This window comes from Marinobacter alkalisoli, from assembly GCF_045449855.1.
Taxonomy (GTDB): Bacteria; Pseudomonadota; Gammaproteobacteria; order Pseudomonadales; family Oleiphilaceae; genus Marinobacter.
Window position 1 is genome coordinate 54,264 of the sequence record NZ_JBJJLC010000025.1, and the last position, 57,671, is coordinate 111,934.

Genomic DNA, 57,671 nt, shown 5'->3' on the forward strand with positions numbered 1-57,671 from the left:
ATCACCACACCCGGTTCCACGGCCATGGCGGTGAGTGGCGGGTGGAACATCAGCGACTGAAATGGCAGGTGCTGGAGGATTTCGCCGAGGCCGCCGTGCAGGCCGGCATTCCCCGCACCCAGGATTTCAATCGTGGCGACAATGAGGGCGTCGATTATTTCGAGGTAAACCAGCGCGCCGGCTGGCGCTGGAACACCTCCAAGGCCTTTCTCCGAAGTGCCGCCAAACGACCAAACCTCACGGTATGGCACTCAACCCAGGTGCTTGGGCTGACAATGGAAACCGGCGCGGGAGGCCAGCCCCGCTGCTCCGGTGTTCGTATTGCCCGGCCTGGAAAGGGTGAAACCGTCGCGGTGGCGTCGACAGAAGTCATCCTTTCCGCCGGCTCCATTGGCTCACCGCAACTGTTACAACTCTCCGGCATTGGCCCGGCCGACCTGCTCAACCAGTACGATATCCCGGTGGTTGCAGACCTGCCCGGTGTTGGTGAAAACCTCCAGGACCACCTGCAGATTCGCTCGGTCTACAAAGTCCACGGCGCCAACACCCTCAACACCATGGCCGGCTCCCTGATTGGCAAGGTGAAAATCGGTCTTGAGTACCTGTTCAAACGCTCAGGCCCCATGAGCATGGCGCCGTCCCAGCTGTGCGCCTTCACCCGCAGCTCCGATGCCTACGATTACGCCAACATCCAGTACCACGTACAACCGCTGAGCCTGGAAGCCTTCGGCCAACCCCTGCACGATTTCCCGGCCATCACCGCCAGCGTGTGCAACCTGAACCCCACGAGCCGGGGCACGGTGCGCATCCGCAGCCGCGATCCCCGTGAAGCGCCGGCCATCGCCCCCAACTACCTGAGCACGCCGGAAGACCACAAGGTAGCCGCCGATTCGTTGCGGGTCACCCGCCGCATCGCCGAACAACCGGCCTTTGCCAAGTACCAGCCGGAAGAATACAAACCCGGCATGCAATACCAGACCGACGACGAACTGGCACGCCTGGCCGGAGACATCGGCACCACCATCTTCCATCCCGTGGGCACAACCCGCATGGGCCGGGCCGATGACGACATGGCGGTGGTGGATTCCCATCTGCGGGTTCGCGGGGTCGACGGTTTGCGGGTAGTGGATGCCGGTGTCATGCCTACCATCACCAGTGGCAACACCAACTCACCAACACTGATGATCGCGGAGAAAGCAGCCGCCTGGATACTGGCCGGCGAATAAGCCGGCCTGAAAGGAGAAGGGTTCGGGGCGGGTTTTATTCAGCCAGGGCCACGATGTCCGGATACTCATGAATCCGGACCGCGTCCTCGCCATCCGAGGTCAATGACAGCCCACAGACCTCGTTCACCATAGCTCGGGCAACGGTATCAGCCTCAATACCACGGTATTTTTCCAGCGGCCCGAACAGTGCCCGGTTGATCAGGGGCATGGCCTTCATGCCCAGGGCCTCGGCGGTACGGTGTTCCTTGCGGTCCCCGAGCAACAGGCTGGGACGATAGATCGACAGGAAGGGATAGCCAAGACTGCTGACACTGTCTTCCAGTTCCCCTTTTACGCGGTTGTAGAACACCGTCGAGGATGACGAAGACGCAATTGCGGACATCAGCACAAACGCCCGTGCACCCTGGGAGCGCCCGAGTTCCGCTGCCTTCAGGGGATAACCGTAATCCACCTTACGAAACGTCTGCTGGGAACCGGCTTTGCGGATAGTGGTGCCGAGACAACAGACAATAACGTCGGTCTTAAACAGATCCGCGTGGTCATCCAGCCGGTCAAAATCCACCTCCCACTGCATCAGTTTCGGATGCTGCCTGTCGGCTGCCCGCCGCACGGGCATCACCACAGAGGCCACCTCATCCCTCGCCAGCAACCCGTCCACCACCTTGCCGCCGGTGAGACCTGTTGCACCCAAAACCGTAACCGTGATCGCTGTCATTTTCCGCAGTCCTCGCATCCATCTTTGCAGAAGGCTAACATTCTATCTCACTCCACACTCAAGAATTTTCGAGGATTAACCTGACATGCCCAACCGGGAAACCACCACCGGCCATTCCGACCTGAAAGCCAGACAACAGGCAACGCTTGTCCGCCTCGACAAGTTTTCCCGGATCACCGACACCGCCATCCGGATTCCGTTTACCCGGATCCGTCTCGGCCTCGATCCCATTATCGGCCTGCTGCCCGTAGTGGGTGACCTCATCGGCCTGGTGCTGTCGCTGTATGTTCTGGTGGAAGCGCAGCGGGCCGGCGCCAGCAAACGTGTCAAGGCGCATATGGTCAAGAATATGTTGATTGAAACTTTCGGTGGCATGGTGCCTGTGGTGGGGGATGCCTTTGATATCGTCTACAAGGCAAACACCCGCAATACACGCCTGTTGCGGGAGTATCTGGAACAAGAGCTGAATACGGAACCGCAGCCCCGCTTTCCGTGGATGCAACTGGTTTTCCTGGTCATCCTTCTAGCCGTACTGACGGGACTGGTGGCACCGCTGATTCTAGGATGACGGCGCGGCAGCCACCACGGTAGCGCCAATCACTGACAAGCATTGCGCCCGGCACACCACATCCAGTGGTGTTTTCCCGGCAACATCCCCATCCGCGGTAACCGTCTTGGGTTTACGGGTAGTCACACGGCAACGCTGTCCCTTGAGGTGGACCACCGTGCGGGTGCGTCGGGGGGACTGCCGGTTCAATTGCAGCAGAACAAAGCTCAGCAGCAGTTGAAGCAGCGGGCGGGGTTTCACCGCGATCACATCCAGGCGCCCGCTGTTGGCTGAGGCTTCCGGCACCTCATTGCCACCTCCAAAAAAAGCACCATTGGCTATCGCAACAGACAACCAGCGGCCACGGACATATCCGTTGTCGCATCGAATTTCTGCATGAAACCCGCGTTTGTCGCTCAGCTTTCGCAACAGCTCCACGCCATAGCTGAAACGGCCCCACAGTTTCTTCCGGGAGTCGTCAGACTGGCAAACCGGAACCGTACCCAGGCCGATATGCGCCACATTCAGAAACAGCTGCTCATCGAATTCCGCGACATCAACACGCTGGCTTTCACCTTTGCGGATGAGGGCACACAGAGCATCCGGCGCCTCTGGCAAGTCCAGATTGCGGGCAAAATCGTTGGCGGTGCCGGAAGGCAGCACCGCCAGTGTGGCGTCATGCTCCAGGCATATCCGGGCGCCCATATTCACCGAACCATCCCCGCCGGCTACCATCACCACATCCCCGGGCTGCACCTGCCTGGTCCAGTCGTCATGCTCAAAGTCACAACAGGTCGGATCGTGAATACCGGCGTCCGCCAGTTGCGCCAACCAGAAATCACGACCCCGCTGGCCATCGCCGGCCCTGGGATTCGCCACCAGCCAATAGGTCATTCGATTATTCCCTGCCCGAGATTGCTGCACCCCAACGGTTTTCCGTATGAAGCCCTATCAAAAGATAACCCAGAGCGCCTGTGTGCGCCGCAATTCCAGGTTACGGTTTGGATAACCGGGCCTTATCGCCGGGACAATGCTCCCGATCGCTGGGTAACCACCAGAGCCACCCCGGTGATGGAGATGGCGCCACCCACCATAGCCAGCAGGCCCAGCCGCTCGTCAAACAGCCAGTAGGCCTCCAGCGCCGTCACCGGCGGCACCAGGTAAAACAGGCTGGCCACCTGCGAGGCCGCCCCCTGACGGATCAGCCACATCAGCAACAGGATGGCGCCGATGGATACACCAAATACCAGCCAGGCCATGGATAGCTGCAGCTGAAGCGCCCATTCCACTTCCCGGGTTTCCAGTGTGAAAGCCCCGATGGCAAAAAACACCGCCGCAGCGCTGTACTGGATAAGCGTGCCCGCCACCAGGTCCGCCTGAGTGCCGTTGCGTTTCTGGTACACCGTTCCCAGGGATATCCCCGCCAGGGAGAACCCCGCCCAGACCAGCGTCCATAACGGGAAATCCGAGGCTGTGCCTTCACCACCGACAAACTTCTCCAGCAACACCAGCGTGACGCCCACGAGCCCGAAGGCCAGCCCCAGCCATTGCCGCCCCGAAACGCCTTCTTTCAGAACAATCACTGCTGCGGCCGCCGTAACCAGCGGCTGCAGCCCGACAATCAGGGACACAATGCCCGACGGCATACCACCCTGAATGGCGTAATACACACCACCCAGATAACAGCCGTGGACCAGCAGCCCGGTAACCGCCAGATGACCCGCAGCCCGCCATCCCGGCCAGCGGGTCTTCATCAGCCAGGCCAGCCCCGCCAACAGCACCAGGGTGAACAGCATGCGGATCAACAGCAGCGTGAACGGCTCCGCATACGGCAGCCCGTACTTGGCCCCGATGAATCCGGTACTCCACAACCAAACAAACAGCGCGGGCACCAGAAAGGTAAAGAAAACTGAGCGCATGACGATTCAACCAGGCAAAAGATTCCAGAATACAGCCACTTTAAAAGTTAGCAGCCAATCAATACAGATACAGACAATGGGCTTTACCACCATCACAGTCACGAATTCATGACCCTGTCCTGCCCCGGGCCAACCCGTTATCATTCACGCCATGAAACTTTCGCGAATCCTCAGCAACCAGAACGGCGTCAGCCGCAAGCAGGCCAATGCATTGATTGCCGCCGGTCGCGCCACGGTGAATGCCGAAGTATGTACCGACGCCTCTCTGGATGTGGACCGGTTCGCCACCGTCGCCGTTGATGACACTATCATCCAGCAAGGCTCACCGGCCCGCTACCTGATGCTGAACAAACCCGCCGGGTACCTGAGTGCCACCGAGGACGACGTCCACCCCACGGTACTGGACCTGATTGCCCCGGACCTGCGGGCCGGCCTGCATATCGCGGGGCGCCTGGACCGGGCCACCACCGGCTTGCTGATACTGACCAACGACGGTACCTGGTCCCGGGAACTGACTGAACCCCGGATCAGGATTCCCAAGGTTTACCGGGTGACCACTGCCCACCCCATATCTCCGGAAACCGAGGAACGCTTTGCCGAGGGCATCTGGTTTGAATACGAACAACTGACAACGTCACCTGCACACATAGAACAGATGGATGCCACCAACGCCCGACTGACCATTTACGAAGGCCGCTATCATCAGGTCAAAAGAATGTTCCATGCCGTGGGTAACCGGGTGATCTCCCTGCATCGGGAGCGGATGGGTGCCATAGCCCTCGACGGAAAACTTCAACCGGGAGAGTACCGTGCATTGAATCAGCAAGAAACTCAGTCGATCCCCTGCAGATAAGGTTAGCTGTCCCTGCCCATCTTCTGCTAGAACCGCTGATCACCACCGTTTTACCCGCCACGCCCATGATCATTTTCCCCACGCTTGTGAATGGATCAAAAGCCTAGGGTCAAAGCCTGTGCAAATACAATGACTGGAGACACCATCACATTTGCGAATATCGACACTTATCGTTACGTTTCTTACGTATCACAACGACGTATACTGGCGGTTATCAGACAGTTGTCCGTTCAGGTTTCTCATGAGTGCACAATGACAAGCAGTAATCTTCTCTGCCCACCATTACTGGTAACCCTATTGTTGGCGCTATTGTCCCAACCAGTCGTTGGTGGCAGCGTGAAACGCATAGTTCACCCCGACGGCACGGTGGAATACACTAATGTTAAGGGCGGTGAACAACGACACGCTTCCAGTAAGAATGAGGTGGTCTATCGGTATCAGGATAAAAATGGCGTGGTCGCCTACAGCGGCAACCGGCCGGCAGGGGCGGATTTTGATGTCATTCGCTTCCACTGCTATGCCTGCAACCCGAATTCGAAGGTGAACTGGCAGACCACGCCACTTTACCGCGAGCCCTACCGGGACGAAATCCAGGCGGCTGCCCGGCAATTCCAGATTGATCCGGCACTGGTTCGCGCCGTCATCCATGCCGAATCCGCCTTCAACGCCGGCGCGGTCTCCCCCAAGGGCGCCCAGGGGCTGATGCAACTAATGCCGGCAACCGCCCGGGAACTGGCGGTCAGCAATGCCATGAATGCGGCCGAAAATATCCGCGGTGGAGTCAATTACCTGGCGCAGATGCTGAAACGTTTCGGCGGTGATACCAAACTGGCCACCGCAGCTTACAATGCCGGCCCCGGAGCTGTAGGTCGCCATGGCGGCATCCCGCCGTACGCGGAAACCCGGGCCTACGTTGAACGAGTGGGTATCCTCCATGAACGTTACGCGCGTCACTAAAGTTCTCGCCAGCCTTACCTTACTGCTGGCCATCAACCCCGTGATGGCTTCTTTCCGCTGTGGCAGTGCGCTGGTCAGCCAGGGGGACTGGCCCATCGAGGTGGAAGAACGCTGCGGCCAGCCGGATTATGTTGCGCAATACCCCCAGGCCGTCATACCGGGACTTGGCGTGGTACAAACCGAAGAACACTGGTACTACAACCGCGGTCCTCAGAGTTTCATTCGTCGATTGGTTTTCCGGAACGGCAAGCTCCATCGGGAAGACAGCCTGGGTTATGGCTTTTACCCGGATAACGCGGGTCCCTGCACTACCGGCGCCCTGCAGGAAGGTATCAGCGAATTCGAAGTGATGGCCCGCTGTGGCGACCCATTGTCCAGACAGGTGACCTGGCAGGTCGTGACTCCCCATCGTGCCGGCTCCGGTCTGGCCGCGGAGAGCTACCCCGTGCCCGTCGAGGAATGGCTGTACGAACTGAGCAACACGCAATTCCGCCGGGTGATCACTCTGCGCAACGGTCGGGTGATTGATGTGGAATCCACCAAAAAACCCCATTAACCAGCCTTGCCCGACATTCACTCCGGTCAGCGACTGGAAAGCTTCTCCCGGGTTTGCAGGCGTCCTTTACGACGGATTTCGGCATTGTCGAACCGACGCTGCTGTTCATCGGTTTCAGGAATAACCTGCGGCACATCCACCGGCTTGCCCTCTTCGTCCAGCGCCACGAAGGTGAAAAACGCAGACAGAATATGCCGCACGTCCCCGGTATAGCTGTTTTCAGCCTCGACCCTGGCACCAATCTCCATGGACGACCCCCAGCTTCGGTTCAGGGCCAGGCTGAACAACAGGGTATCGTTCCCTTTCGCAGGCGCCCGGAAGTGAATGGAGTCCACCGCAGCCGTCACACAGACATGGGCCGAATGACGCTCAGCCACTACCAATGCCAGGCGATCGCACTTGGCCATGATCATTCCACCGAACACTGTGTTGTGGGAGTTCATGTCGTTGGGAAACACTTTATAGACATGCTTCTCAATGGCTGATGCGGAAACGGGTTTGGAGTCGGTACTGGGCATGATTCCCTCCTGGGTGGACCAAGTTGCCAAGCGTACTGAAACCATCTCACAGATAATAGTAATAATTGACAGTCTCTGGCCCGCCCGAGTGATCCTCACCTCGCCATGCTACAACCGCCAGCGTAGCGGATTCGTCGGTTGCAGCATGCCATCCTCGTCCCAATCATCCCAGCCGGTGAAGGGAATCACAGACTCTGTCGCAAGGTCAGGCAGCCGACGTGCCCAGGCGTTCTTCATGGCCTCCAGGCGATCCCGGAATACCTGCTCGTCCTGATAGCGAATGCCGCCGCCCTGAACGCCATAACTGACTTGTGGAGCCAGCACCTCATACCCCACGTAATAGAGTGAGGAGTGCATCGGCCATAGCCATTCCACCATGTTGCCGGCCCTGCCGAAGGGCTGAAACGCCTGCTCCGGAGAGCCCGCCGTTACCGAGCAGATTGCGCGCTTGCCCCGGAAATGACCGTGATCATAGCGCCGGCTGCCGGAGTACATACCGCCATAGACCAGGACCCGGTCGAACCAGCCTTTCAGGATAGCCGGCTGGGCGTGCCACCACAGTGGGAACTGGAAGATCACCAGGTCCGCCCACTCCAGGCGGCGTATTTCCCGCTGAACATCCGCCGGGAGCAGGGCTCGCTCATAGTGAGCCCTTTGCTCGGTCAACGGCGCAAAATAGCTGTCATCCACCCGCCGGGAATAGTGAGTGGCACGCTCCACCGGATCAAATCCCTCGCCGTACAGGTCATCCAGCTCAACCTCGTGCCCGGCCTCTTTTAGCCTGGTCACCGCAACGTCGGCCAGGCCACCGTTGAAGGACGACCGCTCGGGGTGGGCTAGAACAATCAAGACTTTCATCTCGGGACTCCCTGCTGCATCCATGTGTGAACAGCCTAATCTGTTCACATCAACACAGGAATTCCACAAAACCGAGAATCATCTTTGCATGAACGAACAACGTATTCGTTGGGATGACCTGAAAATCGTGCAGGCCATTGCGGAGTCCGGCTCACTGGCTGGTGCTGAGGCGTTTGGCCACCCATCGATGATACAGCCACGCCAGAGTGGGCCGAATCACGGGCAAGCCAATCAACCACGCCAGGGGTTTCAGCGCGAAAACGCGGGACATCAGCAGGATATAGGCGTCCATTTCCCGGTGTACCCGGCCCTGGTCGTCCTTGACGTGCAGCTCCCTGAGGGCCTTGTCAGGATCGATACCTTCACGGCGCAGTTCATCGTCACGCCCGGTAATGTCCAGCCATTCAACGGATGCCCCGGTTTTTCCCGCCAGCTTTTCGTACCACCGGCGGTCCTTGATGCAGGCGGGGCAGGAGCCATCATAGAACACCACCAGTTTGCCGGCTGAGGTAGCCATAGTCGCCTCCTTCAGGAATATTGGCGCTACACCCATTATCAATTCCGGATGGCAGCTCTTTCAAATCAGATTAAGCACGCCCCAGGAACCGGCGTTCCTCCACATTCACCTTGATTCTATCGCCGGTGGAAATGTGCTCGGGCACCTGGATCACCAGCCCCGTCGACAATGTCGCTGGTTTGGTCCTCGCCGTTGCCGAACCGCCCTTGACTGAAGGATCGGTTTCCAGAATCTCCAGGTCCACCGTCGGCGGCAGATCCAGCGCGACCGGGGCGTCGCTCACCAGGATCACCATCAGTCCCTGGGTGTCCTCGCTGATAAACAGCAGTTCTTCGGCGATGGACTCGCGGTTCAGGCTGTACTGCGTGAAGTCTTCGCTGTCCATGAAGACGAATTCATCGCCATCGGAATAGGAAAAGGTCGCCGGTCTGCGAACCAGGTCGGCCAGGTTCAGCATGTCCGAGTCCTTGAAGGTTTCGTCGATCTTGTTTCCATTGACCACATCATACATCCGCATGCGGTACAGGCTGCCACCGGCACGCCCCTGGGGAACGGAGCGCTCGATGTCCTTTACGAAATAGGCCCTGCCCTCATACTCGACGGCTGAATTTTTCTTGATTTCACTGGCTTTTGGCATGTCTTCGGATTCCGGAACAATAAATGGGAAAACAAAGCTGCTGATATACCACGATGTCGGACGACATGCGATAGCGATCGGTGCGGTCGGTCAGGAAATGTGAGCCGCCCCTTCCCTGGGACGACTCACTATTGGCAGGGGTCGTTTACTCGGAGGCAGCGATCAGGCTGGCGTTACCACCGGCAGCGGTGGTATCCACGCACAGGTGGCGCTCAATCACAAACCGCTGGTCCAGGGTATGTTCCGTGATCAACGGCAACAGCGCGCCGTCACGCTTCGCCAGTGCCTGGCGGTATTCCCCCAGCAGGGACTGTTCGGCACAGCTCACCACCGCCTGGAAACCCCGTGCCATTGCCAGGGCCTCGGGTTCCAGCAGTCCTTCAGCTCCGACGATAGGCAGGCCAGCCTCGGCGGCACGGTTTACGGTGTCGTCCACTCCAGGTGCGATCACAACCACTTTATTGCCCTGAGACAACGCCATCGTCGCCTGCTCCAGTGCGGTTTGCTTGTCCGGACCGAGACAGAGAACAACGCCACGGGCGTGGTTGGACAGGCGGTTGAGCTCGCCGGTTGGGCCTGGCAGCTCTTCAGCATGGGCATCCAGCGGCTCTGGAACTTCCCCGAAGATCGGCTTCATTGCCTCGATTCGGGCTTCCGGGGCCGGCGCTTTCATGTCACGCAGATTGCCAATCAGCCCTTCAAGCTTCTTGATATCAACCGGCTTGGCGCCAGCGTCCGCCGGGCGCTCAACCGTTGCCCCTTTCAGGAAGCGACGAACGTACTGCGGGCCACCCGCCTTGGGACCGGTCCCGGACAGGCCTTCACCACCAAACGGCTGGGAGCCGACGATGGCACCAATCTGGTTGCGGTTGACGTAGGTGTTGCCCACCTTGATCCGGCTTGAGATCCGCTCAACGCGGCGGTCAACCCGGCTGTGAATACCGAATGTCAGGCCATAGCCCCTGGCATTGACGGCATCCACCACCTTGTCGATATCCTTGGCCGCAAAGGTGGCCACATGCAGTACCGGGCCGAAGATTTCTTCTTCCATTTCCTCGATGCCGCTGACCTTGAGCACGGCCGGCGAGACAAACAGGCCCTTGTCGGGAACCGGGAGTTTCTTCAGCAGGCGACCATCGCGCTCAAACTTGTCGCAGTGATCAACGATTTTCTTACGGGCGTTCTCATCGATGACCGGGCCCACATCCGTGGACAACAGCCATGGATCACCAATGCCCAGTTCCTCCATGGCGCCGTAAAGCATCTCCAGCAGGTTATCGGCGATGTCTTTCTGCACGTAGAGCATACGCAGCGCCGAACAACGCTGACCCGCGCTCTGGAAGGAGGATGCCAGCACATCCCGCACCACCTGCTCCGGCAGTGCAGTGGAATCCACGATCATGGCGTTGAGGCCGCCGGTTTCTGCCACCAGAGGCGCATCCGGAGCCATGGTTTCCGTCATCATCTTGTTGATGCTCTGGGCCGTTGCCGTGGAGCCGGTAAAGCACACGCCGGCCACCCGCGAATCAGCCGTCAGCGCGGCACCCACGGTCGCGCCCGTGCCGGGCAACAGTTGAATGACGTCGCGGGGTATGCCGGCTTCATGCATCAGTTCCACCGCTCGCGCCGCCAGCAGAGACGTCTGCTCTGCGGGCTTGGCAACCACAGTGTTACCCGCTGCGAGGTTGGCCAGAATCTGGCCGGTGAAGATGGCCAGCGGGAAGTTCCACGGCGAGATACAGCACATCACGCCGCGGGCAGCGCCACTGTCTTTATAGCGGATCGCCTCATTGGCGTAATACTGGGCGAAGTCCACCGCTTCGCGGATCTCGGCAACCGCGTCCAACAGGGACTTGCCCGCCTCACGGGTGGTCAGCGCGAACAGCTCGTATGCATGCTCTTCATAAAGATCACCCACCTTGCGCACTAATGCAGCCCGCTCTTCAACGGGTGTTTCGGACCAGCTACTGAAACCTGCTGCAGCAGCGGTAATAGCCGTGTCCACGTCCGCATCGGAAGCCTGGGTCACATGCCCGACCAGATCGTCCGGATTGGCCGGATTGCGCACAACCTGGACCTCGGTACCGGCCACCTCGCCGGCAATCACCGGACCTGCCTTCCAGCGGTGATCCCGGTAGGCGTCACGACCTTTGTCGATTTCAGCGACAGTCACCGGATCAGTAATGTCCCAGCCCTTGGAGTTGCGGCGATGCTCCCCGAACAACTTGAACGGATGCACGATCGCCTTGCTGGAGATCGTGCTGCCCATTTCCTCCACGCTGAGGATCGGATCCTTGGCGATTTCTTCCGGCGTGATGCTGGTATCGACAATCTGGTTCACAAACGAACTGTTGGCGCCATTCTCAAGCAGGCGGCGGACCAGATAGGCGAGCAGATCCTTGTGGGGACCGACCGGCGCGTAAATACGGCACGGAACGCCACTCGCTTTCAGAACCTCATCGTGCAGGGACTCGCCCATGCCGTGCAGGCGTTGGAATTCGTAGCTATCCACGCCCTTGGCCTGCGCCAGCTCAAGTATCGAAGAGACCGAATGGGCGTTATGGGTGGCGAACTGCGGGTAGATCCGATCCGCCATGTTCAGCAACTTGGTGGCGCAGGAGACGAAAGACACATCGCTGCATGCCTTACGGGTGAAGACCGGGAAGCCGTTCAGGCCCATTACCTGGGCACGCTTGATTTCCGCATCCCAGTAGGCGCCCTTGACCAGGCGAACCATGAAACGGCGATCGTATTTCTCGGCCAGCCCGTAGAGCCAGTCCAGCGTAAACGCCGCACGCTTGCCGTAGGCCTGAACCACCACGCCGAAACCGTCCCAGCCGGCCAGCTCAGGATCAGACACCAGCGCTTCGATCACATCCAGGGACAGATCCAGGCGATCCTGCTCCTCGGCATCAATATTAAAGCCCATGTTAGCCGCGGCAGCCTTCCGCACCAGAATGCGGGCGCGGGGCAGCAACTCGTCCATGACCCGCTCTTTGTTGCCGTACTCGTAACGGGCCAGCAAAGCGGAGAGTTTTACGGAAATCCCCGGATTCTTGCGCACATCGCCTTCGCAGGCTTTGGCGATGCTGTCGATAGCGTTCGAGTAAGCATCGAAATAGCGCTTGGCGTCATCATCGGTGCGGGCCGCTTCACCAAGCATGTCGTAGGAATAGGTGTAGCCCTTGGCCATATACTCTTTGGCTTCGTCCTGGGCTTCGTCGATGTCACGCCCCAGGACGAACTGGCGGCCCATTTCCTTCATCGCCTGACCGGCCACGGTGCGAACCACCGGCTCACCAAAACGCTTGAGCAGCTTGCGCAGAGTGTCGCCAACGGTGTGGCGCTCGGAATCCCTGAGCAGGTTGCTGGTCATCAGCAGAGCGACCGTGGCGGTATTGATCAGCGGTGAGGAAGCCTTGCCAATATGGGCGCCCCAGGCGCCGGAGGTAACCTTGTCTTCAATGAGTTCATGGATGGTCATGTTGTCCGGCACGCGCAGCAACGCTTCCGCCAGACACATCAGGGCAACGCCCTCTTTGGTGGTGAGACCGTATTCCGCCAGGAATTTTTCCATGATGGTGGACTTGGCGTTCTTGCGGACCCCGCGCACCAGGTCGGCGGCGCGGGCGGAGATGGCGTCCCGCTCCGCCTGGGACAACTGAGCACCAGCAATCAACTCACGAATCACCTGGTATTCGTCAGCCAGGTAGTAGTCACGAATGGCCTGCCTGCTATCGATAAGTGCGGGAGTCACTGACTGCTGCGATCTCATAGTTGTACCCTCTTAGTTGTTTATCTGCCTCGCATTCTACCGGTATCAACAAAGGCTGTTTCTCTGTTAAAACCGTGCCGGCATGATATTTTGTCTTTTTTGTTATCTGTATTTTTATTAATTTACCATCAAATAATTAATATTTAGACAGAACGCCCAAACGAACCCCGACCATCAGGCTTTAGAAGCCAGTTCCCGAAGCACACCGTGAGCGACTGAGAACACCGCGCAATCGATCTCGTTGGCGGCCTGCATATCCCCCAGCATCCGTTTCCAGCGCCCCAGCAAAGGCTGCTTGTCCGCGCGCCAGACCTCCAGTAACTGCTCCGGCGAACGTTCCCCGGCAGCATCTTCGGTCTCTGCGGAAAACACGCTGGATGTAAGATCCCGCAGTTTCTGATCAAGCTCATCCCGGTAGTGTATCGTTGCCAACACCTGCCAATGGCCATTGGCCCGGAAAATACGCATCTGCCGGTCCAGCCAGGTCAGGTTCAGGCTTTCGCCCAACCGGAAGTACACCCATGCCACGGACTCCAGGTCCTGATCCAGCTGGCGGGATATCTCGATCATATCCATCAGCCAATACCGACTCTCGGCGGAAGCGCAATAGGCTGCAAGATGCTCCGGCACCTCTTCCCTATGGTACTCCTCATAACGTTCCTGCCAACGGCTTTCCGGGATCACCGTCGCCAACCGTTCCCGCGACGCCAACACCTCCGCCAGGGGCTCCTGATAGCGGCCCACGCAGCTGTCAGGGTCCAGGCCATGCCAGCGGTTCTGCAATAACCAGCGGGTACTCCGCGTCACCAGGCGAATGACATCCGCGAACATCTCGGCCTGGATCTGTGCGCTGACTTTACCGTCCATTGCTTCAATACTAGACCATTTGGCATCTACGCCATGGATTCGCAGGGAGATCAGGTAGGCAGCTGCCAGACGACCACAATCGACCCCGGTCGCAGTGCGAATTTTGTCTACCCAGGTAATACCCATGCGATTGACGATGTCATTGGCAATCTGGGTTGCGGAGATCTCGGCACGCAGCGGATGCGCGTCTATGGCTTCGGGAAAAGCCTCCAGCAACGACGCCGGAAAGGCGGAATGGAGCGCACCGGCAAAGCGGTCATCGTGCACAATGGGCGCGGTGATCAGCGCCTGCTTGAGCTCGATCTTGGCAAAAGAAACAAGCACAGAAAGCTCCGGCCGGGTAAACCCGGCCGCACGCTCACGCCGGGCCTGGAGCTCTTCATCGTCGGGCAGAAATTCGAGTGCCCGGTCCAGCCTGCCTTCAGCCTCCAGACGCCGCATCAGGCGCTCATATTCGTCTGTCGAGGCCACAACACCACTCTGGGCCAGGCTCAACGCCATGGCCTGCCGGTAATTATTTCTCAGCACCAGGTCAGCCACCTCGGGCGTCATGGCCCGCAGCATCCGGTTGCGTTCGTCCAGGGTGAGCCGCCCCTGCTGGATCAGATCGTTGAGCAGGATCTTGATATTGACCTCATGGTCCGAGCAATCAACCCCACCGGCATTATCGATAAAGTCGCTGTTGGCCGCCCCGCCAGCGCGGGCAAAACCGATGCGGGCAAGCTGGGTTACCCCAAGGTTGCCTCCCTCCCCCAGCACCTTGCAGTGCAACTGGTCGCAGTTGATCCTTAACCCGTCATTGGATTTATCACCCACGTCTTCGTGGGACTCTTCCCTGGCCTTCACGTAGGTGCCGATACCCCCATTCCACAGCATGTCCACCGGAGCCCTGAGCAGGGCGCTGATCAACTCATTGGGAGATAACCGGGTGGCCTCCAGATTGAGCACGGCGCGCACCTGCGGTGACAGCGGAATCGATTTCATGGAGCGGGGAAACACACCGCCGCCTTCACTGATCAGCTGGGTGTCGTAGTCGGCCCAGGTCGATCCGGGCAACTGGAACAGGCGCTGGCGTTCGGCAAAGGAAGCGCTGGCGTCCGGCTCCGGGTCGATGAAAATATGCTGGTGGTTGAACGCACCCACAAGGCGAATACGGTCAGACAACAGCATGCCGTTACCGAAAACATCGCCGGCCATATCCCCGATGCCAACCACGGTAAACTCGTCCTTCTGGGTATCCAGACCCTGCTCAAGAAAATGGCGTTTCACCGATTCCCAGGCACCGCGCGCGGTAATCCCCATCTTCTTGTGGTCGTAGCCCTCGCTACCACCGGAGGCAAACGCATCGCCCAGCCAGAAACCGTATTCCTGCGACAACCGGTTGGCGATGTCGGAAAAGGTCGCGGTGCCTTTATCAGCGGCGACCACCAGGTAGGTGTCGTCGCTATCATGCCGAACCACATCGGCCGGCGGGACAACCACGCCACCCTCCAGGTTGTCCGTCAGATCCAGCAGCCCCCGGATAAAGGTCTGGTAACAGGCAATGCCCTCCGCCCGCTGATCCTCCCGGGAACCGTCTCGCGGCGGCTGCTTGACGATAAAGCCACCTTTGGCGCCAACCGGCACGATGACCGAATTCTTGACCTGCTGGGCCTTGACCAGCCCCAGGATTTCGGTGCGGTAATCCTCCACTCGATCAGACCAGCGCAGACCGCCCCTGGCGACCGGGCCCGCCCGGAGATGAACACCTTCCACGCGTGGCGAATACACAAACACCTCAAAGCGCGGGCAGGGTTTGGGGATATCGGGAATCGCACCCGAGTCAAGCTTGAATGACAGGTAGCCTTTGATCTGGCCACCTTGCTGGCGCTGATAGTAGTTGGTTCTCAACGTAGCCTTGATCAGCACATAGAACCGCCTGAGGATACGGTCATCGTCCAGACTCTCCACGGCTTCCAGGGCGCCGAGGATATCGTGCTCAATGCGCCCGGCCATCACGTCCCGGGTCTCCGCCGGGATGTCCGGATCAAAACGCGCGTTGAAGTAGACCACAAGCATTGACGTAATGTTCAGGTGACGCGCCAGGGTGTCGGCAATAAACGGTTGGCTGAAGCCAAAACGTATCTGCTTGATATACCGGGAATACGCCCTCAGCAGCGCCACTTCGCGCCACCCCAGCCCTGCGGCCATGATGAGCTGGTTGAAGTCGTCATTTTCCGCAAAACCATTCCAGATTTCACGGAACGCCTCCTGCAACAGGGGCTTGGCCTTTTCCAGGTCGGCGTCACGGCAACGGGAATGGCACTCCACAGTAAAGTCACTGACGCCGAAATGTTCCCCGTCCCGCCGCTGAACCCGATACGGATGCTCACCCAGCACCCGCATTCCCAGATTCTCCAGGATAGGGATGACGTCCGAGAGAATAACCGGGTTGCCCTGGCTGTAGAGCTTGAAGTTGAGTTCTCCGTCGGACGATGGCTGTTGATCGGTTGATCGCCTTCTCTCCGCGGATGGCCCTTTGCCTGCTGATGGTTCTTTCCCCGCTGATGGCTCTGCAAGCTGGTAAAAGCGCATGGGGACATCGGAACTGACGGCGATGGACTGGATCTGGTGAATGTCGCCAATGGCTTCCGCCACAGGGAAACGTGCCCGATAGGCCGAAGGGAAACCGCCACTGAACATCTGTGCACACAGACCACCGGACGCCTCACCAAGCGATTCAACCAACTGTGCGTGCAGATCATCGTCCCAGGACTGGGATTCGGTCATCATCTTCGCAACGATTTCTCGCAGATTTCTCGTGCCCTGGGGATCCGACTCCTGATCCTGAAGGGCATCAGCAAGTTGTTCCAGCAAGGTTTGTTGTTGTGAAGGGCGGGACTGTGGCATGGGCGTCTCCGGGTACTTTCAGCTGGGTATAGGGAATGCTCAGGGCTCCAGTATACTGAAGTCCCGAAAGGCTCTTTGCCTATATAGTTTTAAAATACAGGTATTTTGATTATATTTGGCCATTGATATAGTCGCTCATCCAGCCAGGAAATAAAGTTATGGTCGAATTGGACAGAATCGATCACGCCATCATTCGTGAACTTCAGAAACACGCCCGAATCACCGTTACCGAGCTTGCCTCACGGGTTGGGCTATCGAAAACACCCTGCCAGGTTCGCATGCGTCGCCTGGAAGAACAGGGTTACATCACCGGCTATACCGCATTGGTCAACCAGACCAAACTCGGCCAGAGCCATGTCGCCTTCGCGCAGGTCACACTGCACGACACCAGCAGCCAGTCACTGACTGCATTCAACACCGCAGTGAAGCAGATCTCCGCCGTGGAGCAGTGCCACATGATCGCCGGCAATTTTGACTACCTGTTGAAGGTGCGCACGCGGAACATGGCGGAATACCGGCAGGTATTGGGGGAACAGATCTCCGCCCTGCCACACGTGCTGCAAACCAGCACCTTTGTGGTGATGGAGAACATCAAGGACGCGGGGCTGTAGCCCGGAGCCACCGCCCCGATCCATTACCGATGAACGCCTCTCGGGCCAATATCCAGATGAGCCATATGGCAATGGCTGGCATCCAGTTCCAGGGGGATGCCAGCATGGGCACTGGTGCGACCACGGGCCACTTCCGCCACGGCATACTCAAAACCGCCAGGCAAGTCGATACGTGCCCTTTCCTCCTCACCTGAAATCGGATTGAGAATGGGCTCCCCGGACGCGTCAATCATGTCCGCCACCCGGACACTGGCACGACGGCGCTCAACGTCACAGTCCACCTGAATCGGACAGAACACCGGGTCGTGCATTTTCGTCAACGTACTGGCAAACACGTTGAAAAACGTGGCCCCGGGCTCGGATGTCTCACCAGACAGGATCGACATGAGAGCCTCGCGCTGCTCAGGTGTCGCCCGCTCATCGACAAAAGCCTGAGCCTGGCCGTTACCCTCATGAATGGCTCCGGGCCACTGCAGAGTCATGGCAAAAGACAAACCATCCAGACGGGTATCGCCAAAAAAACCTTCCTCAATTCTCACCGCAGCAAACGCCTTGCAGTTCCCTTGAGTCGGCCGGCCCATGAACTGGCAAGGACAGCCCACCTCACAGTTACAGTTTACGAACTCCAATCCCTTGATGCGCCAATCAACCTTGTTCATCTCCGTCACCCCTGTCAGCAACGCAGTGTATGTGGATAACAGGGTAGTTCAGATCAAGAGATGGCATTAGACGATTACGTATCCAGAATCAGCCGGATATAATCATCAGCATTACCCGGCCACCCCCACCTTGTAGCCTGAATTATCTCCGGCCCAGAAACCGCGGCTGAACAATCCCCTGTTGCTGCATCCACCGGTATATGGTGGGACGCGACACCTCGAAAGCACGCGCCACCTCGGTCACGTTCCACTGGTGGTCCTCCAGCGCTGTCAGTAATGGGCTGTTATCCTGTCGCAACGCCCGTGGCGCACCATGAGCCATGGGTGCGGCTTGTTCACCCAGGCATTCTTCCGGCAGGTCGTTCACCGTAATCTCACTGTGATCGCAGGTGGCTTCTGCAAACGTCAGTGCATTGACCAACTGACGAATGTTACCCGGCCAGTCACAGGCAAGCAGCGCACTCATGGCATCTGCGCGGATACGCACATAAGGTAGTTGCTCCTGCTCAATCAGATTCGCCAGCACCCGGTTGATCACATGCTGACGATCTGCTCTCTGACTCAGGGATGGCAAACGGAGGGTCGCGCCATTCAGGCGGTAATACAGATCAGCACGGAAATGCCCCTGCTCTATCAGGCGTCCCAGATCCTGGTGTGTAGCGGCGATCACACGACAGTTAACCTTGACCGGGCTATCAGCCCCTACGGGCAAGATTTCACCTTCTGCCAACACCCGCAGCAGTCGGGTCTGTAATTGCAGAGGCATGTCACCGATCTCATCCAGGAACAGGGTTCCACCGTCCGCCTGTTGGATCAGCCCGCGCATGCCCCTGGCCCGCGCCCCGGTAAAGGCACCGGGGGCGTACCCAAACAGTTCGCTCTCAATCAATGACTCGGGAATCGCTGCGCAGTTCACCGCTACGAAGGATCGCCTGGAGCGGTGACTGGCGCCATGGATCGCACGGGCCAGCACCTCCTTGCCGGTGCCGGTCTCGCCGAGGATCAGCAGACCGACATCGCGGTTGCGTAACCGTTTGGCCAGGCCAAGGGTGCGACGCATCACCGGGTCGTCCGCGGCCAGCGCATCCAGTTGCGGCACCCGCTCTTCTGTCGGGACCACATCTGCTGTCGAGCAGGTAACCGTCCGGGTCCCTGGCTGGATCAGGGCGGCAAAGTAGGTCTCGCCACTGCTGCGGTGGCGGAAGGCTTTGACCTGATCGTCCCGGTCGTAGGGAATGCTCCAGATATCCCGGAGATCGCAATCGAACAGCGTCATAAGATCGGGGCACTGTTCGGCGCTTTCACCAGACCGGGAACGGTCCATCAGTTGACGTGCCGCACTGTTGGCCGCCTCTATCCGACCGTCACCGTCAATCGCAAACAACTGCTGGCCATTAACCTGCACAAACTCGCGCGACGAGTCACACCGGAAAATTACCTGGTTGCGGTAGCGCCGGAGGAAGTAGGCATCTTCAATCATCCGGGCATACAGTTGGGTCAGGTGCAGGGCAAAGGTCTGGCTGTTGCGGGCATCCGGCGAATCCAGCGCGGAAATATCAAGCACCGCCAGCAGGTTGCCGAACGGATCACGAATCGGCGCCGAGGTGCATGTGAGGCTGATGTGGGTGGCGTCAAAGTGATCCACCCGGTGACAGGTCAGCGCCTGCTGCTCCTGAATGCAGGTACCCACCGCGCAGGTTCCGGCGTACTGCTCACTCCAGTCCGCCCCCAGGTACAGCCCGGCCTTGCGCAAACGCTGATCGTAACGCCGGTCGCCCAGGTACTGCACGGTAATCCCCCGATGGTCGGTCAACAGCAGTACATAGCCGAGGTTGGCAATACTGGCATAGAGTTGCTCCACCCCCGCCCTGGCGACGTTCAGGAATTCGTCCACGGAATCCTGGTGCTCCCGCAGTGTCTGGTGGGTAACGATCCGGGCGCTGCGTGGGCGGCTCGGGTCAAGGCCGTATTCCTCGATACAGCGTTTCCACGAACGGGCGATGATCTCCGTGCCCGGAGGCAGATCAACCGAAGAGCCGTCATCGGCATAGCTCAGGATGGTATCGATATGGCGCCGCTGCGCGAGTTGCATGGTCATGCCAGGCTCCTGCATCACTCTGATCTTGTTGTTATGGTCCGTGAGAGATACTGCTGCACTGTCTGACCAGCATAGACGTACCTTCCCGGTAGCGACATCCTCCCTTGGTACCCTTTTCGCCGTTACACCTGTCACGCCCCGGGCCTCCTGAATGTTACAGGTGTAATGCCGGCGACGTGCCCTTTCAGGCGTTATCACTCCTCACTGACTGGCATCCCTCTCTCTTTTTTCTCTTCGAAACCAGTCAGCTGCAACAATAACCAGTGGTCCATGAACAAATTGGCACACACCCTGCTCTACCGCTTCTGAAGGCTTCCTTCCCTCACGGGGCGCCACCGGCACCCACTAACAAGAACAAGGCAACACTGGAGAATTACGATGACTGAGACACAGACCACCCCGACACAACGCGTCCGGTTATGGCTCGACGGCTTCGACGAAATCCTGCAATCGGGCGACCCCGCCCGGGCCGCCGACCAGTTTGAAGAAAACGGCTTCTGGCGAGACCTCGTCGCCATGACCTGGAATATCAAGACCGTGGAAGGTCGGGACGCCATCCGCGACATGCTGAAACATACCGCCGAGCGGGCGCGCCCCCGGAACTGGCAAGTGGAGGGAGAGGCCGCCGAGCAGGATGGCGTGACCGAGGCCTGGATTACCTTCGAAACCGGGGACGCATTGGGCAAGGGCCTGATCCGTTTACGCAACGGCAAGGCCTGGACCCTGCTGACCACCATGCAGGAGCTGAGGGATTTTCCGGAGAAACGCAAGTTCCTGCGTCCCAAGGGGGCACAGCATGGTGCCAGCAAATCCCGCAAGACCTGGCTGGAGGCCCGCCAGGAGGAAGAACGGGAGCTGGGTTATAGCCGCCAGCCCTACTGCGTCATTATCGGCGGTGGTCAAGGTGGTATTGGCCTGGCGGCGCGACTGCGTCAGCTGGATGTGCCGACCATCGTGATCGAGCGCAACCCCAAAGCAGGCGACTCCTGGCGCAACCGTTACAAGTCCCTCTGCCTGCACGATCCGGTGTGGTACGACCACATGCCTTACCTGCCATTCCCGGACCACTGGCCGGTCTTCGCCCCCAAGGACAAAATCGGCGACTGGCTGGAGATGTACACCCGAATCATGGAACTGAATTACTGGAGCTCCACGGAATGCACGGGCGCCCGCTTTGATGAGCAAACGAAGGAATGGGTTGTCGATGTGATCCGCGAGGGCGAGAAAGTCACCCTTCGCCCCAAACAACTGGTGCTGGCCACTGGTATGTCCGGCATTCCCAACATTCCGGACATTCCCGGGATGGATACCTTCGAGGGCGAACAGCACCACTCCAGCAAACACCCCGGGGGCGAGGCCTACAAAGGGAAGAAGTGCGTGGTTCTGGGTGCCAACAACTCCGCCCATGACATCTGCGCCGCGCTCTGGGAAAACAATGCCGACGTCACCATGATCCAGCGCTCATCCACCCACATCATCAAGTCCGACACGCTGATGGATCTGGTCCTCGGCCCCCTCTATTCCGAGGAAGCGCTCCAGAACGGCATGACCACCGAGAAAGCGGATCTGACGTTCGCCTCCGTGCCCTTCAGGATCATGCCGGACATGCACATCCCGGTATACCAGCAGGTGGCCAAGCAGGACGCGGATTTCTACCAGCGACTGGAAAAGGCCGGCTTCATGCTGGACTTCGGTGACGATGGTTCAGGCCTGTTCATGAAGTACCTGCGCCGCGGTTCCGGGTACTACATTGATGTCGGCGCTTCGGAACTCGTCGCTCAGGGAGAGATCAAGCTCAAGAGCGGCGTCACTATTGAACGCATCAATTCCCGCTCCGTCACCCTAACCGATGGCACGGAACTGCCCGCCGACCTGATTGTCTACGCCACCGGGTTTGGTTCCATGAATGGCTGGGCGGCGCGCATCATCTCCCAGGAAGTGGCCGACAAGGTGGGCAAATGCTGGGGCATGGGTTCCGACACCACCAAAGACCCCGGGCCCTGGGAAGGTGAGTTACGCAACATGTGGAAACCTACCCGGCAGGAAGCGCTCTGGTTCCATGGCGGCAACCTGCACCAGTCACGCCACTACTCGCTATACCTGGCGCTGCAATTGAAAGCGCGCAAAGAAGGCCTGGCAACACCAGTGTATGGCATGGAGGAGGTACACCACCTTTCCTGATCCAGCCGGGACCGGACAGTCAGGGTGAGGGCGAGAACCTCCCCCTGACTGCCTGCGTTACTGGGCAGGCGTCATCTGCGCCATGGCCTCTCCCATTTCTTCCTCACTGACCTCGCGGATATGCGTAGCCAGCGACCAGCGATGTCCAAAGGGATCTGCAACCACACCATAGCGATCGCCCCAGAACATATCGTCCGGCGGCATGATGACCGAAGCACCGGCCTTTTCGGCCTGACTGAGCGCAGCATCGCAGTCTGTGACGTAACGGTGAATGGTCACCGGCGAGCCCCCCAGGGCCTTGGGCGAGTTCGATTGTCCCTCTACACAGAACTCGGGAAAATCATCGCAAAGGAACAGCACACGGCCATCGATACGCAGGGCCGCGTGCATAATCTTGCCGGTCCCCGGCTGGACAACACGGTTCAATTCCTCTGCGCCAAAGGCGTTCTTGTAGAACTCAATGGCCTCGGGACATGGGTCGCAGATCAGGTGGGGAATCAGGCCTTCATGACCTTCGGGGATGGGATTACTCATCAGTGTTCTCCTTTGGGTTCGGATTAATCACTGATGAGTCGGGCAGCGAGTGATGAAATCGACAAGGCAACGGGATGGGGGTCCATTTTTTATCGAGACAGCGCAATTTTGTGCAATACCAGAGCGCTTCAGCCCGTCAGACTCCTTCCCCACCACCTGTACAACAAGGAGCTACCCGTGACCCTGTCCCTGATTTTGCCCATGTCCGCCTTTGCACTGGCCGCCTCCATATCGCCGGGGCCGGTCAACCTTGTGTGCCTGAGCAGCGGTACCCGCTATCACCTGCACAGGGGGTTGTGGTTCGTTACCGGTGCCACGCTGGGGTTCATCGCCCTCTTCCTGGCCATCGGGCTCGGACTGCATTCCGCACTTGCCTGGATTCCGGGATTTGAACGCCTGCTGACCTGGGCCGGTATCGCGTTTCTGCTTTATCTGAGCTACCGGTTGGCCATGGATGACGGAACCATCACCAATGAAACACCCGCCAAAGCGCCAGGCTTCTGGACCGGTGCCCTCATGCAGTGGCTCAACCCCAAGGCGTGGCTGGCCTCTGCCTCCGGAATCGGCGCATATACGTCCGGTGGCGATCTGTTTCAACTGACGATCTTTGCCGCCCTGTATCTACCGATCTGCTGGCTGTCTTTGTCCACCTGGGTACTGACCGGGCGCTTCCTCCGCCAGCATATCCAGCGTCCTTCACTCTTGCGTGCGGTTAATCGCACCCTCGCCGTCCTGCTCGCGGCGAGTTGCCTGTACCTGATTCTCGATTAGCGGTCGACCGTACTGTCCCGGCGTGGCAGCAACCAGGCGTTTGAATACTCGCTGAAAGTGAGGCTGATCAAAGAACCCCGCCGCCAGGGCTGCATCGGCGATCGGAGCTCCTTGCTTCAGAGCGCGCTGCCCAAGCTGGATGCGGCGATTGATCTGATAAGCGTGGGGCGTCATCCCGAAGTGTTTGCGGAACACCCGCACCAGGTGCGAGGGCGACAACGCCACACGTTCCGCCATCCACTCAAGGGACAACTCATCGACACAATGGTCATCGAGATACCGGGCAAGCTCCTGAACCGGACCTGGCGCAGGTGGGAATGGCCGGTCAGGCTGCACGGATGGCGCAGAAACCGTCACCATCACCTCAGACAGAAACGCTTCCGTCCTGTCCCGTTTTTGCGGTATCGGTACCTGTTCATCCAGCAGGCAGTCCGCCAGGGCCCGGAATCCCAAAAACAACGGTTCCGAGCGGCTTACATCGCAATCCAGGTCCTGCCAGACCGGCTCATCGATCAACCCCAGACGAAACCGCAGCCTGGCCAGCCATTCCGCATCCACATACAGCATCAGGTAGGCCCAGGGCTGATTTTCAATGGGGTTGCAGTTGTGCACCCATTCCGGGTTCATAAATACCAGTGATCCGGCACTGACACGGTAGTGTCGATCCACATAGACAAACGTACTCTGCCCGGCAGTAATGGCGCCCATCGACCACTGGGTGTGGGTATGTGGCGCGTAGCACACCTTGCGACCATCCTCGACGACCCGAAGTTCGACATGGGGCAGCCGACTATCTCGCCAGAATATCGGTTGGGGTGTGGATGACCTGCTCATACCGTTACTCGTCTCCGATTTGTGGGCGTTGGTTTGTGGAGGAATTTCCCACCACACAGTGCTAAAGTTTACATGGAACGCCCATATGCATAAGGGAGGTCTCCATGAAACGTCCCGTCAGAATCGCGATCACCGGTGCCGCCGGTAGCGTGTGCTACTCCCTGCTGTTCAAGATCGCCACCGGCGATATGATCGGCCAGGATCAGCCCGTCATCCTACAGCTCATTGAGGTGCCCGAAGCCATGGGCGCGTTGCGCGGCATAGCCATGGAACTGGAAGACTGCGCCTTCCCATTGCTGCACAGCATCAGCCTGTACGACAAGTTTGAAGAAGGTGTTGTCGGCGCCCACTATGTGCTGCTACTCGGCGCCAAGCCCCGTGGACCGGGTATGGAGCGCAGCGAACTGATTGCCGTCAACGCTCCGGCCTTTGCCAGCCAGGGCCACGCCATCAATCAATTCGCCAACCGGGACGTGAAAGTACTGGTAGTGGGCAATCCCGCCAACACCAACGCACTGTGCGCCAGCCGCAACGCCCCGAACCTGTCGCCAGCGCAATTCACCGCCCTCACCCGACTGGATCACAACCGCGCCCGGGGCATCCTGGCCAACCACACCGGCGCCAACCCCAAGGACATTCGCCGCATCACAATCTGGGGTAACCACTCCACCACCCAGTTCCCCGACCTGAGCCACACCACCATCTACGGTGAGCCGGCGATGTCGCAGGTGGATGAGAGCTGGTATCGCGATCACTTTATCCAGAAGATCCAGAAACGTGGCGGAGCCATCATCGAGGCCCGCGGGCGTTCCAGCGCGGCCTCCGCCGCCCAGGCTGTCATCAACCACATGCACGACTGGATCAATGGCACCGACGAGAATGACTGGGTCAGTATGGCCATCGTCAGCGACGGCAGCTACGGTATCGCAAAGGGAATCGTCTATTCCTTCCCGGTGCGCTGCGACTACGGTCGCTACCAGATCGTGCCGGGACTGGAGATCAGTGACTTTGCGCGGGAAAAAATGACCGCAACCGAGCAGGAGTTACTCACAGAAATGAAGACCGTCGCTGACCTGCTCCCAAAAGAAACGGAAGCGTCACACCAAAACCTCGCGGTGGGCCTGCGGTCGGGGCAATACCTGAAGACCGACCGGGTGCGTTAATCAGATCAGTTTCTGATCATAGGCATACTTGGTCAGCTCTGCTGTAGTATTTAAATGCAGCTTGGTTTTGATGTTCTGCCGATGGCTCTCAACGGTTCTCACGCTGATATTCAGTTCATTGGATATGGCTTTGCTGCTGAGCCCTTTGGCCACCCTGGCAAGAATGGCCTCCTCGCGCCGGGTCAGTTTGCTCACCACCGGATCCGTTGTTTCCCCATGACGAAACAACGTTTCGGTCGCCGCCCGGCAGATATAAGTGGCGCCATCGGCCACGGTACGAATGGCACGAACCATTTCCTCAACGGATACGTCCTTCAGGATGTACCCCTTGGCACCATGAAACATCAGTTGGGAAATATATTCCCGGTTGTCGTGCATGCTGAGGATAAGGACCTTCAGGTCGGGATAGCGCTCCTGAAAAATCTTCGTCGTTTCAATACCGTTCATGTTGGGCATGCTGACGTCCATCATGACAACGTCCGGCTTCAGGTCTTTCACCCGTTCGAGCGCTTCCAGACCGTCGGTGGCCTGACCAACGACTTCGATCCCCTTTTCCTGTTCCAGCCGTGCCCTGATACCTTCCAGTACCAGGATGTGGTCATCGACCAGCATGACTTTCACTACAGATTCTGATGTGCTCATAGGACTGTTACCGTCAGGGTTACTACGGCCTCAGGCTTATCCCTGTTATTTCGACGATGCCTGGAACTGTTTGAACGAGGCCATAATCCGGGTTCCGTTGCCTGGCCGGGAAGATACCTCAAACTCTCCGCCCAAAAACTCTACACGCTCGCGCATATTACGCAATCCTATGCCTCGCCTGGCGTAAGCGTCCTTTTCACCAATTCCCACACCGTTGTCGGAAACACACAAAAACAGACCTTCCGCGTCTTCTTGCAAACTCAATGTCAACTTGGTGGCCCGGGCGTGTTTTTCGATGTTGGACAGCGCCTCCTGGACAATGCGATACAACGTGGTGGCCACTTCCTCCGAAATATCACTCTGTGAAGGCTGAATATCAACGTCCATGGCGATGCCGCTACGTTCGCCAAAGTCATCCAATAACTGGTTGAGCGCTGCCAGCAATCCCAGGTCATCCAGCACACTGGGGCGTAAGTCATGGGAAATGCGCCGCACTTCCTGTATCGCCCGGTTCAATACTTCTCCGCCTTTCACCAATGATTCGTGGGCAGCGGATTCAGCAGCGGGAATGTTGGTCATGGCCGTTTCCAGCCGGTACTTTACCGAAACCAGCAGTTGGTTGATGCCGTCATGCAATTCCCTGGAGACCCGGCGGCGTTCCTCCTCCTGGTGCTGTACCGTCTTATGGCTTAGCTCTTTAAGGTTCTGGTCCGCCAGGCGATGCTCGCGCACGTTAAACAGAACCGCCGCGGACACGACGACACCTATCGAGACGACCAGCGCCACCAGGATGGCCAGCAAGGTCTGTTTGACGTTGGCGTCCACCCCAGCTTCGATCAACCGCATCTCGGTGGCAATATCATCGATATACAACCCAGTGCCAAACATCCATTCCCAGTCTGCAATCTGTTCGACATAGCCGACTTTATCCACTTCCTCGCCCGTGGAAGGCTGTTGCCACAAATACTGGTAATACCCGCCGCCATTTTCGGCTATCCGTAACAGATTCCGGACCAGGTAATTGCCGCTACGGTCCTGAAAATCATATAAATCTTGCCCGACCAGGCCCGGTTGCGCGGCGTGAACCAGGTTCAGCCCGTCTTTGGTGTAGGCGTAAAAGTAGCCGTCATCACTGAAGGATGCCTCCTGCATCAAGGCCACAACCCTGGCGCGGGCTTCATCCTCGTTGGAGGTGTTTTGTCGGATAAAGTCGATAGCGGTACGCATGATGGAAACGTAGTCTTTCAACGCCGTTTCCTTGGATCGCCGCAGGTTCTGCTCAAAAATATGCAGTTCCCGTTTGGTCAGCATGTCCCCCTGATGCAAGGTCACCGCGGAAAAAATACCGGTGACCACCAGCAATGGAACCAGGGCAAGCAGTATCAATTTTGTTCTTAATGTCATGACAATTACCATTAGTCAGCGGCAGCCTGCCATAAGCACCGGTGACAAAACTAAATCAGTGAAATCCCTCAACTGACACAGGAAAAAGAGCGGGCACAGAAAGGGAGTGCTCTCCATGCCCGCAAACCACCCCTAATTTACGACATTCCAAACAGCTCGGGAAATATCATCAGCGTGATCACGACAAGTACCTGGAGAACAATGAAAGGTATTACCCCACGATAGATGTCGATGGTGCGTACACCCGGTGGTGCGACCCCCTTCAGATAAAACAGGCTGAATCCGAAAGGAGGCGTCAGGAAACTGGTTTGCAGGTTCATGGCAATCAGGATGGCAAACCAGGTCATGTTGATCCCCATGGCCTCCGCTACCGGCGCCAGGATGGGCACAATAATGAAGGAAATTTCCACGAAATCGATAAAGAAGCCCAACACCAGGATGAACAGCATCGAGAGGATCAGGAATCCCCATTTCTCACCGGGAAGAGACAGCATCCATTCCTCAACCAGGGCATCACCACCGGTATAGCTGAAGGTCATCGAAAACGCCGTGGCCCCCAGCAGGATGGCAAACACCATGGCAGTCACCACGACCGTCTCCTGGGCGCTGTCCCAAATCATTTTCCAGGAGAACTGACGGTAGAGCAGTGCCAGAACGATGGCCCCGACACCACCCAATGCAGAGGATTCCGTGGGGGTGGCAATACCCGCGAAGATGGACCCCAGGACCACGAGAATCAGCGCCAGCGGTGGAATCACTGCCATCAGGGCATCCCGGATTTCCTTGGCACGATCATGTTCTACAGACTTCATGGGAGGAGCCAGCTCCGGCTTCAGAAAGGTAGCCCCCAGAATAAAGGCAACATACAACCCGATCAGGACAAGTCCTGGCACCACGGCAGCCCTGAACAATTCGCCGACGGGTATACCGATGACGTCCCCAAGGATGATAAGAATGATTGAAGGCGGAATAATCTGCCCCAAAGTGCCAGACGCGCAAATCGTGCCGCAGCTCAGTTTCTTGTCATAGCCGTAATTCAGCATGACCGGCAGTGAGATCAGGCCCATCGCCACAACACTGGCACCGACCACGCCGGTCGAAGCCGCCAGCAGGGCACCGACCAGGATGGTGGAAATCGCCAGGCCACCAGGAAGGCCACCAAACAGCCTGCCCATGGACTCCAGCAGTTGCTGGGCCAAATTGGTTTTCTGTAGCACCACTCCCATGAAGATGAACAGGGGAATCGCCATCATCACGGTATTTTCCATGATGCTCATGATTCGGAACGGCATGAAGGCGAACAGGTCCATGCCTTCGGCGAACAAGCCGAAAGCCAATGCTACACCACCAAAGGTAAAGGCAACCGGGAAGCCCCACATCAACATCAGCAGGGCCACGACAAACATAACAATACCGATCATGCCAGGCTCTCCTTGTGTTCAGTGGAATATGTCTCGCCCAGCAACAGTACCCGCAACGCCTGAGTAAACATTGCCAGGCCACTGATGCAGGTCAGTCCCGCGGCAAGGGGAACCACGGACTTAATAATCCAGCGGTGGGGCAATCCTCCGGGATCACCACTGCCCTCACCCATCTGGTAGGCATCAGACGTAAAGCCATAACCGTAATAGGCAATCAAAAGACAGAACGGCAGAACGAACAACACAACACCGGCCATGTTGATCACGGCCTTGGTGCGATCCCTGCGGGCCTCATAAATAATATCGACACGCACATGGCCGTCCCGCCGCATGGCAAAGGGGACGCCCAACAGAAAAGTGACGGAATACAGGTGCCATTCCAGCTCCTGCAACCCGACGGACACATCATTGAAGGCATATCGCATCATGACATCGAAAGCCACGTTCACCAGCATCAACAGCATGGCAACCGTCGCGATATGGCCACACATGTTGGACAGGCCTCCGAGAAATTCATCAGTTTTAACCAACCCACGCATATGGGGTACTCCCGTCTTACAACAGTTAGTTAACTTCAGCTCGATCTGAGACGAGCGCCACCGAACAGTGACGCTGCATAGTGATTACAATCGGTGTGGGTTACTCAACGGCAGATATGCTGTTGAGGTAGGCCTCGTCGGAGATTTCAATCCACTTGCGGGCTTTCTTGAGGTAAGCCAGTTGGGATTCGATGATTTCCCTGGCCAGGGGATCTTCCGCTGACTTCTCCGCAACCAACTCATCGTTGGCTTTACGCATGGCCTCGATCACTTCTTCGGGGAAGGTGCGGACTTTCACGTCGGGGTAGTCTTTGGTGATGGTATCCCAGTTCTTGGCACTCTCGTGCGTGGACTGGCTATACATATCGTAGGCGGCCGTTTTCATGGCCACCGTCAGGATTTCCTGCAGATCGGCGGGCAACTTGTCGAAAGTGCGTTTGTTCACCAGGAACTGCAGCTCCGTGGCGGGTTCATGCCAACCGGTGTAGTAGTACTCCGCTACCTGGGGGAAACCCATGCGCAGATCCAGGGAAGGACCAACCCACTCCAACGCATCAATGGTGCCACGCTCAATTGAGGTATAGAGTTCACCGGGCGGAATGTTGGTGGGTTTCACACCCAGCTTGGCAAAGACCTCACCGGCGAATCCGGGAATACGCATTTTCAGGCCCTGGAGATCCTCCAGCGAGTTAATCTCCTTACGGAACCATCCGCCCATCTGGTTACCGGTATTTCCGCCGGGGAATGACAGCAGGTTGAACGGCTCATACACCTTCTGCATCAACTCCATGCCATCGCCATAGTAGAACCAGGCGTACTGTTCCGGGGCGATCATGCCAAAGGGCATGGTGGTGAAGTACAGGGTATTGGCGACCTTGCCTTTCCAGTAGTAGGACGCTGAGTGTCCCATGTCATACTGACCCGCGCGCACCATGTCGAAAACCCCAAACGGTGCCTTGTGCTTGTTGGAAGAGTCGATGGTGATCTTAAGCCGGCCGTTGGACATTTTTTCCGCCATGGCAGCCATGTTGCGTGGCGCATCACCGAAGATCGGGAAATTGGGACCCCAGGTCTCAGCTAGCTTGAGCCTATACACCTTCTCTGCAGCGTGAGTAAAAGAAGCGAAGAGTACAGAGGACACCACTGCGGCAATCGCAGCAGCCTTTACGACTTTTTTCATTGCGTAATTCCTGTTGTGGTTGTTTTAGGAATGATGGCCTTATGAGCCATGCTCGTTGTGAGCATGACTAACAGAGTGACAGGCAGGGAGGTGATTTTTTATCCGCTTAACTAACCAATTTCGGGAGCGAAACTACGCAGGGGGCTTGCGGTATATACCTACGTAGTTACTACACATGTAGCCCAAACTTCAGGAAGCTGAGCACTGCACGACGCCGCGTTACCGGTATGTGGGTTGAGAATCCTTCCCTCTGTATCTCGGCTGGCTGTTGAGATAAGCCTGGTCGGCGACCCGGGCCAGAGCGCCCGGTAGCCGAGAACACCGGCTTCAACTACTGGCGGTATTGGAGGGGATACCTATACTTATAGTTTCAGTTAACAGTAAATAGTTGAGGCATGTTGAAGGTGCATTAAGACAGCATGGATAGTCGCGATCGCCTCTAGGGAAGGTTCACAAACAGGCATCCATGCATATAGTGTTTTTTAATGAGCAAAATCATGAAGATTCAAAGTTATACACAAAATAAAATTAACAGAATAAATTTACTCATAGTAGTAATCGGCATGATTTTAACCTTCTCCGCTCAAAGTTGGTCAGATGAATTAACCATTGCATTTGGTCAAGACAAACCCCCTTTTGTAATCGGAAAAACCAAAACTGGTCTGGAGATTGATATATTTCGGGAAGCATTAGAATATAAAGGGCACAATATGAAAGTGCTTCACTTTCCCAACAGGCGACTTCAACGCGCCTTGATTGTTGAAAACGAGATTGACGGAGTCGCAACAGTTCGTCAAGTTCCGGGGGACAGACTTTATTATGTAGAGGAATTTGTTTATTTTCAGAATTATGCAATAACTAAAGCCAGAGACGGCCTGGAAATTAATGAAGTAGCCGATCTAATTGGACTATCCGTTGTGGCATGGCAAAATGCCTATCGTGATCTTGGACCTGAGTTTGAAAGTGCATTTCAACCCAACCCACCTGAAGAATACAAAAAACTGTACAGAGAACTCCACAGCCAGGAAAGTCAAAATTTAATGTTTTGGAAGAATCGAGCCAAAGTTATTGTAACTGACAAAACCATATTTGAATGGTACCGGAAACAGTTAGAAAAAGAACACAACACAACCCCTAAGGTTATTTATCATTCTATTTTTTCAGGAAAGACTTACTTTCAAGCAGCTTTCAGGAGTGAACAACTGGCAAAGGATTTCGACGAAGGATTGAAGCACATTAAAAATACAGGAAGATACAACCAACTCTATAACAAATATATAAAATAATAATGGCGTGAGTTAAGAGGAAATTGATGGGACGCCCTGGCTCCTCTTAACAAAAGCCCGGCAAATCCATCAATGCCCCCTTTCAGCAGGTGGTGAGTGAAAAATAAAGATCGTTACCCCACTGGCTGGCAGCCACGGACCGCAAGCGCAATGTTGGCGCTGGCCTCGATCTGTTCGTAATAACCCTCAGCGGAACTGACGCCCTTTTGAGCCATGGAGCCAGCAGTCGGGTTTACCAGGGCCGCCAACTGCTGCAATGACTGGGCGGACTGTTTGTCCTGCTGGTAGGTATCAAAGGCCTGGTAGATTTCACTGCAGGTCACACCGTCGCCATCAGTGGCGGCGGACGTCATGTAGCCGGGTGGCGTTTTACCCCAACCCCATCGCGCGGGCAACATCAATACACGCCAAAGTCAGAGCCTCGGTTCCCACCTGAACAGGGTTTCCCACAGACAAACCGATCACGATGGATCACCGTCAATCATCCGGAAGTGCCTCATCATTGCGCTCCAGCCACTCCCGGAACCATTCCTCGCGCAACCGGACCGTCTGAGAATACCAACGGTGATCCCGGATAACGGCATTGTCCATATGTTCAGGCGCTGTTGGCATGTGAGGAAGCATCGGCACCCGGGTCTCCACGTGGAGCCCGACTCGTTGGCGCGCCGAGCGCCGGGCGGGACCATAGCTGATCCGATTCGCCTGGGCGGCCAGGTTCTCAGTGCGGGTAGCAAATCCGATGAATTGCTCCGCCATGGCCACCTGATCCGTGCCTTTGGGAATGGCCCAACTGTTAAAGCCAATCAGTTGCCCGTCCCAGATCACCGAAATCGGCGCGCCCTCTCTTACTTGTGCATCGAAAAACCGCCCGTTATACCCCGTTGCCATGGCCACCTTGCCGCTGGTGAGCAACGCCACGGATTCGTCACCGCCGGTCCACCAGACAATCTCGTCGCGGATTTCGTCCAGGCGTCGGAAAGCCAACTCCAACCCGCGCCGGGTGCTGAGCAAGTCATAGAGCTGCTCTCTCGGCACCGACAACGACAGCAATGCCCACTCGAGCATACCCACCGGAGCCCGCCGTAATGCGCGCTTGCCAGGAAAGGTTTCCAGGTCAAAGAAATCTGCCACCGTGCGAGGCTTGACGCCCGGGAAGGCACGATCGTCATAGGCAATCACGGTGGAGAATACAATCTGGGTGATGAAACAGGGATCAATGGCGCCGGCCATGAAATCTTCTTCCGGCGGTGTACCGTCAGGAGCCGGTGCCAGAATAGCCGGGGAAATGGGCTCCAGTAGCCCTTCGTCACAGGCGGCACTGGCATCAGACTGGATCATGTCGATCACGTCCCATGCCACCTCTCCGCTGGCCAGATGATCGCGAAGCACCTGCAGGCCGCCGTTATAGACCACAGTGCGCACTTCAATACCCGTCGTCTCGGTAAACGGCTCAAAATAGGCTGCCCTCTGGCTCGCCTCATAGGCACCGCCCCAGGTGGCCACCGTCAGCACACGGCCCTCCGCAGCCAACAGCCCCGGCAGTACCAGCACAACGCCCATCAGCCATGTCCATCTGTCAGGCCGCTTCATTTTCTTCCTCGCGCAGGTCATGGACGATTTCCAGGTAGGCACGGATCACCGCTTCCTCGGGCACCACGCCAATCAGACGGCCATCGTCACCGATCAGCGGCACGGCTTCCCCCAGGAATCCCCGCAGCATCTCCATGGATTGCCAGACCGTGGTGTCATCACCGAACTGCGTCGCCCCGGCCACTATCATGGCATCCAGCGGCGCATCCGCCCGGCCATTGACCAGCTTCTGCAGCCGCACTACACCCCGGAACTTGCCCTCACGAGTGAGCACCATGGCCTCGGCCCGGTCATCGTCCACCAGGCGCTGGCGCACGGTTCCCAGGTTTTCATCCACGTAAGCCGTGGTGTAGACCTGGCTGCAATAATCGCGGACCGGATGGGTCTCCAGGATCGCCTTGTCCCGCCCCAGGGAGAGATCAAAACCGCGGGCCCGGAGTTGAAGGTCAAACAGCGAACGCCCTATCACCCGGTAGGAAATAAGGTTCGAGAACACCACGGCAACCATGGCGGCAATGGTCAGGTCATAACTGCGGGTCAGCTCGAACACAATCAGTATGGTGGTCAGGGGTGCCCCAATAACGGAACTGGCCAGCGCCATCATGCCGCAGATGGCATACACCTCCAGCCCTGAATAAGGCAGTGGCAGCAGATAAGGCAGGACCAGGCCGTAGAAGGCCCCGAACAGAATACCCACCAGCAGGGCGGGACTGAATACGCCGCCGACAAAACCAAAGCCGATACACAGTGCCGTCAGCACCAGCTTGGCGACAATAATCAACGCCAGCTCGCCAATGCCGAAGGCGCCCTCAATGGTGGCGAATCGCAGGGTTTCCTGACCGATCCCCAATACCTCGGGAATCCACAGTGCGACCAGCCCCAGCACCAGTCCTGCCGATGCCGGCTTCAACCACTGCGGCACCGGAAACCGACGGGCAGCGGCGGTACTGGCTCGCAACAGCCACATGAAACCACAGGCCAGCCCGGCACTCAGTACCCCTTCCAGGGCGAAAAACACAAACTCGTAGCTGTGTTCCACATGGCCGAAACTCACCAGGAACAGCGCCGGCCGGTCGAAGATAACGTTGGCAAAGATATAGCCGGTGGCGGATGCCACGGTGACCGGCGCGAACGCCCGCAGGGAATAATGACGCAGGATGACTTCGTGGGCGAAGACCAGCCCGGCAATCGGCGCATTGAATGCCGTGGCAATGGCCGCTGCCACACCACAGGCGATGGCGATGGAACGCTGGTGACGGAGGTTGAGTTTAAGATGGCCGGCAAGGTTGCCGAACATGGCGCCCAGGTAAACCAGGGGGCCGTACTGACCCACGGAGGCGCCGCTGCCAAGGGAGACCAGAGCCGCCAGGGTCGACGCCAATCCACTGCGAAAACCGGGCCCCGATCGGTTGGTCTGCGCCGCCAGAATGGCATCCGGTGGTGCCAGGGCTCGTCGTTCCTTTACAAACCAGCGAACAATCAACCCGACGATCAGTCCGCCGGACGCCGGTACCGCAATAGTGGCGGCCACCACCAGAAGATGCCGGTCCTCGGCCTGGATACGGGCGTAAGGCGACACCAGCAGATAATCATTCAGCAGCAGGACCGCCTCAACGAAGGCAATGGCCGCCAGTGACGCCACGGCGCCTACGGCAACAGCCACCACTGTCACCATGGTGACCTGATACACCGTCTGCCGAACGTCCAGTCTGTCCATGATCCCAGTGCCGTTTTTGGACTTCTGTATGTCGTATTTAATTTAGCAACCTCCCGGAATCGGGGCCACATTGAAGCAAAGCCGTGTCTGGATCGACTGGCGGCAGTTCTGGTATTCCTGGTTGGAAGGGGTAATCGATATGGCACAACTACCGAAAAGCGCAAAAGTCGTGATTATCGGGCAAGGGGGGATTGTTGGCGCCTCGGTGGCCCATCATCTGATCGAACGGGGATGGGACAACATCGTCGGGCTGGAGAAGTCCGCCATTCCCACCGACATCGGCTCCACGTCCCACGCCTCGGATTTCTGCTTCACCACGTCCCACGACAAACTCAACGTCTACACCACCAAGTACAGCCAGGCGTTCTACGAAAAGCGCGGTAACTATGAGAGGTGTGGCGGCATGGAAGTGGCCCGCATTGATGACGACGAGCGCATGGACGAACTGCGCCGCAAGGTAGGTTCGGGCAAGGCTTTCGGTACCAACGTCAGCATGATTTCACCGAAAGAGGCCAAGGAGCTGTTCCCGCTGGTGGATGAAAACTGCATCCAGGGCGCCATGTGGGACCCGGATGCCGGGCTGGTGGTGCCCCGGTCCCAGAAAGTGGCCGGAGACCTGGTGGAGGAGGCAGTTGCCACCGGCAAACTGCAGGCTTTCCCCTACACACCGGCGATCCGCATCGATGTCCAGGACGGCCAGGTACGCGGCGTGGAAACTCACAAGGGCTACATCGAGACCGAATACGTAGTGCTCTCCATCGGCATCTGGGGGCCGTTAATGGCTAACACTGCCTCGTCTCCCCTGCCACTGATGCCGCTGGAGCATCCGTTGCTCTTCTTCGGTCCTTACGAAGCGCTGACCGGAACCGGCAAACAGATCGTCTACCCGCTGTTCCGCGACCAGGGCAACTCCGCCTACGTACGGGACACCGGAGACCCGACCACCACTGAGGGTGGTCACATTGAGTGGGGTTACTATGAGGCGGAAAACCCCCGGCTGGTGTACCCCAGTGCTATCGCCGAGCCCAAAGATGCGCGGATGTCTCCATCCATGCGGGATCTGTCGCTGGATCAGGTCATTGATGCCTATGAAAAAGCCATTGAGATGACCCCGATTCTGGGCGAACTGGGCTGGGAGGAGAAGCATTCCTTCAACGGTCTGCTATCGGTCACACCGGATGGCGGCTCACTGATGGGGGAATCTCCGGAGGTGCGTAACCTGTGGTTCGGTGAAGCGGTCTGGGTCAAGGATGGCCCCGGAGCCGGCAAGGTTCTGGCGGACTGGATGACCGACGGCCGACCCGAGATGGACCCCCACAGCATCGATATCGCCCGGCACTACCCGCTGCAGAAAACACCAGACTATGTGTACAACCGCTGCTACGAAACCGCGAAGAAGATTTACAACCCGGCGGTCCATCCCCGGGAACCCTACCTGACCGGGCGCCAGATGCGTACCAGCCCCTTCTATCTGCGGGAAGTGGAACTGGGCGGCTATTTCATGGAAGCGGCCGGCTGGGAACGAGCCCATGGCTACGCCGCCAACGAAGCAACGCTGCTGGAAAAGTTCCGGGACCGGATACCAGTGCGGGAACACGAATGGGACGCCCGGCATTTCTGGGAAGTCTCCAACGCCGAGCAACTGGAGATGAGTGAATCCGTGGGCATGATCAACCTGTCCCACTTCGCCATCTTCGACATCTCCGGCGACGATGCCGAGGCCCTGCTGGAGTACCTTTCCGTGGCCAAAGTGGGAGGCACCACGCCCCACGGAAAAGGGGTTTACACCCATTTCCTCGATGACCGGGGCGGCATTCGCTCCGACCTCACCATCATCCGCCGGGGCGATAACGACTACCGGGTAATCTGTGGCGGTGACACCGGCCACCGGGACTATTGCTGGATCACACGGATGGCCCGGTCAAAAGGCCTGGACAAGGTTCGCGTACAGGACCGCACCGATGAACTTGCCACCCTGGGGCTGTGGGGGCCCAAAGCGCGGGAGACTCTGGCAAAACTGGTCAGCAACCCGGACGAACTGTCCCACGAGAACTTCCCCTTTGCCACCACCCGGGAACTGAATATCCAGGGTGTACCGGTCTGGGCCTTCCGGATTTCCTATGTGGGAGAACAGGGCTGGGAGCTCTATTTCCCATTCAGCTATGGCCTGAAGATCTGGGACCTGCTCTACGACGCTGGCGTCACCCCCGTTGGCATCGAAACTTACGCTAATACCCGCCGGCTGGAGAAGAGTCTGCGCTTGCAGAACGTGGATCTGGAGGTGGAGTACAACCTGTATGAGGCGGGCCTGGCGCGCCCCAAGGTCAAGGAAGCGGATTTTCATGGCAAGGCAGCCTACCTGGAGCAAAGAGCGCTGCCACAGCAGGCCGCCTACCTGTGCACCATGACTATGCTGGAGCACCGTGATGCCAATGGCGTTCTGCGCTATCCGGTAGGCCAATGGCCGATTCTGGACCCGCAATCCGGCGAGGTGCTGGTGGACAGTGAAGGGCGTCGCTCCTACAACACCAGCGCTGTCTGGGGTCCGTCGGTGGGTAAGATCATCCTGCTGGGTTACATCCCCGCCGACTACGCCCAGGAAGGCCGGGAACTGACCCTGGAATACTTCCAGGAGCACTACCCTGTGCGGATTGAAGCGGTGGGCTACCGGGCGCTGTTTGATCCCGACAATGAGCGGGTGAAATCCTGAGGGAGCAACTGACACAAAACCCGGCGGTCAGCATTCAATGATGTTGACCGCCAGCCCGCCTCTGGCGGTTTCCTTGTACTTGTCCAGCATATCGCGGCCGGTCTCGCGCATGGTCACCAGCACCTTGTCCAGCGATACGTAGTGCTTGCCATCACCACGCAAAGCCATAATCGCGGCATCAATGGCTTTTACTGATGCCATGGCATTGCGCTCGATACAGGGTATCTGCACCAGCCCGCCAATCGGGTCACAGGTCATGCCCAGGTGATGCTCCATACCAATTTCCGCGGCATTCTCCACCTGTTCCGGTGAACCGCCGGTCGCGGCAGCAAGCCCGGCAGCCGCCATGGCACAGGCAGAACCGACTTCTCCCTGGCACCCCACCTCGGCGCCGGAAATAGAGGCGTTTTCCTTGAACAAGATACCGATAGCCCCGGCTGTCAGCATGAACCGGACAATACCTTCGTCATTCGCCTGCGGGCAGAACTCAAAATAGTAGTGCAGCACCGCCGGGATGATACCGGCGGCACCGTTGGTGGGGGCAGTCACAATCCGGCCACCGGCGGCGTTCTCTTCATTCACCGCCAGAGCATAGAGGTTCACCCAGTCCAGGGCGCTGAGGCAGGGGGAAATCAGATCTACCCGCTGCTTGTCCATCAGCGATCGATACAGCGCCGCCGCCCGCCGCCGAACCTTCAGGCCACCCGGCAACTCGCCCTCATGGCGGATACCGTTCTGAACGCAGGCACGCATCACCTGCCAGAGCTCCAGGATACCGTCACGAATCTGCTCTGGCGTGCGCCAGGTCTGCTCGTTGGCAAATACGATATCGGCGATGGTCATGTCGTGTTCACGACACAGTGCCAGCAGCTCCCGGCCACTGCTGAAAGGATAAGGCATCCGGGTGGTATCCTCCCGGATGGTCAGCTTGCCACCGGCATTGCCGTCAACCACGAAACCGCCACCCACCGAGTAATAGGTTTTCTCAAGCAGGTTCAGACCGTTTTCATCGAAGGCAATACAAATCATGCCATTGGGATGTCCGGGAAGAGATTTCCGGCGGAAATAGACCAGGTCCGTTTTTTCCCGAAACCTTACCGGCCAATGCCCACCCAGGGACAACATCCCGCTGTGGCGGATACGGTCAAGGCGGTCCGGCAGGGTGTCCGGGTCAATCCCGTCCGGTCGTTCGCCCTCCAGCCCCATCAGTACGGCGGGGCCAGTGCCATGTCCCTTGCCGGTCGCCCCAAGCGATCCATACAGGGAGACTTTCAGTCGTCGGACCAATGGCGTTAGCTGTTCGTTCTCAAGAGCCCCGGCAAACCGACGCGCCGCCTCCATGGGCCCGACCGTGTGGGAACTCGACGGGCCAATCCCCGTCTTGAACAACTCAAACAGACTGATAGCCAATGGACGTACTCCTGCCGTTGTACGTCTCTCAACGGTAGCGCGGTCCACCCTCCGCCGCCTGCTTGCAGGCGACACGCCAAGGATGATTTACGACAAATAGCCAACCCTGGCAAAAAGCGACAAAAACGTCGCATATGGAACATTCCGGGACGACCGATGTCGGTTGTGGACCATTCGTTACCAGTACCCCACCTTAAAATGGAATCAAGCCGGAACTGATCATTAATTGCGCAATCTAATAGCAATAGCTAGTGTTCAGGTTGAGGCAAGGAGATGGCACCGTGGCCACAGATACAGACTCGCACACAGTCAAGCCCTATCGGGTTGGCTTTCTGCTGATCGATAACTTTACCCTGATCGCGTTGGCCACAGCCGTTGAGCCCCTGAGAATGGCCAACCAGTTGGCCGGCGCCGAACTTTACTCCTGGGAGCTGCTGACGGCCGAAGGCGAAGCCGCCCGCGCCAGTGACGGCATTACCATGGTGCCGGATGCGTCCATACGCGACAAACATGATTTCGACCTCGTTATTGTGGTTGCCGGCGTGGATGTCACCCGCAGCTTCTCGCCGAAGGAAGTCAGCTGGCTGAAACAGCTGTCACGCCGGCATGTGTTGCTGGGAGCCGTGTGCACTGGCGCCTATGTCCTGGCCAGTGCCGGGCTGCTGGATGGCTATTCCTGCAGCGCCCACTGGGAATGCCTGGAAGCTATTCAGGAGCGATTCCCCCGGGTGCAGACCAACAATCATCTGTTTACCGTTCAGCGCGAACGCATTACCTGCACCGGCGGCACCGTGCCCATGCACATGATGCTCAGCTTCCTGGCACGCCGCCATGGCCAGGAACTCAGCAATGCCGTCTCCCACATGTTCGTCTGTGACCGGGTCCGCGAGGAGCGGGAGCAACAGCCCATGCCAATGCTTCCCAAGCTGGCCTGCGCCCAACCCAAACTCGCCGAAGCCGCCCAACTGATGGAAGCCAACATCGAGGAACCCATCGAATTGCAGGAACTGGCCACCCTGGCGGGGATCTCCCGCCGCCAGCTGGAACGACTTTTTCTGAAACACCTGGGCTGTACCCCCTCACGGTACTACCTGCGGATTCGACTCAACCGGGCCCGCCGACTGCTGAAGCAAACATCCTGCTCCATTGTCGAAATCGCCTCCATGTGCGGGTTTGTATCCGCTACCCATTTCAGCCGTTGCTACCGCAAATTCATGGGCCGTGCCCCGAAGCATGAGCGCATGGAGGTTGTTACCCCGGAAACCACCGGCGATGCATTAACCGACACCATGCAGAGCCTGCCATCCTCATCGATGATGGCCCTGCACCTCGCCCGGGTCGAGCCGACTTACGGCATTTTCGGCCCGGAGAAGTTGCCACCAAAGTCACCCGGGACTATGAACTGACTGCACCCATAACGCTGCCCAGGCAGCGGGAGGCGTCGAATGCAGGTACCGAGCAACCGCGATCAGGATGACCGCATTACGCAACTGATCGAGCAGCACCAACACCTGCCAGGCGCATTGCTGCCACTGTTGCACGCAGTGCAACAGGCATTCGGTTACATCCCCCACACCACCGTGCCAGCCATTGCCGACGCCCTGGCGCTGAGCCGGGCCGAGGTTCACGGAGTCATCAGTTTCTATCACGGTTTCCGCTCCCAACCCTGCGGCCGTAACGTCCTGCAGGTTTGCTGTGCAGAAGCCTGCCAGGCCCGCGGCAGCCGGCAACTGGTGGACCATACCCGGCAACGGCTGGGAGTGGATTTTCACCAGACCACAGCGGACGGCGAGATCACCCTGGAGCCGGTGTATTGTCTGGGCAACTGCGCCACTGGCCCCAGCATTCGCATTGGCGACCGTATACTGGGCCGGGTAGACCCGGCGACCATGGACCGCCTGCTCGACGAACTGACCCGAGTCCCCCTGAGGTTCCATTCCCAGGCACCGAACCCCGAGACGACAGACACGAAGCGGGGTGCCCAATGATCAACGTCTATGTGCCCCGGGACACCACCGCCCTGTCACTGGGCGCCGAAGAAGTGGCAGATTGCCTCGCCCGGGAGATCCAACAGCGCAGCCTGTCCGCCAGCGTGGTACGCAACGGCTCCCGTGGTCTGTTCTGGCTCGAACCGCTGATCGAAGTGGACACGCCCGAGGGCCGTGTGGCCTACGGCCCGGTTGCGCCCGACGACATCCCCACCCTGCTGGACCAGGGAATGCTCGACGGTAGCGACAGCCACCCGCTATGCCAGGGTCACACGGAAGCCATTCCTTACCTTCAGAGCCAGCAACGTCTGACATTCTCCCGCGTGGGCATCACCGACCCGCTCTCGATCACCGACTACCGCAACCATGACGGGTTCCGGGGCCTGGAACGGGCGCTGACACTCGCGGCCGCGCAGATTGTGGACGAAATAGAACTTTCGGGTTTGCGCGGCCGGGGCGGCGCGGCCTTTCCCGCCGGGCGCAAGTGGCGCACAGTTCTGGAGGCTGACCCGGAACGACCGGGGCAACCCTGGAGTGGCCACAAGTTTATCGTCTGCAATGCCGATGAGGGCGATTCCGGCACCTTCGCCGACCGGCTGCTGATGGAGGGTGATCCCTATCTGCTGATTGAAGGCATGGTGATAGCCGGACTGGCCGTAGGCGCCGACACCGGGTTTATTTACCTGCGCTCGGAATACCCCAACGCCCACCGGATACTCACCGAAGCCATCACCCGGGCAGAGGCTGAGAGCTACCTAGGCAACAACCTGCTTGGCAGTGGCCGGACCTTTCACCTGCACATTCGCCTGGGTGCCGAGGCCTACATCTGTGGCGAAGAAACCGCCATGCTCGACAGCCTGGAAGGCAAGCGGGGCATGGTGCGGGCCAAACCGCCGCTGCCGGCCCACCACGGCGCCTTCGGCCAGCCCACGGTGGTCAACAACGTACTGACCCTGGCGGCGGTACCGACCATACTGGCCGAAGGCGGGCAGGCCTATGCCGATTACGGCATGGGGCGCTCCCGGGGCACCCAACCTTTCCAGCTGGCAGGCAACCTGGCCCGGGGCGGGCTGGTGGAACTGGCGTTTGGCGTTACCTTGCGCAGCCTGCTGTACGATTTTGGCGGTGGCACCGAGTCGGGTCGCCCGTTACGGGCGGTGCAGGTCGGCGGGCCACTCGGCACCTACCTGCCGGAGAGTCACTGGGATGCCCCCCTGGACTACGAGGCGTTTGCCGAAGCCGGCGGCATGATCGGCCATGGCGGCATCGTTGCCTTTGATGACAGCGTGGACATGGCGCAACAGGCCCGCTTCGCCATGGAGTTCTGCCGGGTGGAATCCTGCGGCAAATGCACACCCTGCCGCATCGGCGCGGTGCGCGGCGTGGAAGTGATCGACCGCATCATCGCCAACCAGGATCGCACCGATAACCTCACCCTGCTGGAGGATCTCTGCGACACCATGGAAATGGGTTCGCTCTGTGCCATGGGCGGCATGACACCGAACCCGGTACGCAGCGCGCTGCAATATTTCCCGGACGATTTTGCCCGACCAACGGGCAAGGGGGGAGGCTGACCATGCTGCAATATTATGATCCCGCACAAGCAGCTGACATTGATCCCGGTACCCTTGACCTGGGAACCCCACCGGTCACCTCAGACACAGAGGTACAGCTGACCATCGACGGCGTCACCGTCACCGTTCCCAGCGGTACCTCGGTGATGCGGGCAGCGGCACTGGTCGGACACCGGATACCCAAACTCTGCGCCAGCGATAACCTGGAGGCCTTCGGATCCTGCCGCCTGTGCCTGGTGGCCATCGAGGGCCGCCGAGGCTACCCCGCCGCCTGCACCACCCCGGTGGAAGACGGCATGGCGGTCGAGACTCAGACGCCAGAACTGGCTCGTCTCCGTCGTAACGTGATGGAACTGTATATATCCGATCACCCCCTGGACTGCCTGACCTGCTCCGCCAACGGCAATTGCGAGCTTCAGGACATGGCCGGCGTGGTAGGCCTGCGGGAGGTACGCTACGGCTACGAAGGTGACAATCACCTGGACGCACAAACGGATACCTCCAACCCCTATTTCAGCTTTGATCCCGGCAAGTGCATTGTCTGTTCCCGCTGTGTCCGGGCCTGCGAGGAGGTTCAGGGTACCTTCGCGCTGACCATCCAGGGACGTGGATTCGATTCCACCGTGGCCGCCAGCCAGGATGATCCCTTTGTCGATTCCGAGTGCGTCTCCTGCGGCGCCTGTGTCCAGGCCTGCCCCACCGCGACCCTGATGGAAAACAACGTGATCGAGATCGGCCAGCCCGATCGTAGCGTGGTCACTACCTGCGCCTACTGCGGCGTGGGCTGTTCGTTCCGGGCCGAGATGAAAGGCAATGAGCTGGTGCGCATGGTGCCCCACAAGGATGGCCACGCCAACCACGGCCATTCCTGCGTTAAAGGCCGCTTTGCCTTTGGCTACGCCACCCACCCGGACCGCATCACTACCCCGATGATTCGCGACAGCATCCACGAGCCCTGGAGGCCCGTGGAGTGGGACGAAGCCATCGGCTTCGCCGCCCGGCGCCTCAAGGAGATCCAGGCCCGCCACGGCCGCGACAGCATTGGCGGCATCACCTCATCCCGCTGCACCAACGAGGAAACTTATCTGGTGCAGAAACTGGTGCGCACGGCCTTCGGCAACAACAACACCGACACCTGCGCCCGTGTCTGCCACTCCCCCACCGGGTATGGCCTGAAGATGACCCTGGGCGAGTCCGCCGGCACCCAGACCTTCGATTCGGTGATGCACGCCGATGTGATCCTGGTGATCGGTGCCAACCCCACCGACGCCCATCCGGTGTTTGCCTCCCAGTTGCGCCGCCGCCTGCGTCAGGGCGCCAGGCTGATCGTCGCCGATCCCCGCTCCATTGATCTGCTGAGAACGGTCCATGCCGACGAAGGGCTTCACCTGCCGCTGCGGCCTGGTACCAATGTGGCGCTGATCAATGCCCTGGCCCATGTGGTGGTCAGCGAAGGCCTGGAAGACCAGGACTTCATCAAACGACGCTGCGAGCCTGATACCTACGCTGCATGGCGGGCCTTCATCACCGATCCGCGACATGCCCCGGAAGCGACCGAAGCGGTCACCGGCGTAACCGCCGAGCAGGTACGGGAAGCAGCACGACTCTTCGGCAAAGCCGGCAATGCCGCCATCTACTACGGCCTGGGGGTCTCCGAACATAGCCAGGGTTCTACCATGGTCATGGGCATTGCCAACCTGGCCATGGCCACCGGCAACCTTGGCCGGGAAGGCGTCGGCGTGAACCCCCTGCGGGGCCAGAACAACGTTCAGGGTTCCTGTGACATGGGCTCCTTCCCCCACGAACTGCCGGGCTATCAACACGTCGCGGTGGACGAGTTGCGCGAGCCCTTTGAACGGGCCTGGGGTGTCACCATCGACCGCGAGGCGGGGCTGCGCATTCCCAACATGCTGGATGCCGCAGTAGACGGCAGTTTCAAGGGACTGTACGTGCAAGGCGAGGACATTGCCCAGTCCGACCCCAACACCCGTCACGTGGAGCAGGCCCTGGGATCGCTGGAATGCCTCATCGTGCAGGACCTGTTCCTGAACGAGACCGCCAAATTCGCCCATGTACTACTGCCGGGCTCCTCCTTCCTGGAGAAGGACGGCACCTTTACCAACGCTGAACGGCGGATCAACCGGGTGCGCCGGGTGATACCGCCATTGGCCGGCAAGGCCGACTGGGAAGTCACCCAGGACCTGTCCAACGCCCTGGGCTACCCCATGAACTACAGCCACCCCAGTGAAATCATGGACGAAATTGCCCGGCTCACGCCGACATTCCGGGGCGTCAGCTTTGAGAAAATCGACCGCCTCGGCAGCATCCAGTGGCCCTGTAACGAAGACTTCCCGGAAGGTACCCCGATCATGCATGTGGCGGATTTCCCAATCGGTCTCGGGCGCTTCATGCAGACCGACTACGTGCCCACGGACGAGAAATCCAATAGCCGCTTCCCGTTGCTGCTGACCACCGGGCGCATTCTCAGCCAATACAACGTGGGCGCCCAGACCCGGCGTACCCAAAACAGCTTCTGGCACCAGGAAGACGTTCTGGACATACATCCGCAGGATGCCGAGGACCGGGGCATTGCCGACGGCGACTGGACCGGCATCACCAGCCGGGCCGGCAACACCGTGTTGCGCGCGCGCATCAGCACCCGGGTTCAGCCCGGTGTGGTCTACACCACCTTCCATCACCCGGTCAGTGGCGCCAACGTCATCACCACGGACAATTCCGACTGGGCCACCAACTGCCCGGAATACAAGGTGACTGCCGTTCAGGTTGAGAAGGTGTACCAGCCTTCCAACTGGCAAAAACGCCATCAGGCTGACGACCGGCAACAGCGGGGCTATCTGGCCGGGACCGCACCGGTCCGGGAGCCATGATGGCGGCACCAAAGCGGGACGAATTGGCCGGTAACGGCTACCAGCCGGTAAATATCCGGGTGCGGGAGCGCCAGGATGACCGCTGGGTACAGCGTACCCTCCCCGACTCGGTGTCTCAGGAATGCCCGGTGGCACTGGTGTACAACGGCATCTCCCATGCAGTAATGATGGCCACCCCCACCGATCTGGAAGACTTCGCCCTGGGCTTCAGCCTGTCCGAACGCATTGTCACTGAGCCCGACCAGATTTTTGAAACCGAGATTGTCGATCACGGCGAACAGGGCATCGAACTGCAGATGCATATCCACGGTGCTTGCGCCAACGCCCTCAAGCTGACGCAACGCAACCTGATTGGCCCCACCGGCTGCGGCCTGTGCGGCAAAGCCACCCTGGAACAGCTCCGCCAGCCGTTACCAACACGCCAGCCCAGGCCGCTACCGGGCCCCGAGCAGGTGCAGACAGCACTCACGGAACTCGACCAGCACCAGCGCCTGCAGCAGTTGACCGGCACCATGCACGCCGCCTGTTGGTGCGACAACGAGGGACGAATCCAGTTGTTGCGGGAAGATGTCGGGCGACACAATGCCCTGGACAAGCTGATTGGCGCCCTGAGGCGTACGGAGCACAGGCAGGGCGAAGGATTTGCCCTGGTCTCCAGCCGCGGCAGCTATGAAATGGTAGCCAAGGCGGTGGAAGCGGATCTCGGCACCCTGGTGACGGTGTCCGGCGTGACCGCCATGGCCATTCGCGATGCCCGACAGGCCGGGCTCAACCTCATTGGCTTCGCCCGCCGTGGCCGACAGGTGGTCTACACCTCGGGAGACAGTGCGCATGACTAAGGAATCAACCGCTCACCTGGTGAAGATGATCAATCAGATCGCCGCCAATTGCCCTTTTCAGGGAGATCCGGCGGCAGTCACTAAAGCAACCGCCGCCCATATCCACAAGTTCTGGTCCCATTCCATGAAGGAAGATATTGTGGACTACCTGGAAGCCGGGGGTGAAGGACTCAGCCCTGCGGCCGTGGAGGCCATCAGGGCTCTGGAAGCTGACCTCAGGCCAACCCGATAACCTGATCATTCTCGTCAAGCGAAATATCCAGGGCCGCCGGACGGCGTGGCAGACCCGGCATGGTCATGATGTCGCCACAGACCGCCACCACAAATCCCGCACCGGCAGACAGGCGCACTTCCCGCACCGGCAGCACATGACCACTTGGGGCACCCCGTAACGACGGGTCTGCGGAGAAGCTGTACTGGGTTTTGGCGATGCACACCGGCAGGTGACCAAAGCCCAGTTGCTCGTATTCTTCAAGCTGACGCTTCGCCGCCGGTGCAAAATCCACTCTGGCCGCATCGTAGATCCGGGTAGCGACGGTCTCGATCTTGTCCGCCAGGGGGATATCGTCTTCGTAGAGCAGCTGGATCTCCGGTGAGCCTTCGTCCATCTGATCCAACACCGCCTGTGCCAGATCCGTTGCCCCCTCGCCGCCCGTGGCCCAATGGGTAGCCGTCACCGCACGTACCCCCCAATCGGCACTGATGGACCGGATCAGGGCCAGCTCTTCGTCACTGTCCGTCGGGAAACGGTTGATACAGACCACCGGCACCAGCCCGAACCGCCGCAGGTTGCGGATATGTCGTTCCAGGTTCACCGCGCCGGCTCTCAGCGCCTGCAGATCCGGGGTCGCGAGGTCCTTGCGGGGCACACCACCCTGCATCTTCAGGGCGCGAACGGTGCATACCAGTACTGCTGCGTCCGGGCGCAGGCCAGTCTGGCGGCATTTGATGTCAATAAACTTCTCCGCGCCCAGGTCGGCGCCAAAGCCTGCTTCGGTGACCACCACATCGTTCAAAGCCAGGGCGGCGCGGGTTGCGGTCACCGAATTGCAGCCATGGGCGATGTTGGCGAATGGCCCGCCATGGATGAACACCGGATTGTGTTCCAGACTCTGCACCAGGTTAGGCAGCAACGCCTCTTTTAACAACACCGTCAAGGCTCCTTCGACGCCCAGGTCGCGCACCGTCACCGGCGACATATCCGTGCGCCGGCCAACGATGATACTACCCAGGCGCTGGCGCAGGTCGGGCAGACCATCCGCCAGGCAGAGTATCGCCATGATCTCCGAAGCCACGGTGATATCGAACCCGGTTTCCCGGGGGGTACCATGAGCCGCGCCACCCAGACCACTCACCATGTAGCGCAGGGACCGGTCGGTCAGATCCATCACCCGCCGCCAGTAGACATGACGGGGGTCCAGGCCAACCTCGTTGCCCCAGTGCATGTGATTATCCAGGATTGATGCCACGAGGTTGTGAGCGGTGGTGATGGCATGAAAGTCACCGTTGAAATGCAGGTTGATGTCCTCCATGGGAATCACCTGAGACCGGCCACCGCCTGCAGCCCCACCCTTCATGCCGAAGCAGGGTCCCAGGGAGGGTTCCCGCAGGCACACAGAGGAGCGCACGCCCAGGCAGTTAAGGCCATCGTTCAGCCCGACACTGGTGGTGGTTTTGCCTTCGCCGGCGGGGGTGGGCGTGATGGCGGTCACCATCACCAGCTTGCCCCGGGCCGCCCGGGCAGAGGTATCCACATGGGCCATGTTCACCTTGGCCTTGTAGTGGCCGAAAGGAATCAGGCTGTCCGCAGGCAGACCAAGACGCTGTTGAGCCAAGAGCAGGATGGACTGGGGCTTCACGGAGCGGGCAATCTCGATATCGGGGGTGCCCGGCGGCAGCCTCTCCGGGGTCGGGGCTGTTTCGTTGTACTTACTGTATTGAAGGCTCACGGTGTTCCCCTATGTGTATCACACACTGTCGGAGACGGGATCAGATAGGCTGCCCCGGTCCTCATCGGGCTCTTCGGTTTCGCCATACTCGCGTAACCACCGGGCAGACCGTTGCAGACCACCAAACGGAAACAGGTGTATGCCCGCAAGCCGGGTGTCCGGGAAGTCCTGGCGATGACGCGCCAGGGCGTGAACGAGGCCGTCAGGAGTCCAGGAACGCAACAGCCGGGCACTGCCGGGTTTGCGCCACATCGTCCGCGCTGACAGGCCCACACCGCATTGCGCGGCATAGGCAATCAATGTCTTCAGATTGGTGGGACCGGCCACACCCATATAGACCGGCACTTCCGGCAGGATATCTCCCACGGCCTGCAGCCAGCCGGTATAGCGCTCAGCCTCGAAGGCAAACTGGGTCACCACCCACAACCGGGTGCCGGTGACCCTGGCGTAATCGCGCTTGAGCGACAGGGCCCGGGCCAGACTGTCCGGCCCGGCGACGGGGTGTCCATCCGGGTGGCCGGCAACCCCGATGTGCAGGAATTGCTGTTGCTCTAACAGGCCGGATTCCAGCAAAGCCAGGGTGTCCGGAAACGGGCCGGCGACCGAATCGCTGTCACCGGCAATCAACATCAGGCGGTCAACTCCGATATCTCTTAGCTGCCCCAGCCAGTCACGCAGCTGGTCGCGACTTTCGACCAACCGCGCGGGCAGGTGGGGCACCGGCAGCATTCCCTCGTCAATCAGCCGCTGACAGGCAGGCAATGTCTCACTGAACTGACCGTGGGGCAGGAAGGGGACGTAAACCCAGGTGCCGACGGGGAACAGCTCTGTCAGGGAGTCTGTTTCCAGAATCTGACGGGGCGTCGCCTCGATCGTGGCAGCGCGGACCAACTCCCGCACCAGCGCAATGGTCCGGGGATCTTCCGCTTTTTCAGTCTGCCGTTGGTATGCCAGCTTCATGTTTCTGTCCCCTCATTCAACTGATACCCGTGAATTGTCAATCCGCGAAATCAATCCCCTTGGCCCTGGCACGTTCCCGGGCATTGGGATTGACCGATGGCCGGAAGGGCACTTCCACCACTTCCGCTTCCACCTCGGTTGAGCCGTCATCTGCGGCATACTCCACTGGAAGGTGCACGGTCAGCCGGGTGCCAATGGCGCGCAGGTCAAACGGCACGTAGGCCAGCGCGATATTGGTGTCCAGTTCAGGGGAGTACCAGGGCGAAGTGACATAGCCTTGGGGCTCGCCGCCATCAGGACCACTGATCAGCCAGAAGTCGTTGGCGTAGTCAGTCACATGGCCACCGCCGAAGCGGATACCCACCATGATGTGGCTGAAGGGAGGACGACCGGCGTCGAGCTGCTCGCGAACCTTCTCAAGCTTCTGCTTGCCGATGTAATCCGCGTCCTTGTTACGCGGTACCTGGTAGGCCAGGTTGCACTGGAATGGCAGGGTTTCCTGGTCTACATCCTGGCCCCAGGAAAGAATGCCGGCGGCAATCCTGCGATGGTGTGCCGGGGCAATAACCCGCAAGTTATGGGGTTCTCCGGCAGACAGCACGGTATACCAAAGATCCTCGGCGTATTTGGTGGCTTCCTTGAGGTAGATCTCGTAGCCCTTTTCGCCGGTGAAACCGGTCTGGGAAATGATCACGTCGTGGCCGGCAACCTGGCCCTCCATCAGCCCGTAGTAGGGGATTTCCTTCACCCCCTCACCGAACAGGTCGGCCATGAGCGCCTCGGACTTGGGTCCCTGGATCTGAACGGGTGCCACATCGATTTCCCCGATGCTGACGTTGAACCCCATGCCGATATTGACGCCGCGCAGCCAGAACTCCAGGTCGCTGTCTGACAGTGAGAACCAGAATTCATCCTCGGCCACCCGCAGCAGGACCGGATCGTTCAGGATGCCGCCGTCCTCGTTGCACAGGATGACGTACTTGCCACGCATGGGCTTGATTTTGGTGGCGTCCCGGGTGATCACGTAGTTGACGAACCGCTCCGCATCCGGACCCTTGACCTGGATCTGACGCTCCACCGCCACGTTCCACATGGTGACGTCGTGTATCAGGGATTCGTATTCCACCATGGCGCCGCCGTCCTCCGGGCGGACATAGCCGCGGGGATGATACATGCGGTTATACACCGTAGCCCGCCAGCAGCCGGCTTCATAAGCCAGGTGCCAGTATGGAGACTTGCGGACCCGGGTGGAAATCAGCATTTCCACCGGCGTGGGGCCGGACTGACGCAGGTTGATCGGCACCTTGCGGTCCGACTGATCGATACTTCCGGGCTGGCGTGCAGCCCCCGCTCTTTGCTGTGGATAATCCAGCAGCGCCTTATCGAATTTAACCGCCATGGCAATCTCCCCTTTTCTCGGGTTCTCGATAGCTTTAATGTGACGGTGTTTGGTGGGCAGAGGATGGACCAATACGACATGGAAAAGTCCAAAAGCGGCAGACAAGCCGTGCGGGTTGCGGCAACACCGGCTGCGGATTGGAGCAAGCCCCGTCCGTTACCGCCTGGACCAAACAGGGCTTGATTGCATCAAGGCTGGCTTGACGGCGACGGCGGCCTATTCGGCAGCCAGCGCCGCGATTTGTGCGGCACTCAAGGCACCGCTATATATCCGGAAATCGTCTATTTTACCGTCCAGGAAGGCGTCGTTCCCATACTGGGAATCTCCCAGCCAGTTCTGTGTGGACACGCCCAGGCGGAACGGAGCCAGCACCATATTGTCGTTACGGCCAACCTCGCCGCCATTCAGGTAGAGAATGCCGGCCGTTCCGGACAAGGTCACAGCCACATGTGCCCATTCACCGACAGGGGCAGGGTTCCCACAGATTTTCTGGTCGGCATGGTAGCTGATCTTGGTAATGAAAAAGCACATTTGGTTGTCACGATCGCGGGGCACCAGGGCCATATAACGCTGGGTGCCAAATCCGAAATCGAACAATCTCGCCATGTCGGTTGTCCCGTCGATGTATACCCAACTGGTGACGCTGAAGTCCGCCAGCTCGGAAACGATTCCCTCCGGCAGGCTCACGTAGTCGTCGGCGCCATCCAGGGATATTGCATTACCGAGCTTGCCCGGCACCAGTGCGGGGCCATTGTTGGGCGTGGCGACGACGGTGTCGTCAACGGAGCTGGCAAACCCGCCGTCCTCCGCCGCATCGAATGGGAAATGCACCATGAGTTTGGGCCCCACCCACACAGTAACGGTATTGGAGGCCGCGCTCTCGCCCTCGGAAGAAATCGCGGTTACCTGGTAATAGTAATCCTCGCCTTCCGAGACATCGGTATCGGTGTAGGTCAGGAATTCCTCTGCCCCACGTGTGGCAATCGTGGCATACACCCCATCCGGAGCACTGGCGCGCTTGAGCCGGTAGCTCTCGGCGCCAGCAGCGCCCCACCAGGACAGCTCCACCGTACCGCCGCTCAGATTCCCGGTTAACCCCCTGGGAGCGCCGCCCAGGGCAGCAGGTTCCAGCGTCTCGGTCAGGGTTCCCCACCCCAGCTCATCGCCGCCCCAACTGCTTCTTTCCGGCCGTTGTCGTGCCGCCATTTTTTCCGTCCAGGGCGCTGCCATGCCCAGCCGGTTGACGTAGTGGTTGTAGATCAACTCCCAGGCCGGCCGGCTATGACCACGCTGCTTGTCGGAAACTGTCCATTGAGGAACGTGCATGACACTTCCACAGTTTGGGCCGTAGGGCGTGTAGGGGACTTCCTCAACCAGGTTGTAGCGGGCGATGTATTCCGACGCGGCAAGCAATCGGTGGTTCCAGTACTCGAAGATATCCTCATCCTGGTTCCAGGCCATTTTGGCGATAGCCCCGTAGAGCGCGACACCCAGGGTGGTGTGCCCCTGGTCGCGGCCGCTTTCCTGATATTGCCCCATGTTGCCGGCATGGAGATGGAACACCAGGTTGTCGAGCGCACCGTTGCCCTCACCGGTGTACAGGTAGTCCATTGCTTCCTGGTAGATGTCCGGCCGGTCAGCGAAGACGCCAATGGCCTGTATGCCAGCGATATTGGCCAGGTCCCAGTTAGCCCAATAGTTGGAGATGCAGGCATCGTTGTGCTCCCGCAGGAAACGACGACTCAGTGGGTAGAACACAGTGACCAGCATGTCCTGAAATTGCCTGATGTCCGCTTCGGCCCAGCCGTCATAGGTACGCATGATTTCCGCGACATTGGCAAACTCGTAGCCATACAGGCCAGCGGCCAGGTAGCGACCTTGATCACCCGTGATGGTTTTCAGGGTGGATGACCAGGCATTCAGGTAGTCCACGGCCAGGTCGCCGTAGCGATCGTCGCCGGATATCTTCCAGCGCAGCGCCAGGGCATAGGAGAAGCGGATCTCGGCAACGAGGCGGCCAAAATTCTGGCCGTCGCCGCCCCGAATCACGGTTTCAAGGGGCGCCGGTGTCTTGCCAAGCTGGGAAATGCCGTCGGTAACCAGATCGTTCCAGGCGCTTGCCCAGGGCTCCTCTTCGTTCTGTACTTTCTCGCGTATACGGGCGAAATCCGCTTCCGAGTGCAGCAGGCCCGGGTGACTGAATTGCCGAACCTCATTTCCGGCTATGCCGGTTTCGTCCACGTCCGGCTCGGCCTCGGTGGTGCCTGTGCCGGTGTTGCCTACGAGGTCTTCAACGGACGCGTCCTCTCTACATCCGGCAAGGCTTGCCGCCAGGGCTACAACAAACACCATAATCAGAAATATGGAGCGACACCCGATGCTCCGCAAAAGCTCCTGCAAATCCTTTATCATCACAATTCACTCACTGTGGCTTATCCCATGGGATTTGATATCCAGACCAATGGTGGGGTTTGCCCAGCCGCTGGAACGAAAAAAAGCCGAGTATAGGAGGAAGACGAAACGATTATTCCTTTTATGCGACCATCATCTATATGCCAACCTGAAATATTGTGATACGCATCTACTTTTGCAATCTTGATGGCCAACAGTACCCCTGCCAGGCCACGCCGATTTCCCTTATCATCAAGCGCTTGGTACGGCTGTAACATTCCCCCAACAAGGCAGATCCTATGGAAGCCCATGACAACTCCCGTCTGGACACCGTCAGTCGCTATGGCTTGATCATACTGGCAGTGGTGCAGGGCTTTGCCCTGTATCTGTTACACCTGTCCATCGACCACGAGGCATGGCCCGCGACCGATCCACGGTGGCTGATGGCCTTTTACGCACTGGCGGGCGGATTGCCGGTGTTCTTCTACCTCGGCCTGGAACGGATGATGGAAAGTCGCAATGCCTGGGCGGCTGTCACGGTTGGGCCTCTCCTGTTCGGGCTGGGCTGGCATCTGGGGTGGCTCAGGTGGGGCGCCGGTCTGGAGCTGCCGGACCGGCCGTACTTTACATTCATCTTCTTCGTCAGCGTCGGGATATCGCTGTTTATACTGGCGTTATACTTCCGCATCTGGTGCATCAACCGCGCGCCCCGTTTCGACTACCGCCAGTTGCTGGAACACTCCTGGCAGCATGCCCTGACCCTGGCCCTGCTCGGACTTTTCCTTGGGACATTCTGGCTGCTGCTGATCCTGTGGGGCGCTCTTTTTGACATCATCGGTATCTCTTTCTTTGAGGAATTGTTTGAGGAACCCATCTTCCTCTACCCCGCCAGCGCGTTTGTCGGTGGCTGGGGGCTGGTGCTGATCCGCGAACGCATCCGACTGGTTGCCACCGTGCAGTCCATGTGTGAAGTGCTGATCAAAGCCCTACTGCCCCTGGCTGCATTGATTGGCATACTGTTCCTGGGCGCGCTGCCATTCACCGGCGTCGCCAGGATCTGGGAAACCGGTCATGCGGCCCTGCTGATGATGTCCCTCGCGATCGTGCTGTTGTTCTTCTTCAACTCGGTGTTGAGCGAGAACCCGGAGCATCCACCTTACCCGAGGTGGATGCACGGCCTGGTGATATTCGGCGTGTTCCTGCTCCCTCTCAATTCGCTGTTGGCGGCGTGGGCGCTGGGGTTGCGTATCGAGCAATACGGCCTGACCGTCGACCGCCTCTGGGCAGCTACCATCCAGCTGTTGATTGCCGGTTTCACCCTCAGTTATGCGGTGTTGATCCTGCTGAGGCGCACCCGTGCCCTGGGGGCAATCCAGAGCGCCAACAAGGCTCTGGCCTTTGTGGTCGCCGGGGTACTGATCCTGGTGAACACCCCCGTCGCCGACATGCGGGCCTGGGCTGCCGAAAGCCAGGCCAACCGGCTGTTGAATGGTGAGGCCGAGGCGGACACGTTTGACTACAACTACCTGCGCTTCAAGCTGGGCGCCTACGGGGTCATGGAGTTAAGAAAGCTGCAGGACTCAGCGTTTGCCAAGCAGAATCCATTGGTCGCCGATCGCATCGACGCCGTGCTCAAGCAGGACAAGCGTTGGCAACACAAGACGGTGGTGGACAAGAACGATCGCCAGGCGGTGGCGGACATGTTCATGGTCATCCCCCGGGAAACGGTCATACCGGAGCCATTGCTCGATATACTGACGGACGACAGTGAGTACTGCCTGAGTTCCCCCAAACAATGCCAACTGGTCAGGGCACAATCCCATGGCGATGCGGTCTACTGGTTACTGCTCACGAACCGGTACGGCTCTTACATATCGGGAAACGTCTACAGCGATGACTCGGGAAGTATGAAAGCCATCGGACGACTATCCAGCCCCGGTTGCCATGAGTCCGGCGAAGCCGGGCTCAACGAGAATACGGAACTGGCACCGGTGGAAAGCCCGTTTGTAGCGTTCACTGACGGCCAGTGTTTTTACCTCATTCAACCAGATATCGACTATTTCAGAGGGTTGACGGGCCAGCCGTAAGCTTCGTCCGTAATCCGACAGCGGCCGGATCACGTGCTAAACTGGTAGATGTACACATCATGGAACTTTCACTGAGGTGAAGGAGGATACCGCCATGATTAACCAGAAACTTCGGGAATTTCTCGACAGCAATGCAGTGAACTACCGAACGGAGGCCCATGAGCCCACCGTTGACGCTTCACGAACCGCCCAGGCCGCCCATGTAAGGGGCCGCGAATTTGCCAAGACAGTGATTGTCAAAGCAGACGGCCGCCTGTTCATGACGGTTCTGCCATCCACGGACCGCGTACATGTAGACCAGTTGAAACAGGCGCTGGGAGCCAAAGACCTGGAACTGGCGGATGAGGACGATATCAATGCCGCCTTCCCCGACTGCGAAGTCGGCGCCATGCCGCCTTTTGGCAACCTGTACAACATGGACGTCTTCGTCAGTGAGCATCTGCGGGAGGACGAGCACATCGTCTTCAACGCCGGCAGCCACAGCGAGGTCATGCGGATGAGCTACCAGGATTACGATCGCCTGGTTCACCCACAAGTGCTTCATTTCTAGAGAGTACAGGGCCGGTGCGGCAACCCGTGCCGGCCCTCACTTCCAATGAGCCGAAACGCCTCCGCATTGATCCTGATGTGGTTGGGCGTGCACGTGGTTCTTGGCCAGGTGTCTCCAGCCCTGGCCGACTCGGACCGACAGGCGGAACGGCAAGCGCTGGTCCGGTCCCTGAGCGGTGTTGCGCCCGACCTGATGATTGACGACCCGAACGTCCGCGCGGCCTTGCTGCGCGTACCGCGGCACCGTTTTGTGCCGGACGGGCTCCAGGACCAGGCCTACCAGGACAAACCCGTACCTATTGGTCATGGCCAGACCATCTCGCAACCGACCGTTGTTGCCCTGATGACGCAACTGGCCGATGTGGACGACACCCACAAGGTACTGGAAGTGGGTACCGGTTCTGGCTATCAGGCGGCCATTCTCGCGCAACTGACGGACCAGGTTTACACCATCGAAATCATCGAGCCCCTGGCCAGGGAAGCCAAGGCGCGGCTGGCCAATCTTGGTTACAACCGCATACGGACCCGGCAAGGTGACGGCTATTACGGCTGGCCGGAGCAGGCCCCGTTCGATCGCATCCTGGTGACTGCCGCCGCGGCCCATATTCCACCACCCCTGCTTGAACAGCTCAAGCCTGATGGACGGATGGTCATTCCTGTCGGCCCCCGCTGGGGTGCGCAAATCCTCATGTTGGTGACAAAGAACCAGGCCGGCGACACCACCACCGAGAGCCTGTTACCTGTCCGGTTTGTACCGCTGACCAGCGAAACCCCACGCTGATCCATGAAACCCGCCGACGCCCCACCCCGCCGCACCCTCCTCCTGGCGCTGGGCCTTGTGGCCGCCGGGATTGTCGGCTTTGAGGTGGCGCTCACCCGCATCATCGCGATACAGCACCTGCACCATCTGGCGTCACTGATCATTGCCCTGGGCCTGCTCGGCTTCGGGGCTGCCGGGGCCTTTGCCAGCCTGCTCGCCGACACCATCCGCCGCCATGGCGCGGCCTGGCTCACGGTATCCGCAGCCGGCTTTGCTCTGGCCCTGCCGCTCAGCGTGGTCGTGTCCGGGCACATCGACATGACGCTGCCGGCGCTGGCCTGGCGCCCGGAGGAACTGGTTGGGTTTGGTCTCTATGTGGTCTGTTTCCTGGTCCCTTTCTTCCTGGGCGCACTGTTTGTCACTACGTGCTTCATCTGCTGGTCGGCACGCATCGGCCAACTTTACGCCGCCGACCTTATCGGTAGCGCCGCTGGCGCCCTGAGCGTACCGCTCGCCCTGCAAGTGATGGCCCTGGAAAGCCTGCTGATCCTGTTCTCCCTGGCGGCGGCGGTGGCCGTCGTCCTGACCCGGACGTCTGCCCGGAACAGGGCCATCGGCGTCGGTCTGGCAGGCATACTGTTGGCAATTTACAACCTCAACGTCCTGCTCGTTCAACCCGCCGGGTACAAGGAGTTGTCCGTCC

The 57,671-nt window shown here is 59.0% G+C and carries 47 protein-coding genes (2 of these 47 cut by a window edge); 21 read left to right on the plus strand and 26 right to left on the minus strand.

The genetic code is table 11. The features are described from left to right. Positions 1-1,226, plus strand: partial view of a GMC family oxidoreductase gene (locus tag ACJO5Y_RS10320; RefSeq protein ID WP_406986987.1) — the 3' portion only. 445 nt of this gene lie to the left of the window's left edge; only the last 1,226 of its 1,671 coding nucleotides appear in the window; the start codon falls outside the window, past its left edge; its stop codon occupies positions 1,224-1,226. Positions 1,227-1,260: 34 nt separating this feature from the next. Here the strand turns inward: ACJO5Y_RS10320 and ACJO5Y_RS10325 are convergent, their stop codons facing one another. Then, a complete protein-coding gene (locus ACJO5Y_RS10325) occupies positions 1,261-1,941 on the minus strand; it encodes an NAD-dependent epimerase/dehydratase family protein (RefSeq protein WP_406986988.1) in 681 nt (226 codons plus the stop codon). Between the two features lie 85 nt (positions 1,942-2,026). Between ACJO5Y_RS10325 and ACJO5Y_RS10330 the strand changes: the two genes are divergently transcribed. Continuing rightward, complete coding sequence (locus tag ACJO5Y_RS10330) at positions 2,027-2,509, plus strand: DUF4112 domain-containing protein (protein WP_406986989.1); 483 nt, start codon at positions 2,027-2,029, stop codon at positions 2,507-2,509. On the opposite strand, the gene ACJO5Y_RS10335 is transcribed toward ACJO5Y_RS10330, so the two are convergent. Further along, positions 2,501-3,382: a diacylglycerol/lipid kinase family protein gene (locus ACJO5Y_RS10335; protein WP_406986990.1), complete on the minus strand. Its 882-nt coding sequence runs from the start codon at positions 3,380-3,382 to the stop codon at positions 2,501-2,503. The two genes, ACJO5Y_RS10330 and ACJO5Y_RS10335, sit on opposite strands and share 9 nt — an antisense overlap. A 122-nt stretch (positions 3,383-3,504) precedes the next feature. After that, complete coding sequence (locus ACJO5Y_RS10340; protein ID WP_406986992.1) at positions 3,505-4,407, minus strand: DMT family transporter; 903 nt, start codon at positions 4,405-4,407, stop codon at positions 3,505-3,507. Between the two features lie 151 nt (positions 4,408-4,558). Between ACJO5Y_RS10340 and ACJO5Y_RS10345 the strand changes: the two genes are divergently transcribed. The 3 genes from ACJO5Y_RS10345 (at position 4,559) to ACJO5Y_RS10355 (ending at position 6,773) form a co-directional block, all read left to right on the plus strand. Continuing rightward, complete coding sequence (locus ACJO5Y_RS10345; protein WP_406986993.1) at positions 4,559-5,260, plus strand: pseudouridine synthase; 702 nt, start codon at positions 4,559-4,561, stop codon at positions 5,258-5,260. Between the two features lie 252 nt (positions 5,261-5,512). Continuing rightward, the gene (locus ACJO5Y_RS10350; protein ID WP_406986995.1) at positions 5,513-6,217 is read left to right on the plus strand and encodes a lytic transglycosylase domain-containing protein; all 705 of its coding nucleotides are present in this window, start codon (positions 5,513-5,515) and stop codon (positions 6,215-6,217) included. Then, on the plus strand, positions 6,195-6,773 hold the full coding sequence (locus ACJO5Y_RS10355) for a DUF2845 domain-containing protein (RefSeq protein ID WP_406986996.1): 579 nt from the start codon (positions 6,195-6,197) through the stop codon (positions 6,771-6,773). The genes ACJO5Y_RS10350 and ACJO5Y_RS10355 overlap by 23 nt, the downstream gene beginning before the upstream one ends. A gap of 26 nt (positions 6,774-6,799) precedes the next feature. Here ACJO5Y_RS10355 and ACJO5Y_RS10360 read toward each other — a convergent pair whose 3' ends face one another. The 6 genes from ACJO5Y_RS10360 to ACJO5Y_RS10385 form a co-directional block, all read right to left on the minus strand. Continuing rightward, positions 6,800-7,291, minus strand: coding sequence for an acyl-CoA thioesterase (locus ACJO5Y_RS10360; RefSeq protein WP_406986997.1), 492 nt, complete (start codon positions 7,289-7,291; stop codon positions 6,800-6,802). Between the two features lie 108 nt (positions 7,292-7,399). After that, positions 7,400-8,149, minus strand: a complete 750-nt coding sequence (locus ACJO5Y_RS10365; protein ID WP_406986998.1) for an NAD(P)H-dependent oxidoreductase — start codon at positions 8,147-8,149, stop codon at positions 7,400-7,402. Positions 8,150-8,300: 151 nt separating this feature from the next. Further along, positions 8,301-8,666, minus strand: a complete 366-nt coding sequence (locus ACJO5Y_RS10370; RefSeq protein WP_406986999.1) for a thiol-disulfide oxidoreductase DCC family protein — start codon at positions 8,664-8,666, stop codon at positions 8,301-8,303. A gap of 70 nt (positions 8,667-8,736) precedes the next feature. Next, positions 8,737-9,303 carry an elongation factor P-like protein EfpL gene (gene efpL / locus ACJO5Y_RS10375; protein ID WP_406987000.1) on the minus strand — a complete coding sequence of 189 codons (567 nt, stop codon included), beginning with the start codon at positions 9,301-9,303 and terminating at the stop codon, positions 8,737-8,739. 145 nt (positions 9,304-9,448) lie between these two features. Then, positions 9,449-13,078 (minus strand): bifunctional proline dehydrogenase/L-glutamate gamma-semialdehyde dehydrogenase PutA, encoded by a 3,630-nt coding sequence (gene putA / locus ACJO5Y_RS10380; RefSeq protein ID WP_406987002.1) that lies wholly within the window; start codon positions 13,076-13,078, stop codon positions 9,449-9,451. Positions 13,079-13,252: 174 nt separating this feature from the next. Then, positions 13,253-16,834, minus strand: a complete 3,582-nt coding sequence (locus ACJO5Y_RS10385; RefSeq protein WP_406987003.1) for an NAD-glutamate dehydrogenase — start codon at positions 16,832-16,834, stop codon at positions 13,253-13,255. A 158-nt stretch (positions 16,835-16,992) separates the two neighbouring features. Between ACJO5Y_RS10385 and ACJO5Y_RS10390 the strand changes: the two genes are divergently transcribed. Further along, entirely contained in the window at positions 16,993-17,445 is a 453-nt protein-coding gene (locus tag ACJO5Y_RS10390) for an Lrp/AsnC ligand binding domain-containing protein (RefSeq protein ID WP_406987004.1), read from the plus strand. A gap of 23 nt (positions 17,446-17,468) precedes the next feature. Here the strand turns inward: ACJO5Y_RS10390 and ACJO5Y_RS10395 are convergent, their stop codons facing one another. Then, positions 17,469-18,104, minus strand: a complete 636-nt coding sequence (locus tag ACJO5Y_RS10395; protein ID WP_406987006.1) for a DUF1326 domain-containing protein — start codon at positions 18,102-18,104, stop codon at positions 17,469-17,471. 142 nt (positions 18,105-18,246) lie between these two features. Continuing rightward, positions 18,247-20,202 carry a sigma-54-dependent Fis family transcriptional regulator gene (locus ACJO5Y_RS10400; protein ID WP_406987008.1) on the minus strand — a complete coding sequence of 652 codons (1,956 nt, stop codon included), beginning with the start codon at positions 20,200-20,202 and terminating at the stop codon, positions 18,247-18,249. 378 nt (positions 20,203-20,580) lie between these two features. Here ACJO5Y_RS10400 and ACJO5Y_RS10405 point away from each other — a divergent pair, with 378 nt between their 5' ends. Continuing rightward, positions 20,581-22,383 carry an NAD(P)/FAD-dependent oxidoreductase gene (locus tag ACJO5Y_RS10405; RefSeq protein WP_406987009.1) on the plus strand — a complete coding sequence of 601 codons (1,803 nt, stop codon included), beginning with the start codon at positions 20,581-20,583 and terminating at the stop codon, positions 22,381-22,383. A gap of 57 nt (positions 22,384-22,440) precedes the next feature. Here the strand turns inward: ACJO5Y_RS10405 and ACJO5Y_RS10410 are convergent, their stop codons facing one another. Continuing rightward, on the minus strand, positions 22,441-22,917 hold the full coding sequence (locus tag ACJO5Y_RS10410) for a VOC family protein (RefSeq protein ID WP_406987010.1): 477 nt from the start codon (positions 22,915-22,917) through the stop codon (positions 22,441-22,443). A gap of 183 nt (positions 22,918-23,100) precedes the next feature. Here ACJO5Y_RS10410 and ACJO5Y_RS10415 point away from each other — a divergent pair, with 183 nt between their 5' ends. Continuing rightward, positions 23,101-23,688 (plus strand): LysE family translocator, encoded by a 588-nt coding sequence (locus tag ACJO5Y_RS10415; protein ID WP_406987306.1) that lies wholly within the window; start codon positions 23,101-23,103, stop codon positions 23,686-23,688. Here ACJO5Y_RS10415 and ACJO5Y_RS10420 read toward each other — a convergent pair. Continuing rightward, on the minus strand, positions 23,614-24,522 hold the full coding sequence (locus ACJO5Y_RS10420; protein WP_406987011.1) for an AraC family transcriptional regulator: 909 nt from the start codon (positions 24,520-24,522) through the stop codon (positions 23,614-23,616). The genes ACJO5Y_RS10415 and ACJO5Y_RS10420 overlap by 75 nt on opposite strands. Positions 24,523-24,626: 104 nt before the next feature. Here ACJO5Y_RS10420 and ACJO5Y_RS10425 point away from each other — a divergent pair, with 104 nt between their 5' ends. Next, the gene (locus ACJO5Y_RS10425; RefSeq protein WP_406987012.1) at positions 24,627-25,685 is read left to right on the plus strand and encodes a malate dehydrogenase; all 1,059 of its coding nucleotides are present in this window, start codon (positions 24,627-24,629) and stop codon (positions 25,683-25,685) included. Here the strand turns inward: ACJO5Y_RS10425 and ACJO5Y_RS10430 are convergent, their stop codons facing one another. The 5 genes from ACJO5Y_RS10430 to ACJO5Y_RS10450 form a co-directional block, all read right to left on the minus strand. Beyond that, positions 25,686-26,327 (minus strand): response regulator transcription factor, encoded by a 642-nt coding sequence (locus ACJO5Y_RS10430; protein ID WP_406987013.1) that lies wholly within the window; start codon positions 26,325-26,327, stop codon positions 25,686-25,688. It lies immediately after the preceding gene. A gap of 45 nt (positions 26,328-26,372) precedes the next feature. Next, complete coding sequence (locus ACJO5Y_RS10435) at positions 26,373-27,731, minus strand: cache domain-containing protein (protein ID WP_406987015.1); 1,359 nt, start codon at positions 27,729-27,731, stop codon at positions 26,373-26,375. A 137-nt stretch (positions 27,732-27,868) separates the two neighbouring features. Further along, positions 27,869-29,152 (minus strand): TRAP transporter large permease, encoded by a 1,284-nt coding sequence (locus tag ACJO5Y_RS10440; RefSeq protein WP_406987016.1) that lies wholly within the window; start codon positions 29,150-29,152, stop codon positions 27,869-27,871. After that, positions 29,149-29,643: a TRAP transporter small permease subunit gene (locus ACJO5Y_RS10445; RefSeq protein ID WP_406987018.1), complete on the minus strand. Its 495-nt coding sequence runs from the start codon at positions 29,641-29,643 to the stop codon at positions 29,149-29,151. Before ACJO5Y_RS10445 ends, ACJO5Y_RS10440 begins: the two co-directional genes overlap by 4 nt. Before the next feature lie 148 nt (positions 29,644-29,791). Continuing rightward, complete coding sequence (locus ACJO5Y_RS10450) at positions 29,792-30,871, minus strand: TRAP transporter substrate-binding protein (RefSeq protein ID WP_406987019.1); 1,080 nt, start codon at positions 30,869-30,871, stop codon at positions 29,792-29,794. A gap of 497 nt (positions 30,872-31,368) precedes the next feature. Between ACJO5Y_RS10450 and ACJO5Y_RS10455 the strand changes: the two genes are divergently transcribed. Beyond that, complete coding sequence (locus tag ACJO5Y_RS10455) at positions 31,369-32,157, plus strand: substrate-binding periplasmic protein (protein WP_406987021.1); 789 nt, start codon at positions 31,369-31,371, stop codon at positions 32,155-32,157. A 113-nt stretch (positions 32,158-32,270) separates the two neighbouring features. Here ACJO5Y_RS10455 and ACJO5Y_RS10460 read toward each other — a convergent pair whose 3' ends face one another. The 3 genes from ACJO5Y_RS10460 to ACJO5Y_RS10470 form a co-directional block, all read right to left on the minus strand. Continuing rightward, on the minus strand, positions 32,271-32,555 hold the full coding sequence (locus ACJO5Y_RS10460; protein WP_406987022.1) for a hypothetical protein: 285 nt from the start codon (positions 32,553-32,555) through the stop codon (positions 32,271-32,273). Positions 32,556-32,634: 79 nt separating this feature from the next. After that, positions 32,635-33,747 carry an ABC transporter substrate-binding protein gene (locus tag ACJO5Y_RS10465; RefSeq protein ID WP_406987023.1) on the minus strand — a complete coding sequence of 371 codons (1,113 nt, stop codon included), beginning with the start codon at positions 33,745-33,747 and terminating at the stop codon, positions 32,635-32,637. Further along, positions 33,734-35,464 carry a chloride channel protein gene (locus tag ACJO5Y_RS10470; RefSeq protein ID WP_406987025.1) on the minus strand — a complete coding sequence of 577 codons (1,731 nt, stop codon included), beginning with the start codon at positions 35,462-35,464 and terminating at the stop codon, positions 33,734-33,736. Before ACJO5Y_RS10470 ends, ACJO5Y_RS10465 begins: the two co-directional genes overlap by 14 nt. Positions 35,465-35,603: 139 nt before the next feature. Here ACJO5Y_RS10470 and ACJO5Y_RS10475 point away from each other — a divergent pair, with 139 nt between their 5' ends. Next, the gene (locus ACJO5Y_RS10475; RefSeq protein WP_406987026.1) at positions 35,604-38,174 is read left to right on the plus strand and encodes a GcvT family protein; all 2,571 of its coding nucleotides are present in this window, start codon (positions 35,604-35,606) and stop codon (positions 38,172-38,174) included. A gap of 27 nt (positions 38,175-38,201) precedes the next feature. On the opposite strand, the gene ACJO5Y_RS10480 is transcribed toward ACJO5Y_RS10475, so the two are convergent. Continuing rightward, complete coding sequence (locus ACJO5Y_RS10480; protein ID WP_406987028.1) at positions 38,202-39,584, minus strand: L-serine ammonia-lyase; 1,383 nt, start codon at positions 39,582-39,584, stop codon at positions 38,202-38,204. A gap of 281 nt (positions 39,585-39,865) precedes the next feature. On the opposite strand from ACJO5Y_RS10480, the gene gbdR reads away from it, so the two are divergent. From gbdR to ACJO5Y_RS10510, 6 genes are read left to right on the plus strand one after another with little or no spacing between them, the layout of a single operon-like run. Further along, on the plus strand, positions 39,866-40,990 hold the full coding sequence (gene gbdR, locus ACJO5Y_RS10485) for a choline metabolism transcriptional regulator GbdR (RefSeq protein ID WP_406987030.1): 1,125 nt from the start codon (positions 39,866-39,868) through the stop codon (positions 40,988-40,990). 39 nt (positions 40,991-41,029) lie between these two features. Then, the gene (locus ACJO5Y_RS10490; protein ID WP_406987032.1) at positions 41,030-41,572 is read left to right on the plus strand and encodes a formate dehydrogenase subunit gamma; all 543 of its coding nucleotides are present in this window, start codon (positions 41,030-41,032) and stop codon (positions 41,570-41,572) included. Further along, positions 41,569-43,146, plus strand: coding sequence for a formate dehydrogenase beta subunit (locus ACJO5Y_RS10495; RefSeq protein ID WP_406987033.1), 1,578 nt, complete (start codon positions 41,569-41,571; stop codon positions 43,144-43,146). Before ACJO5Y_RS10490 ends, ACJO5Y_RS10495 begins: the two co-directional genes overlap by 4 nt. Before the next feature lie 2 nt (positions 43,147-43,148). Then, positions 43,149-46,034, plus strand: coding sequence for a formate dehydrogenase subunit alpha (fdhF, locus tag ACJO5Y_RS10500; RefSeq protein ID WP_406987035.1), 2,886 nt, complete (start codon positions 43,149-43,151; stop codon positions 46,032-46,034). Further along, positions 46,034-46,873, plus strand: a complete 840-nt coding sequence (fdhD, locus tag ACJO5Y_RS10505) for a formate dehydrogenase accessory sulfurtransferase FdhD (RefSeq protein ID WP_406987036.1) — start codon at positions 46,034-46,036, stop codon at positions 46,871-46,873. Before fdhF ends, fdhD begins: the two co-directional genes overlap by 1 nt. Next, on the plus strand, positions 46,866-47,105 hold the full coding sequence (locus ACJO5Y_RS10510) for a formate dehydrogenase subunit delta (RefSeq protein WP_406987038.1): 240 nt from the start codon (positions 46,866-46,868) through the stop codon (positions 47,103-47,105). The genes fdhD and ACJO5Y_RS10510 overlap by 8 nt, the downstream gene beginning before the upstream one ends. Here ACJO5Y_RS10510 and ACJO5Y_RS10515 read toward each other — a convergent pair. The 4 genes from ACJO5Y_RS10515 to ACJO5Y_RS10530 form a co-directional block, all read right to left on the minus strand. Then, a complete protein-coding gene (locus tag ACJO5Y_RS10515) occupies positions 47,089-48,822 on the minus strand; it encodes a formate--tetrahydrofolate ligase (protein WP_504928335.1) in 1,734 nt (577 codons plus the stop codon). The two genes, ACJO5Y_RS10510 and ACJO5Y_RS10515, sit on opposite strands and share 17 nt — an antisense overlap. A gap of 18 nt (positions 48,823-48,840) precedes the next feature. Continuing rightward, a complete protein-coding gene (locus tag ACJO5Y_RS10520; protein ID WP_406987040.1) occupies positions 48,841-49,782 on the minus strand; it encodes a methylenetetrahydrofolate reductase in 942 nt (313 codons plus the stop codon). A 37-nt stretch (positions 49,783-49,819) separates the two neighbouring features. Beyond that, on the minus strand, positions 49,820-51,181 hold the full coding sequence (locus ACJO5Y_RS10525) for a glycine cleavage T C-terminal barrel domain-containing protein (RefSeq protein ID WP_406987042.1): 1,362 nt from the start codon (positions 51,179-51,181) through the stop codon (positions 49,820-49,822). A 216-nt stretch (positions 51,182-51,397) separates the two neighbouring features. Then, on the minus strand, positions 51,398-53,593 hold the full coding sequence (locus tag ACJO5Y_RS10530; RefSeq protein WP_406987310.1) for a LamG-like jellyroll fold domain-containing protein: 2,196 nt from the start codon (positions 53,591-53,593) through the stop codon (positions 51,398-51,400). Positions 53,594-53,871: 278 nt separating this feature from the next. Here ACJO5Y_RS10530 and ACJO5Y_RS10535 point away from each other — a divergent pair, with 278 nt between their 5' ends. From ACJO5Y_RS10535 to ACJO5Y_RS10550, 4 genes are all read left to right on the plus strand, one after another. After that, positions 53,872-55,659 (plus strand): DUF4153 domain-containing protein, encoded by a 1,788-nt coding sequence (locus tag ACJO5Y_RS10535; protein WP_406987043.1) that lies wholly within the window; start codon positions 53,872-53,874, stop codon positions 55,657-55,659. A 94-nt stretch (positions 55,660-55,753) separates the two neighbouring features. Next, entirely contained in the window at positions 55,754-56,209 is a 456-nt protein-coding gene (locus ACJO5Y_RS10540; RefSeq protein WP_406987045.1) for an aminoacyl-tRNA deacylase, read from the plus strand. A 45-nt stretch (positions 56,210-56,254) separates the two neighbouring features. After that, on the plus strand, positions 56,255-56,989 hold the full coding sequence (locus ACJO5Y_RS10545; protein WP_406987047.1) for a protein-L-isoaspartate(D-aspartate) O-methyltransferase: 735 nt from the start codon (positions 56,255-56,257) through the stop codon (positions 56,987-56,989). A gap of 3 nt (positions 56,990-56,992) precedes the next feature. Next, positions 56,993-57,671, plus strand: partial view of a spermidine synthase family protein gene (locus ACJO5Y_RS10550; RefSeq protein WP_406987049.1) — the 5' end (the start) only. The gene runs 1,727 nt beyond the window's last position; the window shows 679 of its 2,406 coding nt (coding positions 1-679); it begins with the start codon at positions 56,993-56,995; its stop codon lies beyond the right edge, outside the window.

Excerpts from the sequence above, each read along its gene's own strand:
- ACJO5Y_RS10520 (WP_406987040.1), bottom strand. The coding sequence starts at position 49,782 with ATGAAGCTGGCATACCAACGGCAGACTGAAAAAGCGGAAGATCCCCGG.
- ACJO5Y_RS10350 (WP_406986995.1), top strand. The coding sequence starts at position 5,513 with ATGACAAGCAGTAATCTTCTCTGCCCACCATTACTGGTAACCCTATTG.
- ACJO5Y_RS10465 (WP_406987023.1), bottom strand. The coding sequence starts at position 33,747 with ATGAAGCGGCCTGACAGATGGACATGGCTGATGGGCGTTGTGCTGGTA.
- ACJO5Y_RS10455 (WP_406987021.1), top strand. The coding sequence starts at position 31,369 with ATGAAGATTCAAAGTTATACACAAAATAAAATTAACAGAATAAATTTA.
- ACJO5Y_RS10420 (WP_406987011.1), bottom strand. The coding sequence starts at position 24,522 with ATGAGCAGGTCATCCACACCCCAACCGATATTCTGGCGAGATAGTCGG.
- ACJO5Y_RS10425 (WP_406987012.1), top strand. The coding sequence starts at position 24,627 with ATGAAACGTCCCGTCAGAATCGCGATCACCGGTGCCGCCGGTAGCGTG.
- ACJO5Y_RS10460 (WP_406987022.1), bottom strand. The coding sequence starts at position 32,555 with ATGTTGCCCGCGCGATGGGGTTGGGGTAAAACGCCACCCGGCTACATG.
- ACJO5Y_RS10445 (WP_406987018.1), bottom strand. The coding sequence starts at position 29,643 with ATGTGTGGCCATATCGCGACGGTTGCCATGCTGTTGATGCTGGTGAAC.
- ACJO5Y_RS10405 (WP_406987009.1), top strand. The coding sequence starts at position 20,581 with ATGACTGAGACACAGACCACCCCGACACAACGCGTCCGGTTATGGCTC.
- ACJO5Y_RS10510 (WP_406987038.1), top strand. The coding sequence starts at position 46,866 with ATGACTAAGGAATCAACCGCTCACCTGGTGAAGATGATCAATCAGATC.
- ACJO5Y_RS10475 (WP_406987026.1), top strand. The coding sequence starts at position 35,604 with ATGGCACAACTACCGAAAAGCGCAAAAGTCGTGATTATCGGGCAAGGG.
- ACJO5Y_RS10390 (WP_406987004.1), top strand. The coding sequence starts at position 16,993 with ATGGTCGAATTGGACAGAATCGATCACGCCATCATTCGTGAACTTCAG.
- ACJO5Y_RS10400 (WP_406987008.1), bottom strand. The coding sequence starts at position 20,202 with ATGACCATGCAACTCGCGCAGCGGCGCCATATCGATACCATCCTGAGC.
- ACJO5Y_RS10450 (WP_406987019.1), bottom strand. The coding sequence starts at position 30,871 with ATGAAAAAAGTCGTAAAGGCTGCTGCGATTGCCGCAGTGGTGTCCTCT.
- ACJO5Y_RS10490 (WP_406987032.1), top strand. The coding sequence starts at position 41,030 with ATGCAGGTACCGAGCAACCGCGATCAGGATGACCGCATTACGCAACTG.
- ACJO5Y_RS10430 (WP_406987013.1), bottom strand. The coding sequence starts at position 26,327 with ATGAGCACATCAGAATCTGTAGTGAAAGTCATGCTGGTCGATGACCAC.
- ACJO5Y_RS10470 (WP_406987025.1), bottom strand. The coding sequence starts at position 35,464 with ATGGACAGACTGGACGTTCGGCAGACGGTGTATCAGGTCACCATGGTG.
- ACJO5Y_RS10325 (WP_406986988.1), bottom strand. The coding sequence starts at position 1,941 with ATGACAGCGATCACGGTTACGGTTTTGGGTGCAACAGGTCTCACCGGC.
- ACJO5Y_RS10545 (WP_406987047.1), top strand. The coding sequence starts at position 56,255 with ATGAGCCGAAACGCCTCCGCATTGATCCTGATGTGGTTGGGCGTGCAC.
- ACJO5Y_RS10530 (WP_406987310.1), bottom strand. The coding sequence starts at position 53,593 with ATGATAAAGGATTTGCAGGAGCTTTTGCGGAGCATCGGGTGTCGCTCC.
- ACJO5Y_RS10410 (WP_406987010.1), bottom strand. The coding sequence starts at position 22,917 with ATGAGTAATCCCATCCCCGAAGGTCATGAAGGCCTGATTCCCCACCTG.
- ACJO5Y_RS10355 (WP_406986996.1), top strand. The coding sequence starts at position 6,195 with ATGAACGTTACGCGCGTCACTAAAGTTCTCGCCAGCCTTACCTTACTG.
- ACJO5Y_RS10330 (WP_406986989.1), top strand. The coding sequence starts at position 2,027 with ATGCCCAACCGGGAAACCACCACCGGCCATTCCGACCTGAAAGCCAGA.
- ACJO5Y_RS10345 (WP_406986993.1), top strand. The coding sequence starts at position 4,559 with ATGAAACTTTCGCGAATCCTCAGCAACCAGAACGGCGTCAGCCGCAAG.
- ACJO5Y_RS10535 (WP_406987043.1), top strand. The coding sequence starts at position 53,872 with ATGGAAGCCCATGACAACTCCCGTCTGGACACCGTCAGTCGCTATGGC.
- ACJO5Y_RS10365 (WP_406986998.1), bottom strand. The coding sequence starts at position 8,149 with ATGAAAGTCTTGATTGTTCTAGCCCACCCCGAGCGGTCGTCCTTCAAC.
- ACJO5Y_RS10435 (WP_406987015.1), bottom strand. The coding sequence starts at position 27,731 with ATGACATTAAGAACAAAATTGATACTGCTTGCCCTGGTTCCATTGCTG.
- putA (WP_406987002.1), bottom strand. The coding sequence starts at position 13,078 with ATGAGATCGCAGCAGTCAGTGACTCCCGCACTTATCGATAGCAGGCAG.
- ACJO5Y_RS10335 (WP_406986990.1), bottom strand. The coding sequence starts at position 3,382 with ATGACCTATTGGCTGGTGGCGAATCCCAGGGCCGGCGATGGCCAGCGG.
- fdhD (WP_406987036.1), top strand. The coding sequence starts at position 46,034 with ATGGCGGCACCAAAGCGGGACGAATTGGCCGGTAACGGCTACCAGCCG.
- ACJO5Y_RS10340 (WP_406986992.1), bottom strand. The coding sequence starts at position 4,407 with ATGCGCTCAGTTTTCTTTACCTTTCTGGTGCCCGCGCTGTTTGTTTGG.
- ACJO5Y_RS10395 (WP_406987006.1), bottom strand. The coding sequence starts at position 18,104 with ATGAACAAGGTTGATTGGCGCATCAAGGGATTGGAGTTCGTAAACTGT.
- efpL (WP_406987000.1), bottom strand. The coding sequence starts at position 9,303 with ATGCCAAAAGCCAGTGAAATCAAGAAAAATTCAGCCGTCGAGTATGAG.
- ACJO5Y_RS10360 (WP_406986997.1), bottom strand. The coding sequence starts at position 7,291 with ATGCCCAGTACCGACTCCAAACCCGTTTCCGCATCAGCCATTGAGAAG.
- ACJO5Y_RS10440 (WP_406987016.1), bottom strand. The coding sequence starts at position 29,152 with ATGATCGGTATTGTTATGTTTGTCGTGGCCCTGCTGATGTTGATGTGG.
- ACJO5Y_RS10495 (WP_406987033.1), top strand. The coding sequence starts at position 41,569 with ATGATCAACGTCTATGTGCCCCGGGACACCACCGCCCTGTCACTGGGC.
- fdhF (WP_406987035.1), top strand. The coding sequence starts at position 43,149 with ATGCTGCAATATTATGATCCCGCACAAGCAGCTGACATTGATCCCGGT.
- ACJO5Y_RS10525 (WP_406987042.1), bottom strand. The coding sequence starts at position 51,181 with ATGGCGGTTAAATTCGATAAGGCGCTGCTGGATTATCCACAGCAAAGA.
- ACJO5Y_RS10370 (WP_406986999.1), bottom strand. The coding sequence starts at position 8,666 with ATGGCTACCTCAGCCGGCAAACTGGTGGTGTTCTATGATGGCTCCTGC.
- ACJO5Y_RS10385 (WP_406987003.1), bottom strand. The coding sequence starts at position 16,834 with ATGCCACAGTCCCGCCCTTCACAACAACAAACCTTGCTGGAACAACTT.
- ACJO5Y_RS10540 (WP_406987045.1), top strand. The coding sequence starts at position 55,754 with ATGATTAACCAGAAACTTCGGGAATTTCTCGACAGCAATGCAGTGAAC.